Here is a 57671-nt window from a genome sequence, read left to right as displayed (position 1 = left end):
GCCATGCTGCGCAAACGCCAGATTTTCTATCTGGATACGGATGCTGCCGGTATGTACCGTGTCTATGAGGGGCGCATCGTCCAGGCGCGTGTGATTGCAGTGGCCGAAAAGGTTGTGCGCGTGGAAGTTTTCGGCGTTGAAACCTCTATCCTTGCCCGTGACCTTGCCTGGGACTGGATCGGTGACGCCCATGAGCGTTTTTCCGTAGGCGATGAGGTTCTGGTCCGTATTCTCAGCGTGCGGCGCAACAGTCTGGAGGACTTGGGCATCAAGGCTGACATCAAGAGTATTTCCGAGAACACCGACAGGGACAACCTGCAGAAGTGCCGTATCCAGGGCAAGTATGCCGGCCGTGTCACAGATGTCCACAAGGGCGTTGTCTATGTGCGCCTCTCCAATGGCGTCAATGCGGTAGCCCACTCCTGCTATGACTACCGGATGCCCGGCAAAAAGGACGATGTATCTTTTGCTGTCACCCGTCTGGATATGGAGCGGGGTGTGGCCGTAGGTATTATCACCCGGATCATCCGGCAGAACCTGTAAGCGAAAGTAGCCTGGGGAGCAAAATAAACTGCTTCCCAGGCTGCCTTCTATCATTGGCTCACCACCTTCTTTATATTAAATTTTTGACATCCGCACATTACTTATGTGTAATTTAATGTGTGGTTGCCATTTTTGATTGACAACCACATATCCTCTCCACACAACCATCCTCTTAAACCCTCTATATAGATTTTTATTTTTCATTTTCGTTGATTTTTCACAAAAATGCGGATATAATATATTATAACAAGGATTTAGGAGGTTGTTTTATGCTGATTCAATTTAGTGTAGAGAACTTTCTCTCTATCAAAGATAATGTCGTGTTATCCCTGCTTGCCAGTAAGGATAACGAACATCCGGAGCACCTGATTGTGGACGGAAACAAAAAGCATTTGAAGTCTGCCGTGATTTACGGCGCCAATGCTTCCGGAAAGTCCAATGTCCTGAATGCGTTTTGGTTCATGGTAAATTATGTGCTGACGTCGCATAACCAGCAGCTCCACAAAACCATTGAGCGTTCGCCTTTCAAGTTTGACCGGGAAACACCCTCTCGCCCCAGCAGCTTTGAGGTCATCTTCACCACAAATGGCATCCGATATGCGTATGGCTTTTCTGTAACAGACAAAGCTGTTATTGAAGAATATCTGTATTACTATCCCAATGGCAGGCAGGCACTCATTTTTGAGCGAAAAGACACAAAAGATTTTCGCTTTACCGTTGATGTCGATGAACAAAACACTCTCAAGGATCGCACTTCGGCCAACAAGCTCTATCTGTCTGTCGCATCAAACTGGAGCTATTCCAAAGTGATTCCGGTTCTGGAATGGTTTGCTTCCTGCCAGATCATCACGAAAAATTCTGTTGCAGACGCCTACGGCCTTGAAGCAGAACAACTCAAAGATGATGACTACCGGCATGTGATCGCCTCTATGCTGCGTGTTGCAGATTTTGGCATACAGTCCCTTCAGATGCGTGATGCAGAACCCGCTCCTTCTCAGCGCAATGATATCTTTACCAATATTGAGGCCATTCACACAGTACAGGATACAGAGGGAAATACTTCTTCCTACGCGCTGAACATGGCAGAGGAATCTGATGGCACCAACAGTTATTTCAAACTGATCGGTGTTGTAAAAAAGGTGCTGGATGAAGGAACCCTTCTTGTCGCTGACGAGATGGACGCTCATCTGCATCCTCTTCTGACAAAGCATCTGGTCTCGCTTTTTAACAGCGTGGAGTTCAATCCAAATGGAGCCCAGTTGATTTTCACATCACACAACACCAATCTTCTTGACCTGGATGTACTGAGGAGAGATCAGATTTGGTTTACCGAAAAAGACGAGCAAACAGCGGCTACCGATCTGTTCTCCCTTTACGATTTTTCCATCCGCAAGGATGCCAAGGTGGAGAAGGGCTATCTGATTGGCCGTTATGGTGCGATCCCCTTTATCAAGGGAGGGCTGTAAAATGGCACATGGAAAAATTGAAAAGCGCGGACAGCGACGCAGAAAAATAAAGCCTGTCATTCTGATTGTAACGGAGGGTTCTCAAACTGAGCCTAAGTATTTTGAACACTACCGCAACCGTCAGACAAACATTGATATTCGTGTGGTCGGCAGCCGCACCAGCGGAGGTGAAACTGATTACCTCAGCCTGATCAGGAAAGCCGTGGAATATCAGAACAAAAATCAGATTTCCGTATCAGAGGGAGACTCTGTATGGGTAGTTGCAGATGGAGATGTGAACTACAACAACCCTGACCCCATCACTGCAAAGGACAGTCTGCTCTCCAAGGCAAGGAAAATGGCAGATGCGAAGGGGATTCAGATTGCACTCTCCAATCCCTGCTTTGAATTTTGGTATCTGTTGCATTTCCAGTACACCACCAAATTTTTCAAAGACTATCCCGCAGTGAAAAACGCATTGACCACTTATCTCCCTGATTATGAGAAAGCTGGCGATGTATATAACCAGTTAGCAGAGCATACAGCCATTGCGATTCAGAACGCCAAACGTGTAGAGCAATACCATCTTCAAAATGACAGCAGCAAACCGTTTGGAATTGCTGTCAATCCATTTACCGACATCTATCAGCTGGTGGAATCACTGCTGTAATGTTTCAAAGAAACATGGTTGGCACAAAATTGTCTCTACATTGGCACAGTCCTGCCCTTTCGCCGTAAATCCATATCTGTTATACTTGGTACAGTCAAAACTTTGCATAGCAGCCGCTCCGGTTTGGAGCGGCTGTTTTCAATTTCAGTAAAGGTGGTGGTTTCTATTCTCTTTCAAAAAGCCCGGAAAATGCTGAACAACGAGCGGGGCGAGGCCAACTATTTCAGTACGGTGGTCTTCATCTTCATCGCTGTCCTACTGCTGGCCTTCATTATTGACCTGTTCAGCATTATTTCCACCAAGCAGGAACTTGACCATGCTGCCGATCAGATGGTCAAACAGATCCAGCTTTCCGGCGGCGTCAACGGCGAGACCGATGAGCTGTTTGAATTTTTGAGTTCTCAGATCGAAGGAGCCGAAAATATCTCCTACTCCATTGACGCTACTTACACATCATCCAGGCCATCCGGTATGACAAATGCCATCCAGTTGGGCACCCCCTTCTTCATTACTATCGAGGGAGATGCCAAACTAGGCGGGTTCTGGAATTTTGACCTGGTAAACATCACAGTGGTTGCCCGTGGCAGCGGCGTCAGTGAGCACTACTGGAAGTGAGGTGACCTATGAAACGCATATTCCTGCGGCTGAAACAGCCGCTGCGAAACGAACGGGGCGAGATCACCTTTTTCGCCTGCTTTTTTGTGGTAGGCATCGTGATGCTGATTTCCTTCCTGCTCCTGTATGCTTCCATCCGGATCACCTGCATCAACATCCGCAACGGCGCTAAAATGGAGTTAAATAACCTCAGCGGCACGATTTATGCAGACACCTACCGCTCCCAGCGTGAGACCAACTTTGAAAAGTACCTAAATACCCTTTACTCCAGCAGTGACTATACCGACATGCTGGAGGCTACAGTGGCAGGTGGCCTGGACTCCAAGATTCCGCTTTCAACGGAGGATTACAAGGTTTCCGACATCAGCCTGGATTTCAATGTTGAGGATGGACGGGTTGAGTACATCTTTTACTGTGACGTGGAGTTCTATGTGTGGATGTTCGGCCACAGTTATCCGGCTATCACCCAACGGGTGGAGCTAACAGGCTACCACAACACAAAATTCTAACAATACTGTTGAAAGCCCGGCACATTCTACCGTATAGGCTTTATATAACAGCAAAAAAGGAGTGTATGTAAAATATGAAGAAATTTTTCCAATCCAAAGGCTTTATTGTTTCCTCGCTGGCTCTCCTCTGCGTCACTATTCTGGGTGTCTGCTGGTTCGTAAGCCGCGACCGTACCAGAGATTTTAGGCCGGATGAATCCCCACCCAGCAGCGTCACCGGCGATTGGTCAGATGGCGGCACACAGACAGATGGTGATAATGGAGCAGATGCTTATGCTCCCGGCCAGTCCACAGATGCCAAAGAAGAATATCCCAAAGTAACCTCCCAAACGGAGGATGAGGTTGTGATCGACTTTACCGATACTGAAAAGCCTGAAGAATCGCCTCCTCCGGTGCCGGAAGGTAAGACCGAAATCAAAGATCCTGGTCAGGAGCATACCGTCAATCCCGACCCGTCAGTTCCGGAGGTTACTGCCCCGCCCGCCGAGCAAACACCGCCCAGCAATGAACCGGCTCCCGGCTCCAGCAACGGAAATGGAGCTGTATACGATCCGGTGTTTGGCTGGGTTGTTCCCGGAGATGTACAGCAGTCCAACGGTGACAGTGATGGGGATCTGAACAAACAAGTCGGCAATATGGGCTGATTTACTACAACTGAATATGGCACTACTTGGCCGTCACAGGATTGTGGCGGCCTTCCTATTTTCAAAAGGATTGGAGCGTGATGTATTTGAAACGACTTCTCGCCTTCCTATGCTGCTTCACCCTTGTTTTCTGTCTATTCCCCTCCTCTGCCTTTGCAACGGGTGGAAATGGAAACATAGATGGCGGAGGTGGCGGCATGGGTCAGGGCACAAGCAGCAACTTCTGGACTCCGGGTAATGATGGCGTCCGCATTACGGTTGTTGACGCATCCAGCGGAACTGCCGTATCTTCTCCTCTGGACTTTTCAAACCGGACGCAGAAGACCAGTCTTCTCCATTTTGGGAAAGTCAACAAACTGCAATACCTGAGCGGCACCGGTCTCTCCCTCCAGTCCGGCGCTGCCTATTCCTGCATTAAACCCGCGCAGTCTATGCCCACAATCGTCAGCAGCAAGGGGCAGAGCAACATTGAAGCCATCAAACGGTATTTCTGTTCTGAATATGCGTGCATGATGGTCGCTCAGGCAGCCAGAGTCGATTATGAGCGGATGATTGCCGGCGAGTACAAGCTGCTGATCGAACCCATTGCCTATTTCACACACAACGGCCAGTATTACTGTATGACAGCTACTGAAGCCGGCCTGTATGATCAGATGTCCGGCGGCAATCTGCGGAAAACCATGACCTCGCTTACCCATAAAAACCTGCCGCTGTCCATGTTCCTGGAATTCAGTGACCTTGGCATCTCCGCCTGGACAGGCAACACCACCGGGAAGCAGAACAATTCCGACATCATCAGCACCCTCGGCGTTGGTATCGTCTGGTTTGATGAAGCTCCGCCGGAAGGAGAAATTGAGGCCCCTGATGTCGAATACCGAGTAGATACGGATGTGATCACCGCTGTCACACTGCGGACGGATCAGGATCTGACGCCGGATAATCCGGCATCGGTTACCTTCCATATTCTCGGCACCACCTACCGGGTCAATGATATAGTGATCCCAGCCGGTGACAGTCAGGTAGTCTGGGTGAAATGGCATACCCCCTCCACCCCACAGACCGTGACCATTACAGTATCTGTCAGCGGCGCCTATACCGCTCAGGATACCTTTGTCGCAAAGATCGTGGATCTGAATGAGCACATTCCGCCTGACCCTGTGGCAACCGACACGAATCCCGGCTACTCTGTGCCGTCCCTGCCCAATGAAACGCAGAAGCTCACTGCCAACTGGGGCGTCTGGAGCTGCTACTGGGTGCCTGTATGGGTATGGTGCGACCACGGTGAAGATGGCGGGCACTGGGTTGATGAAGGATATTGGGAATACGAATATACGGGCTACTCCGCTTCCATCAGCGGCGAGATGTCTCTAATGCCAGATGATATTGTACCCACAGCATCCGGCAAGACGATGAAAAGCGGGTACGGCGTTAAAACCGAAGTGCGGGCAACGCTGTCCACAGATGCCCCGACCAGCCACATTACTTATCCTCAAACTGCTTTTTCCGTATTCCCTGAGTTCCAGTATCAGACCTATCTGCGGCTTCTGCAGCGTTCCGGCGGCCAAAGTGCAAAATTCATCTTCAAGCCCAACGAGTTTTCCACCTATGACCGGACAGTGCATTTCACACCGCTGTGGTTCCCCGATGCCACCGACTACACCATCTATACACAGGTGTGGGATACCTGGACTCCTGACGGCATGTTATCCATCAACCTAAATGACTATGTTTCGATCCAAGGGAGCCTTTATGATGACTGGTATACCAATCGAGAATAACCTCTGGACAGCTTACCTGCTTACCATATTTTTTGTGGTGGCCGGCTTTGCTGTCTACGATGTGCTTTACAGACGGGTGCCTGACTGGGCACTCGTCTTTTTTATCCCCTTAGCTGCTCTGGCGCCGGTCCTGCAGGGGTATTTCCTGTTAAATCATGGGCTCCCGCCGCTCTTCCTCTGGCCGGTCGCTACCCATGCCCTGGTAGGCGCCCTGCTCGGCTTTTGTATTCCATTGGCAGCTGCACTGGCAACAAACGGCACCGGTCTGGGCGGCGGGGATATCAAGTTCTGCGGGATATTAGGGCTGGTCTATGGCCCTTCTGGCATGGCGCTGGTCTTTCTGACTGCCGCTGTTACTGCAATGCCTGTGATCTTTCTTCTCAGGCGGCTTTATCGAACTGGGCAGCCCCTTGCTATCCCGTTCCTGCCATTTCTCGCCTGTGGCTGCTGTACAGCGACCCTGGCCCAATTATTTTTAAGATAGGAGACAACGCTTATGAAACTGAATAACCGATTCATCTTCGGTATCCTCTCTCTGCTGTTGGCGGCAGTTATCGCCTTTGTGGCACTTCCAACCATCGCCCGTCAGACCAATGGAAAAGAGGAAATCGTCCGTATCACCCAGCCGGTATTGAAAGGCGAGCAAATCTCGTCAGAAAATGCCGAGGTGGTTGAGGTAGGCGGCTATAACCTCCCCTCCAATATCGCCCATCTGCTCTCCGATGTAAATGGTCTTTACGCTACCGCCGACTTGGCTGTGGGTGACTATATCCTTACCAGCAAGATCAGCTCTGTACCGGTTTCGTCCGATGTGGCGCTCAACAGCATCCCTTCCGGTAAGGTTGCTATCTCGCTGACCGTTAAAACACTTGCTTCCGGCCTCTCTGACAAGCTTCAGCCCGGTGACATCATCCGTATTTACCACTTTCTTGATACGGCGGCCGAAGTACCGGAACTGCGTTTTGTCAAAGTATTGTCCGTTACAGACTCAGACGGCATCAATGTGGATAATGCCAAGGAGCCCACGGAGGATGAAGAAAAGCAGCAGTCAGCCACTATCACTGTGCTGGCAAGCCCTGAACAGGCGAAGATCATTACCGGTCTTGAAAATGACGGCGTAGCTCATGTGGCTCTTATCTCCCGCAACAATGACAAACTGGCAGATGAGCTGCTTGCCGAGCAGGATAAGACTCTGCAGGAAATCTACTTCCCCGAAACTTTGATTGAGGAAGAAGCTGCAGATGCGGAAAATTCTGACGCTGAAAGTGAACCCCAGGAAACGGTAAATGCAGAGACTGCACAATCCACCAATGAAACTGCACCCTCAGCAGAATAATCAAATCAAGGAAGGAGGATCTTCGTTATGGGTAAAGTTATCACCGTCTGGGGAAGCCCCGGCAGCGGCAAATCCATGTTCTGCTGTATTCTGGCAAAAGCCCTGACCCGGGACAAGCGGAAAGCCATCATTATCAATGCCGATATGAATGTCCCTATGCTGCCGGTCTGGCTGCCGGAGCAGATCATCCAGACCAATACCTCTATCGGCCAGGTTTTGAGCAGTGTGGAGATTGATACATCTCTGGTTGCCAGTCATGTGACAGTGCTGAAAAACTATCCCTTCATCGGGATGATGGGCTATGCGGCAGGGGAAAACCCGCTGAGCTACCCAGAGGTCAAATATACCATGGTACTGCAGCTCATTCATGCTGCCGCCAAACTGGTAGATTTCGTCATTCTGGACTGCAGCACCAGCATGACCAATGTGTTCACTCCCGCCGCCATTGAAGCCGGCGATGTGGTCATCCGTATCCTCACCCCGGACCTAAAGGGCATCAACTACCTGAAAGCCCATCAACCTCTGCTTGTGGACGAGCGCTTCCGGTTTTCTGAGCATATGACATTCGCCGGTCTGGCCCGTCCCTTCCACGCCTTGGATGAAATGGGCTATATCATTGGCGGGTTTGACGGCCTGCTTCCCTACAGTAAGGAGATCGACCGCTGTGCTACTGAAGGCGGTATGTTCAAGGCTATCACCTACTGTAACCCCAAATACACTGCTTCACTGAACAAGGTACTGGAAATCCTGGAGCAAATGGAACTGGCCGAGCAGTCAGAGGATGATGCGGCGTATGAATGTGAGGAGGATGCCGATGAGTAATTTGAATGATATATTCTTCACACCGGCCGCCAATCAGGAGCTGACCTATGACCAGGTACTGGAGGATGTACAGCGGTATTTTGCCGAAAACCATGCCTCCACCATTGCCGAAGCTGGGGAAGGCAATGCAGAGCGTGCCACAAGCCTGCTGAAAGAACTGATGGAACACTACATTGTCAAACGCAAATATGCCCTTGACGGGCTCTCTACAAAAGAACTGTGTTCCAAGCTCTATGAAGACATGGCCGGCTACTCCTTTTTAAAGAAATGGATCTATAAGCCCGGTGTTGAGGAGGTCAACATCAACGCCTACAACGACATTGAAGTGATCGAATCCAGTGGGCGCAGCATCAAGATCCCTGATAAATTCAGTTCGCCCCAGCACGCCATCGATGTGATTCGCAGGATGCTCAACGCCTGCGGCATGGTCATTGATGACACCATGCCCAGCATTGTGGGATTTCTGGACAAGAATATCCGTATTTCAGTGGACAAAACTCCCATTGTGGATGCAGATGTAGGCGTCAATGCCTCCATCCGTATTGTCAACCAGCAGACCGTCAGTGAAGAAAAACTGCTGAACTCCGGCAGTGCCACTGCTGAAATGCTTCACTTTCTGACTGCATGTATCCGCTATGGGGTGTCCGTCTGTATTGCAGGCTCCACCGGCTCCGGCAAGACCACGATCATGGCCTGGCTGCTGTCCAATGTACCCAATAACCGGCGCCTTATTACCATTGAAGAAGGCAGCCGCGAATTTGATCTGGTCAAGCGGGATGCACAGGGCAATATCCTCAATTCCGTAGTACATCTGCTGACCCGCCCCAGCGAGAACCCTGCGTTGAACATCAATCAGGATTTTCTTCTGGAGCGGGTGCTGCGTAAGCATCCGGATGTCATCGGCGTGGGTGAAATGCGGTCAGCAGCAGAAAGCCTGTCCGCAGCCGAAAGTTCCCGCACCGGCCATACCGTATGTACCACCATCCACTCCAATTCCTGCAACAGTACTTACCGCAGGATGATGACCCTTGCCAAACGCAAGTACAACATGGATGACTCCATCCTCATGCAGATCATGGTAGAGGCGTATCCCATCATCGTCTTTACCAAGCAGCTGGAGGACCGTTCCCGTAAGATCATGGAGATCATCGAGGGCGAGGACTACCAGGACGGGCGGCTGATCGCCCATTCCCTATACAAATATGAAGTGGAGGACAATGTAACTGATGACCGTGGTGAAACCCGTGTGGTAGGGCACCATAAAAAAATCGGCTTGATCTCCGATTCCTTGAAGAAAAGACTGTTGGACAATGGCATTTCCAATAAGGAATTGGAAGAATTCATGCAGCCGCCAAAGGAGGTGGGTTAATTGCAATGGATCTATCTTATCTGTTTTATCCTGCTCAGTGCCGGGCTCTTGGCTCTGTTTGGTGTGAAGCCGGGTGATTTTATTGATGCCATCTTCCGTTCACAGCGAAAATCCGCTACCTTATCGGACGAACTGAATGTTCTTCTGGGCACGCCAGCCAAGGGATTTTTTAATCAGGATTACGAACTGAAACAGATCTTGAAGGGCACTGGACGGGCTGACCGCTATGAAGCGGTAAAACGACTGTCCCTGATCCTGTTCGCTGTGGGGGCTGTGCTGGCTCTTTTGATTGGGAATGTGTACATGGTGCCCATTCTTGGTATCGGTTTTTCCCTTATACCGATCTGGTATCTGCGCAGCACCGCTGCCAGCTATAAAAAACATCTGAACGAAGAACTGGAAACCGCTATTTCCATCATCACAACTTCCTACCTGCGTACCGAGGATCTGATCCGTTCTGTCAAGGAAAACCTGCCCTATATCAACGAGCCGGTAAAAGCCAACTTTGAAGCCTTCGTTTATGAAGCGGAACTGATCAACGCCAATATCACCAGCGCTATCAACAGCCTGAAGATGAAGATTCCCAACCGGGTCTTCCATGAATGGTGCGGCACCCTCATCCAGTGTCAGTCCGACCGCAGTATGAAGAATACCCTGCCTACCATCAACCAGAAATTCTCCGATGTGCGTGTGGTGCAGTCGGAACTGGAGGCAATGATGCAAGGGCCGCGGCGTGAAGCCATCACCATGATATTTCTGGTTATCGCCAATGTGCCGCTGCTCTATTTCTTGAATGAAGATTGGTTCCATACCCTTATCTTCACCACACCGGGCAAAATTGCACTGGCAATCTGCGCAGCCATCATCCTGTTTGCGCTGACCCAGATTATGAAACTGAGCAAGCCCATCGAATATGGAGGTGATAGCGTATGACCTTTCTGGCGCTCATCGCCATCATCTTCTTCGGTTTTGCTGTCTACAACCTGACCTGCGCCTTTGTGGACATCCCGACCAAGAAGACCTCACAAATGATGATGCTCTCCCGCAAACAGCAGGGCACCAAAAACGAAAAGCTGCTTGATGTCTATGTGACAAAAATCGCCGGTTGGATCGCCCCTTATTTGCGGCTGGACCGGCTCAAGCGCAATAAGGTACAACGCGCTCTGGACATTGCAGGTCTGCAGCTTACCCCAGAGGTCTATACGGCCAGAGCCTGGGTAACTGCAGGGGCAGTTGGCCTGTGTGCCATCCCCATGGCATTTCTTATTCCGCTGCTGGTGCCTATTTTGATTGGTCTTGCGGTGGCACTGTGGTTTTCAACCTACTATGCAGCCTTTGATTTTGTTAAAAAGCGCCGCAAGCTGATCGAGGGCGAGATTCCCCGATTTGCTTTGACCGTCGGCCAGAGCCTTGAAAATGACCGGGATGTACTTAAAATTCTGACTTCCTATCGCCGTGTGGCTGGGAAAGACTTCGGCGCCGAACTGGATCAGACCATTGCTGATATGAAAACCGGCAACTATGAAAATGCCCTCATTCGATTTGAAACCCGCATTGGCAGCCCCATGCTGTCCGATGTGATCCGTGGCCTGATTGGTGTCCTGCGCGGCGATGACCAGCGGATGTACTTCAAAATGATTACTTTCGATATGCGCCAGATCGAGCAGAACAATCTGAAGAAGGAAGCTGCCAAACGTCCCAAAAAGATTCAGCGTTACTCTATGATGATGCTGATTTGCATTATGATTATCTATCTGGTGGTGCTCTGTACCGAGGTTATGAGTTCGCTCGGGGCGTTCTTTGGCTAATTGGTATCCGACCCGGTACTTCCGGGCGTTTTCATACCTGCTCCTCATATGGAAGACAGATACACAGGGAGGTGAGCGTTTGTACCCAAGCGATTTTCCATAGCGGCAGGCACATTATTTCCATTGGTCCGAACTGAGCCGGTCTGTTTCATCAGCCGGCTCCATTTTTTACAGGAGAATGCCTATGCCCAAAAAGAAATTTTATCCGCCGAATGATACCGGCACCCAAAAACGCCGCTTTCGTTGCTTGCTGTTCCAGCGGCCTAAAGCATATCCGAACCGGCCCCGTTCCAACAAAAACAATCTGATCAAGCCTATCCGCCGCGCTTAACAGTCGTCGGACTTGATATACCTACCCAACCACAAATCAAACACATAACAGGAGGTTAACCATGAGAAAATTCACGACCCATATCTATACCAAAGCCAACTATCTGCTCAACCGCGGCCGCATGGCATTGTCCAATCAGCGCGGCGATTTTTACATTTCGGACGCCGTCAAGATCATTATCGCCGTAGTTTTGGGTGCGCTGCTCCTGGCGGCTCTGACCCTCATCTTCAACGATACGGTCATCCCCCGCATCACTGAGGAGATTGAAAGTCTGTTCTCCTAAGCACCAAATCAGGGGCCAGTTTGCAGAACTTCTGCAGCTGGCCCCCTTTTTTATTTGCAGATAACGACTAATGGAGGTGAAAGCATGAATCAAAAACCGTGTCAGTTCTATTCCTTTCTGCAGGCAGTCCGGGGTAACTGGCGTAACGCCCTGTTCATCCGCTGCAGCGGTTCACTTTGTCCAATGATCCGGCAGGCATCCTGTGAGGGGTTCCTGATGGCAGCAGACGCAGGCTGTCAGCCAATCTTTCTGTCCGTCCAGACAGTGCGGAAGCTGAGTGGAGAAGCAGTGGACCCCGAAGAATGCTCTGCAATTCTGGAGTGCCGTTCGTTCCGGACTGCTTATACCAGGTTTCTGGAATGGCATACCTCTTCGGACCATGTATGTCCGTTTTTACAGCTATGCCCAGACCGGAATACCTATTTCGGATGATTCTGCCTGTTAAGACGCAATGCCGCCGTCATCGGCGCGTAATGGAGGTGATTTTATTGAAACAAAAACAAATCAAATGTCCTTATTGTCATGCTCACGCTTCTCTTCGGCCTGCAAGTCTTGTGTATGGATCTACTCCACAGACCAGAGGAAAATTCCTGTATGTCTGCGACAGGTGGCCGGCCTGCAATGCCTATGTCAGTGCTCATGAGCACACATTGCTCCCCATGGGGACACTGGCGAATGGCGATCTGCGCCACAAACGCATTCTGGCCCATCGTGCCCTAAAAAAACTGCAGCAGGACTGCCATATGGAAAAATGGGAGGTCTATATCTGGCTGCAAGCCAAACTGGGGCTGGATGCACACCAGACCCACATCGGCCAGTTTTCCGAATATATGTGTGAGCAAGTCATTTCCCTCTGTCAGCAGGCTCCAGCGTACACATCCGGGCGTGCTGCCTGAACGGAGGTGAAGCCTGATGAAGCAAAACTTTAAGCTTACCAAAGACCAGCAGACACTGGTAGAAAAAAACCTATCCATCGTTCACTGGGTCATTGTCAACAACATCCATGTAAATCCCGGCATCTGTGGTCTGGAGTACGGAGATCTGTTTCAGGAAGGATGCCTGTGGCTCTGCAAGGCCGCTTTTACCTACAATGCCGGACAGGCGCAGTTTTCAACCTACGCCAAAAAGGTTGTGAAAAATGGACTCCTCTCCTACTGCCGAAAAATCTGTAGTCAGGGGCGGCACATCAGTCGGCTGATCATCGGAGAACAGGGCGAGCTGGCCGCAGATGGAGAGCAGGTAGACCAGCCGGATGACCATTTTGACTCCCACCTTTCTCGTCTGGAGACCCTTGATCTGCTGGAAGCCAGCAAACAGAACTATCAGGGCGTTGCCAGACTTGGCATCGAAGCACTGGCGCTGAAGGTTCAGGGAATGCGCATTACAGACATCGCCGCCCTCTATCAAGTCCCTCCTTCCCATGTGGGCGCCTGGATCTCCCGCTCCCTGGAAAAACTTCGCAATGACCCTGACTTTTTAACCTGCCTGCTTTGATCTGTTGAAAATCAGCATCAATAACAGTAAGGGATATGTATAAAAAGGAGGTATCGAAATATGGCAATCAAAACCCTATACACTGCGGTCGGCCGGTTTGAACGAAGGACAAACGGCTGCAACCGCAGTTGTCCAATCATCCTGTTAGGCGGTCAGGAGTACATGGCCGATATGCAGGAAATGGTGATTTGGAGCATGCTCAACTGGAGAATCCTGCGCTGGGATGACATCGCACAAGAATACGAAAAGCTAGCCACCGCATCCGGTTACTGTACCGAGCGTTCTTGGGAAGACTGTACAAACCGACTGCTTACCCGCGGTCTTCTGGTATCCGGCAGCGGTGAAACAGAATACGATGCTCTGTATGACCTGCTTGGTTCGCTCAGCATTATCCCAACCAGCGGACCGTTCTTCCTCCGGCTCGCCTCTTTTGTCAAGCTGACGCTGCTGGCACATGTTCCGGTATCCGCTGCGCGGAAACTGTTCCAGAAAGATAAACGCACCAAATACGAAGTTCTGGTCATGCGCCTTGCCGGACAAGCCCTGCTCTCCACTGCAGAGATCATCAAGTGCATAGATAAAAATATTTCCCGCCTCCCCAATGAATGTGCGCTTTTGGATTCCCTCTACGGAGATGAAACGACCACCAGTGACAACATTGCCAGCATGGTCAAAATCAGCCAGAGCAGCAAGCCAGTGACATTAGCCGTTACCAATCTTTATCTGCGGCAGCAGATTATCTTTGAGAGGGTATGAGCATGATGAAACAATGGACTCTTTTTCCCACCGTATTGCAGCGAAAGTTTCTGCTCACTCTGCTGGCCGGAATCGCCAGTGCGGGAATCAGCGTCATCATCTGCGTGGCAACAAAAGATCATATCCTGCTGGCATTGGGGATTGTCATACTCTGCGCCTGTCTTATCTCCTGTCGAGGGATCTGGACGACTGCAGCACATAAGAACTACGAAGTAGTGGAAGGCATCTGCGCCGGTATCAGTACACCTATGCTCCGCCGCTACCGCAAAGTACATCTGATAGACAGCCATGGCATAGAGGTCACACTGCTTCTCAGTAAATCGGCCCTGCTTAAAATAGGCGAGCCCTACCGATTTTACTTTCAGAAAGGAGCACGGCCTGCCGTGGGAAATGACTATCTGGACGCAGCCCTTTCAACGAACAGCTTTTTGGGCTATGAAGCAATCAGCGAGCCGGAGGAGCATCCCGATTTGTCCTCTGAATCCTAAAAATGCGAGGTGGTCTTGAGCCACCTCGCTTTCTTAAAGGGCATTTTGCAAATCACAATGACCAACGCCTGATTTCCTTATATTTTGCAGAATACATTCCTTCTGTCCCTATTTATTGGGTAGATCAAGGAAAGGAGGGTTTCCTATGTATAAGCCCCATACCATCGAACAATATAAAGTCTATCGCTTTCTGGAAGAAAACTTTGCGCTGGAGCATTTCCTGCTCGCTCCTTTGTCGCGCTTCGGACTGATGCTGGAGGACAAAACCGGTGAAAAAATCGCGTTTGCCTTTCTCAATGACTGTGTACAGGAAATACCTGTACCAGCTCCAGCTGCTCCAGAAACAGTAATCGCTTTTCTAAAGCAATTCCGCAGCCTTACGCCCCGCCCAGTCGTCCATGACTTTGAAGCGCTGACCCGCTGGTGGCTGGACAATCCCAACCCACTTACCTACCAGCAGGCACTTGGTATGTCCGATGATCTCTACCACCATTTTCTGTCCCATCCTTTGATCAGTGAAGATGACGCCCTTCGGCTGGCACGCAAAGGACTCGTTACCGAATCGGAATATAATGACCTGCAGCTATGGTATTTCAACGGCCATACAATGTCCTGCTGGTTTGGTCCTCTGGGAGTAGATGGCACCGGAAGCCTATACGGCCTGACCTTTGACTATCAAACGGCATCCCCAACAAAGACTCAGTTCTACCTATTGGATGACTACTACCGCGTTATGAACCATCTTACAGAGTAAAACCTTTTCAACTACTACATATCGTACTTGTCGCTGGCTATAAATCTATATATAGTGTTTTACATCTTGACAGGCACAAGATGCAGTGCTATACTGTATCTGTAATTGATTTTTGTGCGTATCCCATTTGGGAATACAGGTCTTTTTGATCTGTACCGTAGGCCAAAAGCCTGCATTGCACACGCTGTTAAGTTTGTATGCAAGTGTCAGTGATTTTTTGCGCCCTTTTAGGGTCGAAAAACTGCTGGCACTTTTTTATATAGATAATAATGCCAATGGCAGAAAGGAGTGTTATGGCACAGATTTTTGTGTTCGGGCGCGTCATGAACGACCTCGTACCCAAAGAAAGCCAGTCTAAACAAAGCTATGTATGCTTTGATCTGATGGAACGCACCAAAAACTGGACGCAGTTCTATCAGGTGTGGGCCTGGGATGCAGATGTCACCCGGCTCATGCAATTCAAGGTCAAAAAAGGCAGTATGATCTGGCTTGCCGGCTCACAGCGGCTGGTAGATGTTCGTATGAAGGACGGTAAATTGGAAAAGAAGCTGAAGGTCAGTCTAAATGACTTTGGTTTCCTCCCCAAACAGCCCGCCGCAGCGAACAGACAGGAGAATGACCCGGACATTACTGCGGAACCCGCACCACCTCTCACAGAGGTATTGGACGGCGACCGTGAATCCCTGCCGGAGTAGTTTACTTCGGCGCCCAAGAGGGACCGTATCAAGTTTTTCAGAATGAAACTGAAAGCTTGGTGCGGTCCCTCTTTTTTTGTTTTCCAACAAATTCAGAAAAAAGGATGGTATCAAACATGAATAATGACAAAGGATTTTTGAGCGGCAGCATCACGATCCTGATTGGTGCGGTCATCGCAATTATGGCTCTGGTACGTGGGCCCTGGCAGGTTTGGCTACTTCTGGGCGTTTTCACTCTCTGGGGACTGTGGGTAGTTTTGATCTTGCTTCTCCCCTATATGCAGCAGGCTAAACGGCATCGCCAGCGTCAGCAGCGCACCAGACGGCTCCATGCAGAAGGCATCCAAACAAGAAGTTTTGAGATCCCTGACCTGGGCAGCACCAGCTCCGATGAACTGCTGGTTCGCCACACCAACCATCGTATTCTGGCATATCTGCGCTCCGCTTATCCGCAAGCCACCTTCGAGTGGTGTGAAAAGCAGCCGGAGCAGCTGATCCGCAATGGCGGTACCGGCCGCATCCGTGTGTTTGGCATTGACGAGTTTGATCACGCTGATGTGACACTGGATCAGAACGCCAATATCAAATGCGATATGGTCAAGATCGTTCCGCTATCCAAGGTCGGCGGAGAAACAAACGAGGATGATGCAACACCTCCGAACAGGCAGCCTGTTGATCCCCGTATCTGGTATGAAACGCAGGGACGCTCTGTACTGGAAGCACTGATCTCCGACCTTAATTCCCGTGGACACAGCAAACTGACGCTTCGGGAAGACGGTGATATCTGCATTGAGCAGGGCGAAGATGCTGTTTCTCAGGAGCATCTGAACAACTTTCCCCAGAAGGTCTACTGGCCCCGTCTGGCAGAGGTACTGGAAAGCAATGGTCTGGCGGCTGAAGTCACTGCCCAGGGTATTCAGGTATCCTGGTAATGCTTCTGATGCCAAGGAACACAGAGAAAGGAGTGAACTTGACGAATGAAATCAGGACTTACCATCGTGGAAATGGCACAGCAGATTGAACGCCAATCCAAACTCAAGCAAGACTATTTGCTTGATACCAGGCGACTTCAAGTAGAACCTTTTGGTTCTCAACTTTATCTCCACACCTTTGATGACCACGATGACCCACTGGTGGAGCCATTGGAGATCAACCAGATTGCCCATCGGCAGATCGGCACACATCTGAAGATTCCGGCTGCTTACTATGACCGTATGCTTTCCGATTATCCGGAACTGCTGGCAGAGAATGTGAATTCCTGGTTCCAGCGGGAACCGACCCAGCGTATGGTCCGCACCCTGGATGGCACTGTACGGGCGTTTTTGAGCAACCGCTATCGCCGCATTGACAATCTGGACATTGCAGAAATCGTCCTTCCTGTCATTCAGCAAATGGAGGACGCCTATTTTGAAAGCTGCCAGATCACGGACAGCCGTATGTACATCAAGGTAGTCAACAAGCGGCTTGAAGCCGAAGTTGTACCCGGTGACATCGTACAGTCCGGCGTTATCATCAGCAATAGTGAAGTTGGACTGGGTTCCGTCAACATCCAGCCTTTGGTCTATCGGCTGGTATGCAGTAACGGCATGGTTGTCAACGATGCCCAGACTCGCCGCACTCACATCGGCCGGGTCAATGAGGCAGATGAAAACTTCCAACTGTTCTCACAGGAGACATTGGCCGCTGATGACCACGCATTTGCCATGAAGATCAAGGATACCGTGATGGCCGCCGTGGATGAAACGCGGTTTACACGGGTAGTTGGCATGATGCGTGAAGCCACAACCGTCCAGATGAATACCACTGATATTCCCGGCGTTGTCCGTCTGGCAAGCAAGGATTTCAATATCACCGAGGAAGAAAGCACCGGCGTTCTGCAGCGTCTGATCGAAGGCAAGGATCTGACCCTCTATGGGCTATCCAATGCCGTAACACGCTTTAGTCAGGATGTGGACAGCTATGACCGCGCCACTGCCCTGGAGGGGATCGGATACAATATCCTGTCCATGCCCCGGCAGCAGTGGAACCGTATCAATCAGATGGCCGCCTGACCATCTGCAACCATCACAATTTTTAAGGAGGAACCACTATGTATAATCAGAACAGCGATTTGATGAAACAGGAAAAATTCATGCTCCCCACTATGATCGAAGGCGATTTCAGCGCCGAGGAACTGGCTGAGGACGCCGATGGTCTGCAGATGAGCTTTCAGCGTGTCAAGATTCCCGCCGGCGGCACACTCCAGTTTGAGATGCCGTCCGATGATCCGGACAATCCCGACTATGAAAAGACTCTGGTAGGCGTCATTCTGCATAACCACGCCACCTGCGCCTACTGGCCGGCTGGCAGCGAATATGACGACGATACCACGCCGCTTTGTTCTTCTGTGGATGGCAAGGTTGGCATCGGCACTCCCGGAGGCGCCTGTGCTGCCTGCGTGATGAACCGCTTTGGTTCTGCACCTGATGGCAGCAAAGGAAAAGCCTGTAAAAATATGCGTGTGCTCTACCTGCTTCGCAGTGGTGAGTACATGCCTCTGCAGGTAAATCTGCCTCCTACCAGCATCAAGCCCTTCAAGGAATTTCTGAACCGGGCCTTCATGCTCCGCCGCCGCGCCACTTACGGCAGTATCGTGCAGATTGGTCTCAAGCGTGAGAACAACGGCACCAATGACTACAGTGTTGCTACCTTCAAACTGCTGCAGGATTTCCAGGGCGAGGAGTTGGCTCAGATCCGGGCTTACGCCAATAGCTTTAAGGAGCAAATCAAACTCCTGCTCCAGCAGCGTGCCGAAATCACTGAGGAGCAGCGCGACACCGGCTGCGATTATGTAATCGAGCCTGGCGCCATGACCAACGAGCCGGCAGACGGTCACTATACTGTCAGCCAGATCAATGGTGACTGCGAGCAGCTGCCCGCATAAGTATCTTGATGTGGCCTGCGCCACATGACACATGAACAAAGGGATGCCTTCGGTTTAACACACCGGAGGTATCCCTATTTTTTTATTTAAGGAGGAAAATACAATGTTATGTGAAGTACCATTAACCAAAGAACAACAGGCATTTGCCACCGCCCATCATAGCTTGGTCTATAAGTTTCTGAACGAAAACCGGTTGCCAGAAGATGAATTTTACGATGTAGTCATTTTCGGCTATCTGAAAGCCGTTCGGGATTACTTTTCTGATCTCACCGCACAACAGTTCACTTTTTCCACCATCGCTAATCGGAGAATGAAATTCTGCTTATTCGATTACTTCCGCACCCAGGAGCGCCGCAAGCGCAATATGGAGGTTCTCAGTATTCATGTCGGATTATATCCTGATGGTGCACCTTTAGAAGATACCATTCCTGCCCATGACCCAATCATGCAGCAGTTGGAAATGGATCTTCTGCTCCACGAACTGGCCGGCAGAGTATCCAAGCAGCAAATGGATATTGTGCATCTGAAACAGGGCGGCTATGGTATCCGTGAGATTGCCCGCACCCAGAAGGTTCCTATGCGGCGCATTAAAGAGCTTCTGGCCGAAGTCCATGATGTGCTTCTGGACATTTGCTATGGGTAAACCCATTACAGATACGAAATACCCTTACATCCACATTTTCAAAAAGATTGGAGGTCAAACCGAATGAAGAAAGAAAAGAAACAGATCGTTTTGAATGGTTCTCTGCTGCGTCCACTGTCTGTTGGGCGGGGTGCGCTTCTGCACGCCGGAGGAAACATCTACCACACTTCGCGTGTGGTAGCAATTCTGGAGGAGTCGGAGGATTGCGTCCGTTTTGAAACGCAGAACTCCCACTACCATCTCTCCATGTCCCCTTTTCCGCTGGCGGCTGTCAGTCCGCTCCCTGTGAGATTGGCCGCATGTGCGTGAAGGGGCTGTAAATGGATTGGAACAGCCGGCTCCCGCTGACTATTCCACAAGTTTTGGCCGTGGCGGATACCATTCCGTCACGGCTCTTTTTATGGAGGAACAAAATGAATGAAGAAATCATGAATGAGATCCAACCAGTCCGCTCCAAAGACCAGTTTACCTTTTCCTGCCGTCAATGCGGGGCGTGCTGCCGCAATATCGAAGGCTGTGTAATGGTGGAAAGTCTGGATGCCTACCGTCTGGCTCGCTACCTCCGGACAAAAGGTGCGCCCATCGAAGGAATAGAGGATTTCCTGTTCCGCTACTGCGAACCGGAACCACTGACTGAGGAAGGCTTCCCCATCTATATGCTCAAAACAAAAGCCCCCAACGACTCCTGCATTTTCCTTACGGATGGGCGCTGTTCCGTCTACCCTGCCCGTACCCGTACCTGCCGTATCTATCCTCTTACCGTAGGTCCAGGGGGGCGTGGCCGTGATTTTGAATACTGCCTATGTCTGGACCGGCACCGGGGCCACTTTACTGGCAGCCGGGTATCCGTCAAAAACTGGCTGTATCAGAATTTTAAGCGGGAAGACAAAGACTATGTGAAGCGGGAATATGAGATTGCTACCGAACTGGACAAACTGATGCGCGCCATTGACCCTACCATGCGGCAGGGCATTGTATTCAAGGTGCTCTACTACCGCTATTACAATTTTGATTTAAACCAGCCTTTTCAGCCTCAGTATGAGCAGAATAACCGACACCTGTTAGCAGACCTGCACCGGATTGCCAGGGAACAGTAAAAGGCAAATGGCTTTTTTAGAAAGGGGGCCTTATTCTATGAATTTACACGAAACAGCAATGGGGCAAAGATTTTTTAATGTTCAGCTCCCTGCACTGATCAACACACTCAAAGATATTGCGGCGGCGCTTTCCCGTCCTGCACCATCTACTATATCCTTTCCGGCAGACCCACGCTTTCTCACTTCGCTCTATTATGGCGAATATGAAGCAGATGTGTTCAAGCCCGATAAACGCCTCGCGCCTTTTAACCAGGCAGTACATCAGAAAGAAAAAGCTCTGCTTCCGCTGCTCTCCAGCGAGGCGTCCATCGCTTTTGAACAGTATCAGACTGCGATACAATGCCGCAATTCTGCTGTATTGGAGCAGGCATACACCTCTGGTTACCGTACCGCTGTGCAGATGTTTGCGGCAGGCTTAGGCCCACAGCCGCCAGTACCGGAACATGAGGAGGATAGCAATGGATGAGAACAGACTGCCCGAACTGCCCCAGGAATCTTTTCGGCCAATGATCGCACAATCAGTCCAACTGGAACAGTTTTTGGGGGAAGAACTGATTTTTTGCTTTCGGGATCTTGATGGCGTCCATACCTTTACTACCTGCTATGGCGATATCTACAAAACAGTCAACGCACTGCGGGATTATGTCCGGCTTCTGGAATCGGCGTGCGATCAGTGGGAGCTGACTGGATTCCATCGTGCTACCTATGAGTACCATGCAGAAAAGCTACGTAAAATTGCGGATAAGCTGCAAGCTGGTATCGGCTACGACTATGACAAAGCCGTGGAAAGATGCAAAAAGAAACGAGCCAAAAAGTCCCACAGCAGCGATGTCGGGGAAGATGCCCTTCTGCTGACAGTACAGGCTGCCAACAAGTCCGCTGACAATAAAAAGGAGGCTGCGCCTTATGAGGAAGATACCCCTTGGGAACCTGAACTCGAATAACCCTATAAAAACATCTGTTAAAAAGTATCATGCAAGCGTTGCCCGGCAATCTTCCAGAGAACGGAACCGATTGCTGGCCTGCAAGAGCTTTGCGTTTATCCACGCCAATGTGCATAAGCACTGCCGCCACTTCCGGCGCGGAAGCCGCCCGGAAGCTACCCACGGAGGATGCCTATGGAACGAGATGAACTACGCACCACTTTAGTGAACCATCTGGAAACCCTGCGGCGCAATCTGCAGGTCGTATCCATGGAGGTGCTGAAAACCAAGTACAAAAAACCATTTGATGCCCTGCGGCAAGACATCTGTAAAGCCGCTACCGCCTATACCCGCTTTCTGGTATTTGACGGTATGCGGATCAAACACAAATACTTTGATGAGGCTGTACCCTATATCGATACAGCTGTGAAGCAAACCAAGCGGCTCAAACAGATTTCAGATGCTGCCTTTCAGCGTCAGGATATTGACGAGATCGAATCCCTCGCCCTTGCCTTGCGCAAAGAGATAGAAGCAGCTCTGCAGCCCTTCTATATGGGACATATGTGCCTTTATGTGACGCCGGAATGCTTTGACGACCCGCCCAAGACGCCGGAAGTCTACAACGATGCAACCGCCTGCGTCTGGCGGGATGGTACATGGCAGCTTCTGGAGGATACCAGCAAAGGGTTCCTGCTCTTTGTTCAATCCAAATCCAAGGAGGAAGCTGCCGCATGAAAAATACATCCCAGCAATATCTAAACAGCGAAGCACACGGTTATCTCATGGAGGCCAAAGCCTGCAAGCTTTTGCTCAAAGACTTGGAGCGCATCCGCGCCAAGCTCAAGCGGCACATCGAAAAGGAAGCCGCAGACCGCGAGGCAGAATTTGAAGCAGCTATGCAATACCATAGCGAAAGCGACATCCAGGAAGCCTACGGCTGGGAATTTATCAGCGAACAGCAATATGAACGCTATCTGGAATTGTTCCGTCAAGGCCGCAAGGCACTTGATGAACACAGCCCCACTGTTACAGAGCTGGCTCTCTCCATCCTGAACCGCATCTTTCAGGATATTGATAGAGACTGCCGCCAATGCGAGTTTGAAGCCCTGTCGCCGGAAGAACAGCTTGCCGAGTTGAAGCGTGCTGAAGAATCCAAGCAGGCATGGAGGCAGTATATCGCCAGTCTGAAAGAATGGTCGGCTCTATGACTGGAAAGACCAATGACCACACTGCGTCAAAAAATGCAGCAACTATACACAAGGAGGATGCAAAATGAAAATTCACGAAGATCGTTCTCATATGAATATTGATACCAGATGGTTTGAAAAAGGCTATGCCAAAGAAGACGTCCACTCCCTACGCCTGCAGTCTCTATGCACCGAAGCAGAGGCAGCAGCAAACAAACAGTTTTATGACAGCCACACCCGCGAAGAATGGGAGCAGTATATGCGTCAGGCAAGTTTGGAGAGCAGCGCAGCAATGAAAACCGTCATGGAAGCCATCGCACAGGACTTTGTCTGCTACCAGTATGACGAAAATATCCCTGTGTCCTATGGCAGCGACCGATGGGATCTGTACTTCTGGTGTAATCCCTTTAACGGCGCCGCAGACGCATCCGAACGGGATTTCTCATATTTCACGCTGACCTTTAACGAACGTCAGACGCTGGAGAAACGAAGAAAAGTCTGTCAACAGGTGCTGGATCTCCTATGCTCACGCTTTCAGGAGCATCCTAATCTCGATGTAGCCGTACAGTATTCCATATGGTTTGACCATCCAAAGATCCACGATGCGGTGGAGCGCGCAAAGCCCCGTCTGCATGGCCTGCGCTGTATTCAGGACCAAAAAGAAGGAAAGCTGCTCCTGCAGGACGGTGCCCTGCTCTTCAAACCAAAATACGCAAAGAAATATACCCGCACGCTGAGCCAGAGCCAGATTTTGTCCCTTAGTTGGGAACTGGGCGTAGAGGACGGAGAGCCTGATACCGATGCTGCACCTGTTACCTTGCCTTACAAGAAATTTGGTGCCACGCACCCCATCCAGCTGCAGGTGACTTCCTACCTGAATGGAAACCTTGCCATACAAATGGTGACATGGGAAAGCGGTGACCCGGAACCCTGGGCGACTCTCACCGTCAACCTGCCCGGCCAACGGCAAAAAGACCATGCCTTTATCGACACCAATGCCGATTCGGAATTTCCCACCTGGCTCATACGACATGGTCTGGCCATCCCAACCGGTCGCACCATGCAGAGTGGGTTCTGCACCTATCCTGAATATCGTTTTCGTGCCAACCGGCTGCAGGAGCTGGACCCGGAAGGGTATGCAGGCTACTTGAAAAACTTTGAAAGGCGGTGCAGCGCATGAAATATAAGGCAGTTTATGATGTACTGAATGAAAGGCGGCAGACTACCCCCGGTTTCTGTTACCATGACCGTAGCGGCTGGCGTGCTTACTCCCAAACCTACATGACCATGCAGTGCCCTTTATGGATTATTGCTGAAGATGCTGCCACGGGCAGGCGTCTGTGGATTACCCAGGAGGGCACCCGATTTAGCATTTCCATTCGAAGGATGGATGAACAGGGGCGTAACTATGGCCCTACCTATCGCATTACTTGTGAAAACAGGACAAAGCTGGCTCAGGTTCTGCGCTATCAGTTCGAGTCAAAGACTTTGGCTGTGTAGCTGACGATGACCAGAGAGGAACTGCATTCTTCTCCCTGCTCCGGTTTCCTTGTCCGGAACACACACTAAGAAGCACCGGCAATCTGTATTTTTGCAGGCGTCCGGTGCTTCTTTGGAGGAAAACGCTTATGAATACTCTCGCATTTACGCTGGGCGAACACCGAGCCCAGCTGACTTTGAAAATCAGTACATATCCCAACGGCAATCTCGCCATCAAACTTTATGAAAAGGATCACAGCATCCTGATTTTTTGGGAAACCCTTACCACCAACTTAACCGGAATCCGCCCCGACCACTGCGCTTTCATCAATATAAAAGCCGCAGACGGACTTTTTCCGGTCTGGCTGTCAGACAATCACCTTGCGGAACCTACCGGGCAAATTCTTGAATCGAATGGCTGTCTTTACCCTGAATACCTGTTTTATGGCAAAGAACTGGACGCCCTGGACCATGAGGGGCACACCCTCTACATCCGGCATCAGAAAGGCGAGCTGGGGCGCCGCTTTGAGCGGCTATATCTTGCCCTGCGCCGGCTGGCACGAGAAATCAATGGGTTCAGCTACACTGATTACAGCGGCTGGCGGCGTCCAGATGGGGTTTCCACCACCCTGCCCCTCTGGATCGAGGCGTCTGACCCTTCTCATGGCCGCAAATTCATCTTCACACAGAAAGGACCCGCACTCCAGACTACCATCCGCTATGCCGATGGTACGAAAAAGCAGCGCATCTACCGGCGTAAAGAGGACATGGCTGCCGAACTGATGACCATGTTTCAGGAGGAATTGCGTGTCTACCCTCCCTGGTCTGAAGACCGGAGGAATCGGTACGAATATTAAAGGTAGTAAAATAGGAGGACATCATCATGAAGATCCGTATCTATCCCCAATCCCTGTTGGAAACCGTATGGCAGCAGGACAAACTGCTGTTTACCCCAGAGGCAGCGCAACCACCCTTGTGTCTTCGGTGTGGTCAGCCGCTGGACCGCAGGCTGGTCATCAACGCCCTGAGCCGCTATGCAGATGTCCATATCTGCGAGGCGTGCGGTATGGATGAAGCCCTGCGTGATGCCAACCGTTGCCCACTCCCCCTAACAGAATGGACAGCTGTCAAAAACGGTTTGAGCCAGCAGCGGACCGATTTTGAAGATCCGCTGCTGACTACTTCCTGCACCTTTGAATATCTGTTTCAGCAAGGCTCCCGTCCTGCCAGCGAGATAGCCTATTCCCGTTCTGATTATGATGGATGGAAATGGTGGACCACCTGGCATCAGTGCCAAAAGGATACGCCTGTTCTGGAAGTTGCCCGTGAAATTGATGCTTTTCAGAATGCGCTGTTCCAACTGCCGGAGTTTCGGAATTTGGACACGCTGACACGGTTCTGTCGAGGGTACGCCCAGCCCACCAGCGAGCCCACCGAATTCAATCTGTATTCGGAAACTGCCCACTTTTATATCTGGCTGCGGCTAGTCACCCGGCATCGAGATTATAATGCCTATGTGCATTACTATCTGAAAGGTTAAAAGTTTGCAACGCACTGGATACAGTATGCCTATCAGCTCTGTATCCAGTGCGTTTTTCTCTATGAAATAGTTATTTATTTTGCTATGTACTTATAAAAGCTTGTTGCAAAAGTCAACCCGCTATATAATTATGAAGAAATATATTTTTCAAAATCTGTCCGTTGTAATATTTCGCAGACATTTGCCTGTTATAATATCCGCAAAAGCAAAGGAAGTTGAGGGATTTTTGAGATTTACCATATATCATATAAAGAATGGAGGTGCATGATTTTGAATCCTAAATTACTGGTCGTTGATGATGAACGCGGTATTGTCGATATGATACAGAGTTATTTTCAAACACAATATGATATTCTGACTGCTTATAGCGGACAAGAAGCGCTCAAAAAAGTAGCTTGCAAACCAGACTTAATTTTATTGGACATCAATATGCCGGGAATGGATGGTCTGACTGTATGCCAGCAGATACGGGAACACATAGCCTGTCCCATTCTTTTTTTAACCGCTCGTATTGAATCCAGCGATAAAATCATTGGATTTCAGGCCGGGGCGGATGATTATATCGTCAAGCCCTTTGATTTGGATGAATTGGGGGCGCGTATTGCCGCACATCTGCGCCGGGAGCAGCGACGCCAAAATAATTCGGCAGTACGCTTCTTTGGTGAATTGATACTGGATTATTCCGCCCGAACAGTTACAATCAATAATCTGAACATCCCGCTATCTAAGAGGGAGTTTGAGATTGTAGAACTTTTATCCCTCAATGCAGGACAGGTTTTTGACCGCGAGCGAATTTATGAGCTTGTGTGGGGCTTGGATGGGGACGGAAACAGCGATACAATTATGGAGCATATTCGGAAAATACGCGCTAAATTTGCAGCACATACATTGCACAATTACATTGAAACGGTTTGGGGGTGTGGTTATCGGTGGAACGCCTAAAAAATATGGGACTAAAGAAATCTTTCCTGCTATTATCCCTCTCCTGTTTGGCAGTGGCATTTCTCCTGCTTGGGACAGTTATCTTCCTTTGCCGAGGCATTGAAAACCATTATCCTTTAGGCGGTGTAGAAATTTTGTCGGATGGCTCTGTTGTACCTTTGCCATCTCCTACGGTGTCACAACAGCGTATTTTGGCTACCCTAAACATTGTGCAGACGGTTTCCTGTATTCTTTTTCCAGTAGGCGGATTGATTGTTTCAGTCTTTCTTTTTTATTATCTCAAATTGAAACAGCCTATTTCCTGCCTGCAAAATGGCATTATGCGGATTCAGAATAATGATCTGGATTTTTCGCTGCCGATTTTGTCTAACGATGAAATGGGACAACTATGTGCTGCCTTTGAAGAAATGCGGAGTGAACTTCTGAAATCGAATCGGCTATTGTGGCAACAGGCCGAGGAACGCAAACGGCTCAATGCCGCATTTTCCCATGATCTGCGTAACCCGATTACGGTATTAAAAGGAAGTGTAAAACTTTTGCGGCAAGGTATTCAGGACGAACAGACCATAGACCGGCTGGAAAGTTACACTTTACGGATTGAGCAGTATGTAGAAGCTATGAGCAGTGTTCAAAAGTTGGAACAACTCTCTGTTAAGCCAAAAGAAATCAGACTATCCGTTTTGCAGAGTGAATTGCAGGAAACAGCACGACTGTTGGCGCTATCCAAAAAAGTTTCTGTTTTAGTCCCATCAGGCGGAACTGTTTGTATAGATCACGGGCTATTTCTTACCGTAGCGGAAAATCTGATTGGAAATGCGGCGCGATTTGCAGAAAAAGCAATCTCTATTCAAATAACGCTGCAAAATGATTCTATGACCTTGAATGTAGAAGATGATGGTGCTGGTTATCCGCTGTCTCTCGTACAGAATGGGCCAACCCCCTTTGAAACGACAAGTAGTAATTCCTCACATTTTGGAATGGGGCTTTACAGCAGCAGAATTTTATGTGAAAAACATGGTGGCCGATTGATTTTGGAAAATCGAGCCGGGGGCGGTGCATCCGCAATGGCTATTTTTCATTTTGTGTAATCCTTGAGCGATTTTTGAGATTTATCATTTACACTCTCCTTATACCACAAATAAGGAGAGTGTTTTTTATGAATATTGAGGCAAAGAATTTATCAAAGATTTATGGTGACGGTGAAAACCGAGTGGTGGCTTTGGATCGTGCAAATCTCGAAATTGTATCCAGCGATTTTATTTCCATTATGGGGCCATCGGGAAGCGGAAAAAGTACCCTGCTGCATTTGCTTTCCGGCTTGGATAAGCCATCTTCCGGCTCGCTGACCTACGATGGTAAAGATATTTACAGTTACAGCGATAAGGAATTGTCGGCATTCCGCCGTAAACGGATTGGATTTATTTTTCAGCAATTTAATCTGCTTCCAGTTCTGACGGCGAAAGAAAATATTATCATGCCTCTTTTGCTGGATAAACAAAAACCGGATGAAGCATACCTGAAACAGATTACAGAACTACTTGGCATTCAGGGCCGCTTGGAACATCTGCCCCATGAGTTATCCGGCGGCCAGCAGCAGCGTGTAGCCATCGCCCGCGCTTTGATTGCAAAGCCGGATGTAATTTTTGCGGATGAGCCTACGGGAAATCTGGACAGCAAAAGCGGCGGCGAAGTCATGGAACTGCTTCAAAATGTATGGAAAAAGATGGGGAAAGCTCTCGTTGTCATTACCCATGACAGCCGTATTGCACGAATGGCAGACCGGCAGTTTCAGATTGTAGATGGTGTGCTTACGGAGGTGACAGCGAAATGAAATCTTATCGTACATTAGCATTGAAAGAACTGCTGTCCCAAAAAGTCACTTCTATTCTTATTTTGATTGCCGTTGTGCTGTCTACTATGATGACAACCATTGTAGGACAATCCATTGGCGTACTTAGTGCAATGCGGGAACAGCAGGCCATCGCTATCGGAGGAAACCGATATGCCACTTTTTTGCAGATGAATGCAGATCAGCTTCACGCACTGGAACAGGATGAGCGTCTTTCCTATGTAGGGAAATCTATTTATATGGGAAGTTTAGAACTCTCCCCATCTCTTACCCTTGGTTTGATGGAATATTTGGATGACAATGCCGCTATCTATCCGTCCAGTACCAGTGTAGAAGAAGGTCGTCTGCCAGAAGCCCCGATGGAAATAGCTCTTTCGGAAGATATTCTGAAATATCTTGGCTTTGAGGGCGGTATTGGAGATAAGATTACACTTTCACTGCAAAAAAATCTTCGCCACAACATTGTGGACAGCTATTCCTATACAGCGGAATTTGTTCTTACAGGGAGATTGAAAAATAACTACTTAGGATATACAAGCGGCACTGTTACGGGAGTTGTAGGAGAAGGAACTGCCGAACAACTTCTACCGGAATCTTATATTTATTACAATGTGGATATTCAGACTACCGATAAAAAGAGTTTTCAAGCAGTTGTCGATGACATCAATAAGGAATTGAACATCCATGAGCTTGATACCAGCTACAATATTGTATATTTGAACGCTTTGGGAATTTCCTATACTGCAAATTCCGAGGATGCCAATGATAAGGGATTCTCTTTTATGACAGTCGCAGGGATATTAGTGGGCAGTTTAATTTTGCTGGCTGCTGGCCTTGTGATTTACAACATTCTGAAAATATCTGTCTCAAAACGAATAAAGGGATATGGAACACTTCGGGCTATTGGAAGCGAAAAAGGACAACTTTATCAGATCATTGTAATTGAAGTAACCCTATTGTGTCTGATTGGGATTCCTATTGGTATGCTTCTTGGCTTTTTGAGTGCCAGAGGGATTTTAGAGGCAGCTACCGGCCTGGTTTCTCCCGAATTGTTCTTGGTTCAGGATTCTTCCGAATTGAAAACCCTAATAGCAGAAAACAGTTCTTTGAATGGAACCTTACTGATATTAAGCGGAGCAATCACTTTGGCGTTTGCGTTGTTTGCAGCATTACCAGCAGCCAGATCAGCCGCAAGGGTATCCCCTATTATGGCGATGTCTGGAACAAATCTGAAAATTCGACGCAGAAAGCGTAAAGCAAAGAAAATCCATAATTTTGAAGCATACTATGCCCGTCTGAACTTAAAGAGAAATAAAGGTCGTACTGCAATTACAATTTTGTCCCTTGTTATGAGTATCACGGTTTTTATTGCACTGCAAGGTTTTTCCTCTTTACTGAACGCTGCAAGTACCCTGCAAGATAACCATTTAGGAGATTATCAGATCACAAATGAAAGTGTTGGATTTACCGCAGACGATCTGAATACCTTACAGAAAAATGAAGCAGTACAGAGTGTAGCTGCTATACAGTTTTCGCTTTACGAACAAAATGAAAATGGGCAGCTCGATGGAATCAGTCTTGAATTTCAACTAAAACCTGGCGAAACTTTTCAGGTTGTCGGATTGAACGATGAATATTGGGATTATTTCATGGGGGATCAATTATCAGAAGAACAGCTCGAACAACTGAAATCAGGGAACGCCTGCATCGTCAGGAATCCTATTCCAATGAGCTACGGCGAAGATGTTCTTGAATTTACAAATATAGAGGCTGGAGAAAGCATCTGTGTTGCGGGAACGGAGCTGGATGTTTTGAAAACTTTAGATGGCTATGACGGTTATCTTGGTATTGGTAACGGCGGTTTCACAAATGGTGTTCAGGTAATCGTTGATGACGCTATCTATGAACGCCTGACGGGAAAAGATACCTATTCAGAGTTTTTGCCTACGCTGAATGAGGGTGCTGACAGGGAAAACTTTGATACATTTATCGAGGCGTTTTGTAATAGAACACCGGGGACAACATTCTTGTCGTATGAAGAAACCGACCAGCAACTAAAAGAGAGTTTTGCACAGATTCAAATGCTGGCATGGGGACTGATTCTTTTTGTTGGCCTAATCGGCATTCTTAACATCATCAATACCGTTTACACGAATATTCACACCAGAGTAACAGAAATCGGTATGCAGCGGGCCATTGGAATGAGCTCCGGTAGCCTTTATAAAACTTTTCTTTGGGAAGGTGCATATTACGGAGTCATTGCCTCTGTGATCGGAAGCGTACTGGGATATGTTTGTACGATCTTCATTGAGGCGGCCACGAGCGACACTATCCAGCTTGTTGCAATCCCTGTCATGCCCATTCTTGAAGCAACCCTCTTGGCAGTAGGAGCTTGCTTGCTGGCAACAGCAATTCCACTACGGAAAATTTCAAAAATGAGTATTGTGGATTCGATTGAAACGGTTGAGTAGAATACTATTTTTTGAAATGCCCGAACTTTCTAATATTTCGTGGACATTTAGGTTTTAGAATGACCTTATCAGTGAAAGCAGGTGGATAAAGGAGCTTTTGTCTATTTGCTGTGCTGATTCTGGTACTGTTGGCGGCCACTGGCGCAGCAGTTTTCCGCATTTACCCCAAGCAAAGGAGGCGAACAATATGGGCAAAATTTTAATATTATCCGTCACTGACCACGAAGAACATATACTCAATAAAATTATGGAAACTATCGCAAACGAGCCGGAGCTTAACCATATTGCGCCTCCTCTCCCTTGCAACATTCTTTCTTTTACAAATCTGGAAATCCGGCTGAAGGAGCAGACAGTATCCTGCAGAGGTCAACTTGTTACTCTGACTCACCATGAATTTGCAGTTCTTGTATATCTGGCTCGTCACCCTGGCTGGGTATTCTCAGCCAGCCAGATTTACGAGGCTGTATGGGATAGAGACGGTGAACGCTGCGGCACCGCCGTTGCCAATGTCATCAGTCAGATCCGGCGCAAGTTGACGCCGGATACACCAAAGGGTGGCTATATCCGAACTGTACTGGGCAGTGGATATAAATTTGAATCCGTGATATAGGAAACGCCGGACATATGCCGATTGGCTCTGTCCGGCGCTTCGTTTTATATAAAACAAGGCTACAAGTATTACTTCCTTGCGTTGATTGAGCCAAGAAATTATAATTGAGTAATCATATGAATCCACATAACTTATATTCCATGAAAAAGCAGCAGAAAATGGGGTGTTACCCCAAGTCAGATCAATTATTTGTATGCCGGTGGGCGTATCCCCGGTGCTGTGAAGATGGCTACTATTTGGCTGATTCCCAAGGATGCGGAGAAACCGGCAGACCATCGTTTCAAAAATACAAAAAAATAATCCTCTCGTGAGGTTTCTGTGACATTTGGATGCTACACTAAGAATGAAGGAGTGTGATATAATGCGAATTTTAGTAGTCGAGGATGACCGACTTTTGAATAATACCTTGTGCTATAACCTGGATGCTGCGGGCTATGCCGTGGACTCTGCATTGACAAAATCAGCAGCCAGCAACTTTCTGACCAAGCAGGACTATGACCTGATCGTGCTGGATGTAAACCTGCCGGATGGGAATGGCTTTGATTTCTGCCGGGAGGTAAAGGAGCGCCGGCCGGATACAGCGGTGATCTTCCTGACCGCAAATGATATGGAGAGCGATATGCTCAAAGGATATGAGCTGGGCGCAGAAGACTATGTGACCAAGCCATTTCCCATGAGTGTCTTTCAAAAAAAGCTGTCCGTGGTATTGGGGCGGGTGGCGAAACAGTCTGGAGGCGATTGCTATGAGGATGGCGCACTATCCATCAATTTCTCGGAGATGACTGCTTCCCTGTCCGGTAAGCCGCTGGTGTTCACTCCATTGGAATACCGGCTGTTGAAAATCATGACCAAAAACCCGCAGAATGTTTTGACCAGACAGGTGCTGCTTGAAAAGCTGTGGGATGCCGATGGGAACTTTGTGGATGAACACGCCCTGACTGCGGCCATCAGCCGGGTACGGAACAAAATTGAAACGGAGGGCCGCCAGTACATCAAGACGGTGTACGGTATGGGCTATATGTGGATTGGAGGGGCACCGAAATGAATATGCGAAAACTCTCCATCAACAAAGCCTGCATCCTTTTGGGAACGCTTCTGCTGCTGGCAGTTGGTGCAGTCTGCACCGCTGTTTATCTGCTGACCCAGAATATAACCGCTGTCCGGTGTGTGTTCCTGTTCAGTCTCTTTGTACTGCTCTGCGTTATCTTCTTTGTGGCCCTGATCCGCCGGAAGCTGGTCCGGTTCTCCGATGCCTTTTGTGGTCAGATGGATGATATGCTCTCCGGGGATATGCAGCCGAAGCAGACGGTCGAGGAAGAAAGCCTGTTCTATAAAATCAACTACCGGCTGGGGCGGCTGTACGAGGTCATGCAGGAAAATAAAAACAGCATCGCAAAGGAACGGGCTGACCTGCAAGAGCTGATCTCCGACATCTCCCATCAGGTCAAGACCCCGATTGCCAACTTGAAGATGATCAACAACACGCTGCTTGAAAACGAGGTTCCCCCGCAGAAGCAAAAGGAATTTCTGACAGCCCAGGCCAGCCAACTTGATAAGCTGGACTTCCTCATGCAAGCCATGATTAAAACCTCCCGCCTGGAAACGGGAGTCATTTCGCTGGAGCAAAAACAGCAGCCGGTTTATGATACCCTTGCCGCTGCCCTGGGCGGGATTTTGCTCAATGCCGAAAAGAAACAAATAGATGTGCAGGTGGAATGCCCGGAGCATTTGGATGCGCGCCATGATAGAAAATGGACAAGCGAAGCCCTGTTCAACATTCTGGATAATGCTGTGAAATACACCCCGGCAGGCGGGCAGATCCGTGTGTCGGTGGAAGGCTGGGAAATGTATGTGAAGATTGACATTGCTGATACCGGCATTGGCATCTCAGAACAGCACCAGGGGACGATTTTCAAACGGTTTTACCGGGAAGATGCGGTGCATGATGTGGACGGTATTGGGATTGGCCTGTATCTGGCCCGCGAGATCGTGACCTTGCAGGGCGGTTATATCAGGGTGGCGTCCGAGGTCGGGAAAGGCTCAACCTTTTCTGTTTTCCTGCTCCGAAAGTAGTGCCGACACGCCCCAAAAATTGAAATGTCACAGGCTTGTGACATTTGGGGCCGAATTTAGCGGAAATTTTTTGTGGCTCGTGACATTTCTGTGAGGTTTGGTCGTTACAATGAGTTTATCAAAAAGAAAGGATGGTGTTCTTTATGAGCATTTTGCAAGCGACTGAACTGAAAAAATATTATGGCACAGAGCCGAACATTACCAGAGCCTTGGATGGTGTGACCCTCTCCATAGAAAAGGGCGAATTTGTAGCCATCGTGGGAACCTCCGGCAGCGGTAAATCCACGCTGCTGAACATGATAGGCGGATTGGATGTGCCCACCTCCGGCCAGGTGGTCGTGGATGGCAAGGAGCTGTCCAAACTCAAAGACGAGGAACTGACCGTTTTCCGCAGAAGAAAGATCGGCTTTATCTTCCAGAACTACAATCTGGTGCCGGTGCTGAATGTCTACGAAAACATCGTGCTGCCTGTGGAGCTGGACGGAAACAAGGTAGACAAGAAGTTTATGAAAGAAGTCGTTCAGATGCTGGGGCTGGAGGATAAGCTGAACAATATGCCCAATAACCTTTCCGGCGGCCAGCAGCAGCGCGTAGCCATTGCCCGCGCTTTGGTGTCAAAGCCTGCAATCGTCCTGGCTGATGAACCGACTGGCAATCTGGACAGCAAGACCAGCGCCGATGTGCTGGGGCTTCTGAAAACCACAAGCCAGAAATTCCATCAGACCCTCGTGATGATTACCCATAACAGTGAGATCGCCCAGCTTGCCGACCGCATCATTCGGATCGAGGATGGTAAGATCGTGCAGTAAAGGGGGCAGGCCTATGAATGACATTCTATTTGGCAATAACAACAAGGCTGTCATCAAAAAGCTGGCGAACCGCAGCTTCCGCAGCAACAAAATGCGGAATGTGATTGCGGTCATTGCGATTGCCCTGACAACCTTTCTCTTTACAGCAGTCCTGACCATTGGTATGGGAGCCAAGGGAACGCTGGAATACAATATGGCAAAGATGATCGGCACTGGTGCGGATGCGCTGGTACAGGGCCTTTCCGAAGAACAATTCCAGCAGTTAAAAGAAAACTCCATGTTTGAAAAGGTAGGTTGTTGGGTTCCCATTGAGATCATGACCAACACCAACCGGATGGTTGCGGAAATTGATTACGCAGATCAGCCTCAGTTGGAGCTTCGGATGCAGACACCGCGCACAGGTTCTGCGCCCCAAAAAGCAAATGAGGTTTTGGTTTCTGCCAATATACTGAAGGATCTGAACATCGAAGAAAAAATTGGGGCAGAAATTCCTATCGAATTTAAGAATCGTCAAAGCGGACAGATGTATCATTTTGATATGATTGTATCCGGTATTTACGACACACCAAACGAAAAATCGGAATCAGTCATTGTTTCCAAAGCCTTCATGGAAGAAAATCCGGAGATGATGCGCGAAATTGCCCAAGGGCGTGAGGGCTGTGGCATTTATGATGCTGATGTGATTATGCGGGATAGCTCCATGGTAAAGGAGCGTATCTCGGAGTTTGTCCGCAGCATTGGCGGTAATCCAGACGATAGAAGTGCTGAGAATTATGTCCGTGTAGCCCCCAACACTTTCCTTTCCAACAACAGCGGCGGCTCTATCATGTGGCTGGTAGCAGGTGTATTTGGCGTCCTATTCATGTTCTGTGGGTATCTGCTGATCTACAATGTATTCGAGATTGCAGTTACCAACGATATTCGGCAGTATGGCCTGCTACGGACGGTGGGGACTACTTCCCAGCAGATCAAGCGTTTGGTCAACCGGCAGGCGCTGTACCTGTTCCTGATTGGAACACCATTTGGCCTGCTTTTTGGCATCCTGCTCGGACGCAGTATTCTGCCTGCGGCACTCCAGATGTTTGCTGCCGATTATAGTGGTAAAAACATTGAGGTCAGCACACTTCCATATTTGGGTATCATCGTAGGTGCGATCCTGTTCTCAGGACTTACAGTTTATATTAGTACCAGAAAGTCGGTGAAGAAAGCCTCCCGTGTGTCACCTATCGAGGCTATCCGCTATGTAGAACAGGATACGGTTTCCATAAAACGGAAAAAGACAAATACTGGAGCAGTTATTCCTCGCATGGCGAAGGCCAACCTCCAGCGCAATAAGCGCCGGACGGTCTTTATTGTGATTTCCCTGACTTTGAGCATCGTCCTCCTGAACTCGGTATTTATCTTCAGCGGCAGCTTTGATGAAGCTACTTATGTACAAAAACAGACCCGAAGTGACTTTGCGGTTTATAACCCAGACATTCAAGCCGCATGGGGAGATGAATTTGGGCATAGCTGTACTGTTTCAGAAAAATCGGTAGAGGAAATTGAACAGCAGCCAGGTGTAATGAACGAAGTCCGCCTATACCGTAATACTTTTGAGGATGATCATATTGCCTGTGATTGGGGTCCTTCTTTCTCGATTGACAATACAAATAAATATGCCTATGTACTTCCTGATTCATTAAATCTCGGCTGGACTGAGGATGGAGAGGATTATGCTGCGTTGACTGCGGATAACCTTCCTCTTGGGAATGTGTATGGCTTCTCTGAAAATCTCCTGAACAAGATGGACATCATTGAGGGTGAAAGCGATGTGTCTGTCCTGAAAGAAAAACTCTGGAATGGTAACAATGTAATTTTAGTAAGTCACTATGACGATAAGGGAAACTTAAGCGGTGGTGCGGATAATATCTATTATTTTGGCCTGTCGGTTGGAGACACCATTCAATTTTATGAAAATGGAGCTCCGACTGAGGAGTTTACAGTGATTGCAAAGGCTGCTGTTACGAGCAATGAAATGACTTTGACTGGCGGTGGCGATAATATTACGACAGATGTTGGTGGACCAAAGATCTATATGTCAGAAAATAAGTTCAAAGAGATTTATGAAACCCCTACCTTGTACGGTTTCCTCTTTGATGTAGAGGAACAGTATCAGCAGGATATGGAGAACTATCTGATGCGGGACACCGATGTTTCCTATAATTCTATTACAACGCTGAAAGCTGATGTTTTAGGCATTAAAAATGTTGTCCTGCTGGTTGGCGGAATGATAGGTGCTGTATTTGCTTTGGTGGGCCTGATCAACTTCATCAATCTGGTTATGACCAATATCGTTACCCGCCGTCATGAGTTTGCCACTATGCAGAGCATTGGTATGACGAACCGGCAGCTCCGAAAAATGATGATTTCGGAAAGTTTCTCCTATGTGCTTCTGGCAGGGATTGTCGGCACATTAGTTGCGGTGACACTTGGCATGACATTGCTAAGAGCATTTGTAGAAAACGGTCCTACCAGTATGATGATGACATTCCAGATAACCTTGCTGCCTGCGCTGATTATGCTGGTTCTCTTTCTGGTACTGGCGTTTATCGTTCCGGTTGTTGCACTCCGACTCCTTAACAATCGGAGTGTCGTAGAGCGGCTTCGGGTAAATGAATAACAGGCGCAGCCATATCAAGTGAATACTTCCTGCGCCGTCGTATGTGGCTGTGGGACGCGGAAAACCGGGGGATTTTTCTCCCGGTTTTTCAAATGTCACGAACTTGTGACATTTGGGGCCGAATTTAGCGGAAATTTTTTGTGGCTCGTGACATTTCTGTGAGGTTTGTTCGTTACAATGGGTCTAAGTTAAAGAAAGGATGGTGTTCTCTATGAGCATTTTGCAAACGACTGAACTGAAAAAATACTACGGCACAAAGCCGAATATCACAAAGGCCCTGGATGGTGTGAACCTCTCTGTTGAGCAGGGGGAATTTGTAGCGATTGTTGGAACCTCCGGCAGCGGCAAATCCACGCTACTGAACATGATCGGCGGGCTGGATGTGCCTACTTCCGGCAAGGTCATTGTGGATGGGCGCGACCTCTCTACATTGAAAGATGAGCAGCTTACCATCTTCCGCAGAAGAAAGATCGGCTTCATCTTCCAGAACTACAATCTGGTGCCGGTGCTGAATGTCTTTGAAAACATTGTGCTGCCTGTGGAGTTGGACGGAAACAAGGTAGACAAGAAGTTTATGAAAGAAGTGGTGCGGATGCTGGGGCTGGAGGATAAACTGAACAATATGCCCAGCAATCTCTCCGGCGGTCAGCAGCAGCGTGTAGCCATCGCCCGCGCTCTGGTATCGAAGCCTGCTATCGTTCTGGCGGACGAGCCAACAGGCAATCTGGACAGTATGACCAGCAGCGATGTGCTGAGCCTTCTGAAAGTTACCAGCACAAAATTCCACCAGACCCTCGTGATGATTACCCATAACAGTGAGATTGCCCAGCTTGCTGACCGTATCATTCGGATCGAGGATGGTAAGATCGTGCGGTAAAGGGGGCGGGACTATGAATGACATTCTATTTGGCAATAACAACAAGGCTGTCATCAAAAAGCTGGCAAACCGCAGTTTTCACAGTAACAAAATGCGGAATGTAATTGTAGCTATCGCGATAGCCCTGACGACCTTTCTCTTTACGGCAGTCCTGACCATTGGCATGGGTGCCAGTGGAACGCTGGAATACAGCATGGCAAAACTGATGGGGTCATCTGCTGACGCTCTGGTGCAGGGACTTTCCGAGAAGCAGTTTCAGCAGTTAAAAGAAAATGCCATGTTTGAAAAGGTGGGCTGCTGGATACCAGTCGAAATTATGACCAACACAAACCGGCGTGTTGCAGAGGTCGATTATGCCGATCAGAACCAGTTGGAAATTCGGATGCTGACGCCGCGCACAGGCTCTGCACCCCAAAAAGCAAATGAGGTTTTGGTTTCTGCCAATATACTGAAGGATCTGAACATCGAAGAAAAAATCGGGGCGGAAATTCCTGTTGAATTGAAGGTTCGTCAAAGTGATCAGGTTTATCATTTTGATATGGTCGTATCCGGTATTTACGACACACCAAATGAAAAATCGGAATCGGTCATTGTTTCCAAAGCCTTTCTGGAAGAAAACGCAGAAATGATGAGCGATATTGCCCAGGGGCGTGTTGGCTGTGGTATTTATACAGCCGATGTAGTAATGCGGGATAATTACATGGTAAAGGACCGCATTTCAGAGCTTGTCCGCAATATCGGCGGTAATCCGGATGATGCCAGTGCTGACAACGCAGTCCGTGTTGCTCCTAATCCTATTGTTTCCAATGAAAGCGGCCTTATGATGTGGCTGGTAGCGGGTGTATTTGGCGTCCTGTTCATGTTCTGTGGGTATCTGCTGATTTACAATGTGTTTGAGATTGCTGTAACCAATGATATTCGACAGTACGGCTTGCTGAGGACTGTGGGAACAACTTCTAGGCAAATCAGGCGTTTGGTCAATCGGCAGGCACTGTACCTGTTTCTGATCGGCACGCCATTCGGTCTGCTTTTTGGCACATTGCTTGGCCGCAGTATTCTGCCCGCTGCACTCCAGATATTTGCGGTTGATTACAGCGGTGGAAACATTGAGGTCGGCACACTCCCATATTTGGGGATTATCGTGGGTGCAATTCTGTTCTCGGGACTTACGGTTTATATCAGTACCAGAAAGGCAGTAAAGAAAGCTTCCCGTGTGTCCCCTATCGAGGCTATCCGATATGTAGATCAGGACGCTGTTTCCATAAAGCGAAAAAAGACAGCTTCCGGGTCAGTTATTCCCCGCCTGGCGAAGGCAAATCTTCAGCGCAATAAGCGCCGGACAGTCTTTATTGTGATTTCCCTGACTTTGAGCATTGTCTTCTTGAACTCGGTGTTTATCTTCAGCAGCAGCTTTGACGAAGATGTCTATATCGAAAACCAGACCCGAAGTGATTTTAGAGTATATAGTCCAGTCATTCAAGCTGCATGGGGAGATAACTTTGGGCATGACAGTGCTGTTCCAGAGAAGGCAGTGGAGGAAATCAAGGAACAGCCCGGAGTCACAAACGAAGCCTATCTGTACCGGAACACTTTTGAAGATGACCATATCTCTTGTGACTGGGGAACTCCCTATGTGGTTGATAACACAAATAAGGAGCAGCGAATGCTGCCGGAACACCTCAATTTAGGTGTTTACCGAACAGAAAATGGTGGGCATACTGTTGGGTTGACTGCGGATAACCACCCCCTCGGAAATGTATTTGGCTTTTCGGAAAACTTCTTTGATCGGCTGGACATTATCGAAGGTGAAACTGATTTATCTGTCTTAAAAAACAAACTTTGGAATGGCAACAATGTAATTTTAATGGGCGAATATGACGATCATGGTAACTTTGCTGGGGCAGAGTCCGCTTTTTATTTTGGATTATCAGTTGGAGATACCATTCAATTTTATGAAAATGGAACTCCAACCAAGGAGTTTACCATTATCGCAAAAGCCGCAGCTACTGATGGAGATGTGACTGTGACTGGCGGCGGTTCAAATATCGCACAAATAATAGAAGGTCCAAGAATTTTTATGGCTGAAAACAAATTCAAGGAGATTTATGAAACTCCTACCTTGTACGGTTTTTTATTTGATGTAGAGGAACAGTACCAGCAGGAGATGGAAACCTATCTGGCGCAGGATACAGATGTTGCCTATACTTCTATCTTGACGATGAAAGCAACTGTTTCCGGTGTAAAAAATGTTGTCCTGCTGATTGGCGGAATGATTGGCGCGGTATTTGCCCTGGTTGGTCTAATCAACTTCATCAACCTGGTTATGACCAATATCATTACCCGACGTCATGAGTTTGCCACCATGCAGAGCATCGGTATGACGAACCGGCAGCTCCGAAAGATGATGATTTCTGAAAGTTTCTCCTATGTGCTGCTGGCCGGGATTGTTGGTACGCTGGCTGCTGCTGTGCTTGGCATAACATTGGTAAGATCTTTTGTAGAGATCAGCCCAAGCAGTATTATGATGACATTCCAGATGACCTTGCTCCCGGCGCTGATTATGCTGATTCTGTTTTTGGCATTGGCGTTTATCGTTCCCGTTGTCGCACTCCGGCTCTTTAACAATCGAAGTGTCGTAGAACGGCTTCGGGTAAATGAGTAAAGGCATAGGAGGTGACCAACATGAATGATATTTTATTTGGCAACAATAATTCCAAAGTGATAACCAAGTTATCCAAACGCTATTTCAAGAAGAATAAGGTCCGCAATCTGGCTGCACTGTTGGCAATCATTCTGACTGCTTTCCTGTTTACCTCTATCACTTCCTTGGCGTTCAATATGGCGTCCTCCATCCAGCTCTCTCTGCAAATGCAGAAAGGCAGCAAGGCGGATGGCACTTTAGGATATATGACGGAGGAACAGTATGAACAGCTTGTAAACAGCGATTTTGTGGAGCAGGCAGGTCACCGGCGCATCATTGGCTATGCAAGCAATACTTCCAGCCATTCCATTGAGATCAATTATGCGGACAGTGTGCAGCAGGAGCTGACCTTCTGCGTGCCTACCCATGGAGCAGCACCGGAGAAAGCGAATGAGATCGCCACTACGGATTTGGCGCTGAAGGCGCTGGGTGTAGAACCTGAGATCGGCGCAGAGGTTCCGTTAGAATTTGAACTGCGGGGGAAAACTTATCATTACGATATGGTGCTTTCCGGCTGGTGGGAAGCAAGCAATGACTCTGTGAGCGTTGCGACTGTTTCAGAGCAGTTTATAAAGGAAAACCCCGATGTGGTCCAGAACACTTATGCGGTAGACCATGAAATGTCCGGCGTTACTTTTTCCGATGTCGTGCTGAAGAATAAAGCAAATGTTCAGCAGCAGTTGAATGAGTTCGTTTGCTCCATTGGCGGCAATCCAGAGGATATGGGCGCAGACAATTTCATTCTCGCCTCTGAAAATCAAATGTCCCAGGGATTGACTTCATCAGAGTCCATCGTGTTTGCTGTTGTATTTATCCTGATGTTTGTCGTGTGCGGATACCTGCTGATCTACAATATTTTTGATATTTCCGTAATGCAGGATGTTCGGCAATACGGTCTGCTGCGGACGATTGGAACTTCCACACGGCAGATCAAGGGTATTGTGAACCGTCAGGCAGTCTGGCTCACGCTGATTGGGCTGCCTATTGGTCTGATTGCCGGTTTCTTTGCCGGCTGGGTGCTGCTTCCTATCGTGACAGAGATCATTAACCTTGAATACTCTATGGTGGGTACATCCGTATCGACCTCGCCTCTGATCTTTGTTATTGCCGCCCTCTTTACGATCCTGACCGTGTTTATCAGCACCCGGAAGCCTGCAAAAAAGGCGGCAAAGATTTCTCCTCTGGAGGCGATCCGCTACACCGAGCAGAACGCCTATAAAAAGAGAAGTGCCAAGCGTACCAATGGAGTAAAGCTGTCCCGCATGGCCTTTTCCAACCTGGGGCGCAACCGCAGGCGTTCAGCGTTCATCATTATTTCCCTGCTTCTGTGCATCGTCCTGTTTAACTCTATCATCATTGTGACGCAAAGCCTTGATGAAGAAAAGTGGGTAAACCGTGTTACCAGAACAGATTTTAATGTCTATAACTCCGCCGCATTTAATGTAATGGAAAGCGTTCAGCACCATGAAGATACGCTCTCACAGCAGGCGGTGGATCTGATTGCCGGACAGCCCGGAGTTGAGGATGAACGCTATCTTTACCGAAATACAAAAGACGATAGAAATGTGTTGGTTGACTATGGGTTTGAAGATTTAAGTGGCATAGAGCTATTCCATGAGGAAGAAGGCGTCGTAAATCAAAGCTATCAGGGATATAGCCTGTACACAAGTTCTGATACCGAAAGGCGCTATTTTGGTAATGTGATGGGAGCCTCCGAGAATTTCTGGGCGGATATGTGTATTTTTGAAGGCGAAAAAGATGCCGAAACCTTAACTCAGAAAATGGCTACCGGAGAATATGTCATTATTGGCTGTCCCATGGACAAACTGACAGAGGAACCAAGGAACACTCCGCTGACCGATCAGTTACAGGTTGGAGAGAGCATTTCCTTCTACAAGGATGGGGAACTGGTCAAAACCAGCACTATCCTTGCAAAAGCGATCCTCGTGGGAACGGAAACCGAAACGCCGACAGGCACCACCGCCCAGGCGCACATCGCCGCTGATGCTCCTTTTGTGTATCTGCCGGACACTGTATTTAAGGAAATCTATGACGCTCCCACGCTGCTGACTTATGGATTCAATGTGGATGAAGCCTTGCAGCCGCAGATGGAAGAATTTTTGAGCAGCTATGTGAGTGAAAATACTTCGGTTGCCTATACTTCCACCAAGCTGTTGAAAGAGCAGCTTGATTCGGTCCGCAGCATGATCCTGGTTATCGGCGGTCTGATTGGTTGCATCATGGCCTTTGCAGGACTGATTAACTTTACCAACATGATTATTACCAACATCATCACCCGCCGCCATGAGTTTGCTACCATGCAGAGCATCGGTATGACCGGCAAGCAGCTTCGCTGCCTGACGGTCTATGAGGGCATCTACTATGCCGTAGGTGCGGACATTATCGGCGGAGCAGTCGCAGCGATCCTGGCAGTCACAGTGCTAAAGAGCGCATTGAATGGCCCTTCCATGTGGTTCTTTACTCTGAACATTACATTGGTTCCTGTTCTGGTCATTGGTGTGCTCTATCTGCTGCTGGCTGCGGTTATTCCGCTGATCGTTCTCCACTTCTTTAACAAAGGAACTGTGGTGGAGCGGCTGAGGACTTCAGAATAAAATATCACAAAACAAGTGAGAAAGGATGTGAGCAAGATGGGGAAACTCGTGATTCTGTCCATTACTGACTGTGAAGAACATATAATCAATAAAATTATGGAGCTTATTGCGGATGAGCCGGAGTTTATCCACCTTGCACCATCTCCACCGCAGTCTGCACTTTCCTTCCCTGGTCTTGAAATTCGGCTAAAGGAACAAACTGTATATTGCAACAGTACCCTCATCACTTTGACTTACCATGAATTTGCAGTCCTTACATATCTGGCTCGTCATCCAGGTTGGGTATTTTCCGCTCATCAAATCTATGAAGCTATATGGCACAAAGATGGTGAGCACTGCGGCACTGCAGTTGCCAGTGTAATCGGCCAAATCCGTCGCAAGCTGACGCCGGACACACCGAAGGGCGGTTATATCCGCACTGTACTGGGCAGCGGATATAAGTTTAACAGTTCCCCCTTTTAAGGCAGCAAGAAAGGCTTCGAGACCGTAATAATCTCGAAGCCTTTCTTATTTCCATGAGACATGAACACTATAACTCAATCAACTATAATTCCTATAAGAATGCTGGTTTCAGATAATATTTAAAGAACTAATCCATTCTTGGATTGCTTCCACCAGTACATACTGCTGACGCAAGACGGCCATACCTGTTTCCGGAATACTGGGGGTGTTTTCTTTTTCCCGTATATTATCTTCCAAATAGGATTTTAAGACACTAACATTTTCCTGAATTTCTGCTATACACGACTTTTGTTTTTCGATCTGCAAGAAATCCAAATTTACAATAACAGCGTTGAAGTCAAGAAAAATGTTAATCGGCTTTGCAGAAATCTCAAACATGAGGCGTTCAAATTCTGCTTCTCCGGCTTCCGTTAGAGAGTAAATTGCTTTTTCTGGCATCTTTCCTTCCTTTACGATTTCGCCTCGGATTAGTCCTTTTTCTTCCAACTGAATTGCTTTTTTATAAATAGACGGGGTACTTATTTTTACCCATTTTGATATTTTTCTATATTCTACTAATTTTTGAATATCGTAGGCACTCATTGGCTCCTTTTTTAAAATTCCCAACACGATTAAATCTATGGTAGCCATGTGGATCACACCCTTTCGCTATGTTCTCTGCATGAAATATTACCGTCAAAGTCGCTATAAATTATAGTAGTAGACTTTATACTCTTTGTCAAGGCAAATCGCCTCTCTCCTCTTGACATCTACTATAAATCATAGTAGTATATTCATTCGGTAGTATACTATAATTTATACTACTCTATTTTATACCTTCAAAGAGTGAAAGGAGTATTAACAATGAGTGAACGTAACAACAAACTTGAGCTTTTGGGCAGTGCGCCTATCCCCAAAGCTCTGATGGCGCTTGGCGTGCCGATTATGATTGGAATGTTAATCAATGCCCTATATAATCTGGTGGATGCCTATTTTGTGAGCGGACTGGGAAAAAGTCAAATGGGAGCTATTTCCATCGTTTTCCCATTAGGACAAGTCGTAGTTGGATTGGGACTAATGTTTGGCAACGGTGCTGCATCCTACCTATCAAGACTTCTGGGACGAGGCGATAAGGATACTGCCAATAAGGTGGCAAGTACCGCTCTATATAGCAGTCTTCTGATTGGCGCTATTATCATCCTTTTCTCTACAATCTTCCTTAAACCAATTTTGACTATGTTAGGCGCGACAGAAACTATCATGCCGTATGCTCTGACATATTCAAGAATTTATATATTGTCCTGTGTTTTCAATGTGTTTAATGTGACCATGAACAATATTGTAAGCAGTGAAGGTGCAGCAAAAACAACTATGTGTGCGTTACTGTTGGGAGCCGTGTTGAATATTGGATTAGACCCTCTTTTTATTTACACTTTCAACATAGGGGTTGCCGGTGCAGCGATCGCCACTGCAATTTCTCAGCTAGTATCTACACTTGTTTATCTTACATACATTCTGCGAAAAAGAAGTGCATTTTCTTTCAGCTTAAAAGCATTTTCTCCAAATGGGCAAATGATGGTGGAAATCTTGAAAATCGGTGTACCTACTTTGGTATTCCAGTTGCTTACAAGTCTTTCTATTGCTCTGATTAACCGTGCAGCCAGCGATTATGGCGATTCGGTTATTGCAGGCATGGGGGCAGTCACTCGAATTACTTCTATGGGAACGCTTGTTGTCTTTGGATTTCTGAAAGGGTTTCAGCCTATTGCCGGATTCAGCTATGGGGCAAAGAAATTTGATCGTCTGCGCGAAGCAATCAAAACCTCAATTATTTGGTCTACAAGTTTCTGCTTAGTCGTGGGTTTGGTGATGGCCGTTTTCTCTACGCAGATTATCTCTCAATTTACCGAGGGAGATGTTCAAATGGTTTTAGCCGGTCAAAAATCCCTGTTTGCGAACGGCCTTACATTCGTTTTTTTCGGTTTCTACACGGTATACTCCTCTCTATTTCTTGCTCTGGGCAAGGGAGCGGCAGGTTTCTTTTTAGGGGCATGCAGGCAAGGTATCTGCTTTGTTCCTGTCATTTTGCTGCTTCCTATGGTATGGGGCATGAATGGAATTCTATATGCCCAGCCCATTGCAGATATAATTTCCGTAGTAATCACACTGTTTATGGCAATACATCTTCATAGGGAAATATCCATAACCGAAAGCCATACTATTTCTGAAAAAAAGCAATAACCTAATTTTACTATAACGAAAGCCCGTATTCGCTGACAAAAGGAAAAATCATCGAACACTAAATATAAGTATATAGGAGGGGGATATACACAATATGGGAAAACTCTTGATAGTGTCCATTTCTGACCACGAAGAACATATTTTTAATAGAGTCATGGCAGCCATCGCAGATGAACCAGATTTTGACCATATTGCCCCTCCACAGTCAAGTCTTTCCTTTTCCAATTTGGAAATCCTACTGAAAGAACATACTGTGTACTGTAGTGGCAAGCTTATTCCTATGACCCACCATGAATTTGCAGTCCTTACATATCTGGCTCGTCATCCTGGCTGGGTATTTTCTGCCAGCCAGATCTACGAGGCTGTGTGGAATTCGGATGGTGGACACTGCGGAACTGCAGTTGCCAGTGTAATTGGCCAGATTCGTCGCAAACTGACGCCAGACACACCGAAGGGCGGTTATATCCAGACTGTACTGGGCAGCGGATATAAATTTAACAGTTCTCCCTTTTAAGTCAGTAAGAAAGGCTCCGAGGCCATAATGATCTCGGAGCCTTTCTCATTGACTTAAATCTTAAATAATTTAATCGCCTTCAACAAAATAATGCTCAATTCCTGGTACAAATCCTCATCCAGTACACCATCAATAATGGCATACTTGAGTAGCAATGGTCGATACATCTGTAAAATCACTGTAATGGCATCCTCGTTTCCGGCTTTGGCATTGAGAAGCAGACATTCAAAATTCATCCCTTGTCACCTCCTACTACAATACTCTTTCTGATTTTCTGAATCGTCCTGTAGTAAAGCGCCGCTGCCCCTTTATAGGACAGTCCAAACTTTGCTCCCAAAGTCTCAAAATCTTCTTCCTCCAGCGTTCGGGCCAGAAATATCTGGCGTTCCCGTTCATTGAGTTTCTGCAACGCCTCCAGAAGCGCTCCATTCTCAATGACATCCATAAGCGGTAATCTGTCCAAGACCACTTCCTCTGAGCTGGGTTCAGACTCATAGACCACTTCCACAGCACTCTCTATACTGCTTCGTTTATAAAGCTGGATCAAATAATCTTTTCTGCGGCGCTTGACCGCCGACACCAAATATGCTGTAAATCTAAATTGCAGGTCATCTTCTGCCTGCCCATTGTTCCGTTGCCACATGGCTTTACCTCCAAAAGTCTCAAGAATTCCGATGGATTTCCTGAGCTTCTGGCGGTGACCTGCATCGGGCCAAAACTGCCTGATATAAAGAAAAACAGCCAGCTTTGTACCAATGGACAAAACCAGCTGTTTCTTGAATTTCTGCATCGAGCAGTTCAATAGATACCGTTCGGGCAGGTGGAGGTTTATCTTTATATGAAGAAAACTCTCTTGCCCTACCTCGACGATATACCCCTATTGAGAGCCGTTCATGAAAAGCCGTGTGTCCTGGAGTTATGAAAGCAATGAACTGCTCGATGTCGTGGAATCCTTTCTCCATAACACCGTTACTCCCTGTCCGCAGTTATGCGGACGGCACACAGGCGGCCTGCATCATCCCCTTTCTTTCGCGATATGGCAGCGCAACGCTGCCGCCCTGCTGATAATTGTTAAATTGTAAAATAATACTTTTTTCAAATACTGTTCCAGAGCTATTCTATATGAAAACAGGAGGCGGCCTTTATCCCCATCATCAGGATAAAGACCGCCCTGTACTTCCGATTTTCATTGGGTATCGTACTGATCTCATACCCCCACCTCCGCTTGCTGAATTTTCATTGATTTTTGGGATCACTGCCATAATTACAGTGTAACTGACAGTTTTCGGAAACTTTTGGAGTAGCATTGGAATATCCTTCGAGGAAAGAGAAAATCATTCGACATTATATGACAAAACAAGCTCCAAAACGGTCACTGCATTTTTCCGCTTTGGAGCTATTCCTTTATTATTTCCATAAAGTTGCATCTTCTGTCGTTACCTGTGCCGTATCCGGATGGATATAAATGATTTGGAGTCCTTTCTTTTTGGCATAGTTAACAGTCTGCTGAGTTCCGGATCGCATATTGTTTACATTATCATAAACAGCCACCATACAGCCGGCCTGATCCACCATAAAGCAATTGCGTTTTTTATAATTCTCACTTGATGGCATTTCACCCAGGATTAAAACCTTCGCTGCATATTTGCGAATAAACTTCATCCTCTTTTGGTGCCAATCATCCCAGTCTGCATCATATCCCTCAAAGGGGAGAGCCAGACACAATTCCACATCTTGATACGCTGTCTGTTCTTTCATACGCAACAGGATCTCCGCCGCCCACATATCAGCTCCCATTGCTCCTCCAGCCCAAAAGCATCGCACTCCCTGATTATAAAGCCGTATAAGCTGCTCCTGCAAACACTTTTTGATTCGCTGGCAGCGCTTGTCCTTTTCGTTATATTTGAACTTGAAACGAGTCGGCCTATGGCCTGTAATAACACACGAAAAACTGTTCATATGGTTCTCCTTTCCCGGCATCCATCTTCGTCTATTATACTTGCCATAGACGAGATAAATCAACCATGACCGCTTAATAATCCATGTCATAGCGGATAAAATGTAACTATGGCATGGAGGTGACGCATGGATAATCTACTAAAGGATATGGGTAAACGGATCTTCGACCGGAGGAAACAACTGAATATGACCCAGGAAACTCTGGCAGAGCTGGCTCATGTCACACCACAGACCATCTCCACCGCAGAACTGGGACAAAAGGCTATGCGACCTGAAACAATCCTCAAAGTCTGTGATGCACTCAACATTAGCACCGAATACTTGTTGCGAGGCATCATCACAGAAACAGATTCCTCCCTTCTTATGGAGAAGATTTCCACACTAACGCCCAAACAATACAGGCATTTTGAAGATATTTTAGACAGCTTTATCGCGGCCATACAGGAAGAGGCATAGGAGCATCACTGGCTCCCATGCCTCTTTTGATTATCCCCTGCTGCGGAACGCAAATAAAGTACTGGCAATCAGGCTGCGTGTCCTATCGTCCATTTCTGGATCATCGTCCACTTCCTGTGCAGTCGAAAGCATCACAGGCGCTACAGGCTTCTCCACCAATCTGGCTGTGGGAATCTGCTCTTTTGCTTTTTCCTGTCCCATACCTTCCTGCCGCAAAATCTCTTTGACAATAGCCACCACCGCTTCTTTGCTGATGATCGAAGCATTTAGCGGCTGTGGCTCTTGCCCAAAGTGCTCATTATAGTAGACCACTGCATTTGCCACATATTGCGCTTTTGTGCGGGGACTCTGCAATTCCAGTAACCCAATGGCCGTCTCGTGTATGGGATCGCCCTCATTAAAGCGCAGCGTAAACCGTCCTCGTTCTTTTTTCTCGCCCATACCATCACCTGCCTGCTGTTTCAATCCGGTACAGATACTCATAGCCATCCGCATTTGCATTGATTTTCGGTACGAAGAATGGTGCTCCCACCTTGCCCGAAGTTTCGATCTGCCGCTTCAAAAGAATGGCACCGCCGCCTACAAATACTACCTTGCAATATTGCAAGTCCAACATTCGCTCCCGCAACGTGCTGAACAGGTCATTGATAAATTCCTGCGCCATCTGTTCTGTCAGCCGTATGGCTGCATCCGGATATTGAGTCTTTTTTCCCATCAGTATGGCATCCACATCTCCTTCATCCAACAACAGATCCAGCTCCGAATTCACCTTTGAACGCACCTTATTGTACAACAGGATCACGCCATTTTCTAACGAATCACAGGAGGTAAGGTCAATCTCTCCGTTTTTCATCAGCAGATAGTCAGCAGTAAACCCACCAATATCCAAAATTACCGCCTTTGGCTCTTCAACAAGCGTGTGAAGCATGGTGGCCGCCGCTGCATATGCCTGTGGAAAGCAGGCCACATCTTCAATATAGATGGAATACGGCTTGCCCTGCACCTCAAATTCTACCATTCCCCGCTGCCCAAAGTATTGTGTAAACCGCTCCACCTGGGCGCCAAAGTGTGCCGGCGGCAACCCTACTGCCAGTTGGATACGCTGAACCTCTGAGGAATATGCTCCCCTCGCTTCAATCTCACCAGCCAGAGCAAATAGGGTCAGGATAAAGAAGCGATCGTCCTCCGTTTTATCTTTCCGATAAGGAATCCGCTCAGTAGACAGCGTATAGTAGGTATTCTGATACCTCAGCACATTCTGTCCAAAGGGACGGGTGACACTCTGCTTCAGACCGGACACAAAGGGGTTGCAATGAACCGTTTTAATTTGTTTGTTGCCATGATCAACGCCAATAAGCATATGTAATGCCTCCTTTTTGCTTTATACATATCCTTTACGCCTATATGACGCCTATTCTCAACAATCACACACTATTTTTATGAAAACAAAAAGCAGGAGACCCATCATAAAGGTTTCCCGCTTTTGGCTGCTTCATAATGTGCGCAGCTAATATATATTTGATTGTTCTATTCTGCCATACCCTGCGGAACTTCAAATTTGTATCCGCTCCCCAAAACAGTACGGATATAACCCGCTTTCGGCATATCCGGAGTCAGTTTTCTGCGGATCTGACCAATGACGCTGGCAACGGCTGTTCCGCAGTTTTCACCATCCTCACCCCACACTTCTTCATAAATCTGCCCAGCAGAAAATACCCAGGACGGGTGGTTTGCCAAGTATACCAATGTCGCAAATTCCCGATGGGTCATAGAAATTAACTCGCCGTTTCGGTGTACCGTTCTCTCCTTCAGGCGAAGCTCCAATCCCGGAAAAACAAGAGTATTACAAGGGTGAGATGACACAATATGGTCAAATCCTGGCTCGGCTGCAATAATCTCCATAATTCTGCTAAGTATGTATTCTTCATGGTCTGTTACCGACAATACAAAGATTTTTCCCATATGTCCCTCCCTTATTTGTAATTAGAATGCTGATACCCTGCAACCAATATAAAGTTTACTTGTTTATTTCAGTAATAACGACTGTTCCGTTTTTATCCAGCAAAGGGGTAATCCCCGTATCATGGACAAGGTAGTTTACACCTGTTTCGGTGTCTACAACAATACTCAAGGAAGTTCCCTGTGTATAGATTGTTTCAAAGCGCTTTTCTTTGTTTGCCATAGTAATCCACTCCTTTGCATAGTGTAAGGTATCAGCATTTCTAATTTATTACTCTATGATAAAGACCAAATGTTGCAGAAATCTCCTAACCATTTTCTTTTTTGACAAGAAAACAGGCTGAATTGCTTCATTTTTGTAGCAATTCAAGTTTTATCTCATTTCTGGTCGAAGAATAACTCGTTTGAATAAGAACATTGTTGCACCAAAATAGGTCAGGTAGATTGCACAGAATAGCAGGATCGTCACCAGACCATAAAGAGGTACAAGTCCCTGCTGCAAGATTGCCTCTCCAAAAAAGAACTGTGCCCCTGTGATCAGTAAAACCGTCAGCAAAAGAGGGAATAGCAGTGGGATCAAAAAGACTGTGGACAGTTCCCTGCGGATCAGGGAAGCCTGCCTGTGGCCCGGTACACCCAAACGGTCAATGACTGCATAATTCTTCTGGTTTTTGTCTATGGCAGAAAGCTGCTCAAATGCAAGAACCGAGCAGGATAGGATAATAAAAATAATGCTTAAATACAATCCGCAGAACGAAATGGCTGTAAATCCAGTCAGCGAATTGGCAACACCCCACGCCTTTACTGTAACACCCATCGTTACTTTTTCCGGGAGCTGTTGACCGGACTGCAATTCCGGCTGCCATTTCCCACTGTTCAGGAATTGCTTCAAGCCGCTTTTCAATTCCGGGTATCCGCCATCTTCCAGTTTCATCGCCAGACGAATTTTTTCTCCGACTAATTGTGAAGCTGCTTCATCCGGCAGAACAAGTACATATCCCTTCGTTCCGGCCATTTGATACTGCTCCATCGGCTCCGTCAGGATTGGTGTCTCTGCAATAGTCAAGGTTTGACCATTTAATGTGATCTCCGGCTGCTGCTTCAAACCCTGCCGGATTCCGTCCATATAGTTCCATGTATCACAATGAACCAAAAACTCGTTGTCGCTCATGGAAACAGGAGAAAGTCCCAAAATCTCACGCAGGTGGTTATAGTCGGACAAGGACAAGGCTTCGATCGGTTTTTCAGGAACCGCATACAGATAATAGCTCACAGAATCCTCGACTCCACAATGCTCCTCTGTAAAGGAAACGATGGAATCCATGCTGGATTTTTCCAAAGGTGCATCAATCGCCACGCCTGCATCATATGGATAATAGGCTTTCATGTTGGCTTTGTAGCCTGCTCCCATTGTAAGCCCCACAAACATGGTTGTCAGGGATATGGTTAAAAGAATCGCCACCACAGCCATTGTCCGGCCAGCAGAATGGATGCGCCGCCCAATCTGCCCCAGGAAGAACAGATTTTCTTCTTTGTACTTATGGCGCAGATTTTGTTTTGCAAATCGGTGCAGCAAAAGCGGAATCTGGCGATGCAGCTCGTAAACACCCACCAGAATGAGCAGGCAGGCTCCGCCAAGGTACAAAAATGCTTCATTGGTTTGAGTTTGAAGCATCCGCCCAAGCAAAATCACGCCTGCAACCATTGCGGCTATTGAAAACAATACTACCAAAAGACTATGGCGGAATGATTTGAAATGGTATTCTTCATTCTTGCGGTTATCATACAGCAAATCGATTACTTTCTGATGCCGGATAATCTTTGCCGCTCGGAGCATCCCAAAACCATACATCAAGGCAAAAAACAAAAATGTTACTGCCCATGCCTGGAGAGAAAAGGAAACCTGATAGGTATGCGGTACCTCAAAGATATTTTTTACCACCTGATTCAGCAAACCGGAAAGCCCTGTGCCAACCAAAGAACCAAGCAGAAAAGCCCCTGTACCGATGATACTGTTTTCAGCAAGAAACAAATTTCGTACTGTCTTTGCTTCCATGCCAATCAATTCGTAGGTTGCAAACTCCTTTTTCCGTCGTCCCAGCATAAAGCGGATTGCATAACCGATCACAAACGAGGACATAAAAGCAACCAGAGCCGACATAAGCAAAATTCCAGTAGTCAGCATCGACATATTTTCTGCCATAGCAAGAACATCTGATGAAAAGCCCAGTGCCAAAAATGAGTACATCAATGCCGCAGTCAAGGTAAGCGTCACAAAGTAAATGATATAATCCCGCAGGCTTCTGCGAATATTTTGAATTGCTAACTTCCAGTACATATCTTCCTCCCATCACCTTACGCTATCAGAGTTGCTGCGAATTGAACGCTGGAACAGCAGCCATGTACTGAGAAAATAGCAACTCAGCAGCAAAGCGAAAATCCCGACAATGATACCTATTTGCCGCATCAAGGCTCCGCAGCCAATATAAGCTGAGATTTCAGCAGAAACACTTTGAAGAAAATAGCCAATCACAATAATTGCTACAACGATTGCCGCTGTGATCGGCATCCCAAACCAAACACCAAGCTGTTTTAGAACCAAAGTATGCAGGTCCTTCTCTTCCACTCCCATTTTTCGCAGAACCGAAAATCTGTAGTTGTTTTTTTCTGCATCCAGGAGCTGCTGAAGAGCCAGCACGGTAAGACACATCACCATCAGCACAATTGCACCATAGATCAAGGACGCTTTTAGGATAAAGTTAAGGGCGATTATACGGTTCACTTCCGTAGTATGGACAGTTGTACTGTATCCTGCCAGATTGTCTTTATCAGGATCTTCTGGATAAGAACGCCCAAGAAGCTGTTCCAGCATTTCTGCCGTTTTGAAGGGAAGCGGATATTGGGTCATCACAAATCGGTTGCTCTGTACAGGAAGCAAGACTTGCGCTATCTCGTCAGGTATGATATACACCACATCTGTATAAAGATTATAGATGGATTCCCCCACAGGCTCCTGAAACACGGCGTTCTCACTGAGTTTCAGGGTGCCTGCGTCAGTTTCCAGTAAGGTATGCTCAGCGATGTAGTTTTCAATATCCTTGTCCTCTGCCGCACGATGCCAGTGGGTAGCAAATTCATCCGTTTGTAAGATAATAGGTTCATATCCCAACATTTTCCGAACAGCGTTATAATCCTTCAGTGCAATTGCCAAGGGAGGAAAATCGTACTTTACCCGCTGGTGAAAGTCATTTTTTTGGGGAAGATATTCCGAAAAAGTCAAATCGTCCTTTATCGCTATGTTGTTTTGTTCTATGAACGCAGTAATTTCCCCATAGTCTGTATCCGGAAGATTTTCCACTTCATAAACATCGTTGTAGCGGCTTGAAATTTGAATATCATAGACTGCCCGACTATCCAAATAGCCCAGACTCCATCCTGTCAAAACTGGCGCAATGACAAACAAGCAGATAGAAAAAGTCAGGGTCACACAAATTATCGTCATCGTTTTCGTATTGGTAGCCAGCTTAGAGGAAAGCTGTCCAAACAGAAATAAACTCGTATTGTGATATTTGCGGGACACTTTAGACTCCTTCCAGTATAGGAGCGCCGCATTCGATAAATAAATGACTGCGGAAATGATAAACAAAATATCCGCAACCCCAAACAGCAAATATTGATTCAGAGTTGGGGCGTCAAATCCAAGGAAGTAGGCTTTTTCCAGTTCTGCGATGGAAAAAATCGGGATAGCGGTCAATACAGCACCAGCCAGAAGCCCGCAAAGATATCGGGAAAATCCTATTTTTCTGTGTAAAACAGCACCTGCGATTGCCCAAAGCAGCGTCAGTGCAGGGAAAAGGACATTCCCCCAATACATGAGCTTTACAGGAAGCGGATGTCTGGGATCGAAGTAAAAATGATATTTTACAGCACCTACCTCCAGCATCCACAGCAGCATAATGCCATAGAAAATACAGATCATCGGCATCCATCTGCTTTTATGAAGCGGTTTTTCATTCTGACGGTTTGCCGTCATAAGCTCAATAATCCTGCTTTTGTTGAGAATTCTGACATTCCCGACTCCAACCAGAATCTGGCAAATAACAAAGAAGCCCACGGTCAGCAGCACGGTATCTGGAAAAAAAGACCAAGAAAAAGTGTAGGGTTCCCCAAAAGAAGCAAGCAACATAGCCGTAATGACCTGAGAAACGATCATCCCCAGAAGGATTCCCACCGACACAGAGAATATGAGCAGGAAAAAAGTCTCTCCAAAAAAGAGCAGTCCTATGGTTTTTTGCTCCATTCCCAGGGTCGCCTCAACTGCAAACTCCGATTGTTTTTTTCTCAGCATGAAACGATTGACATAGTGGATCAGGAACAACAAAAGCAGACTAATCCCGCAAATTGCCAGTTTCATACCTCCAGCCAGCAGGGAAATATTATATTCCGCACCAATGGTCGGATGATAATGGGTGCTGCTGATAGACAAAAACGCATAGAACAGGGTGACACAGAGTGTCATTGTCACAATATAAATCAAATAGTCCTTCACAGACCGCTTTGCATTTTTGAAAATGAGTTTAGCGTACATCGCTCATGCCCCCTCCCATCATGGTGAGGACATCCAGGATTTTTTCAAAGAAAGTCCTGCGGGAATCACCACCCTTACGGATTTCCGTAAAGATTGCCCCGTCCCTCATAAAGAGAATACGATTGGCATAGCTTGCCGAGAAAGCATCGTGTGTCACCATCAGGATCGTGGCTCCAAGATTTTCGTTGATACTCTGGATCGTCGAGAGCAGCATCTGTGACGAATGACTATCTAACGCGCCGGTGGGTTCGTCCGCCAAGATCAGCTTAGGCTGGTTGATAATGGCTCTGGCACAGGCGCACCGCTGCTTCTGGCCGCCGGACACCTGATATGGGTACTTATCCAGAATATCCATGATATTCAGCTTTCCGGCCATTTCCCGCACCCGTCCATCGATCTCGCCTGCTGGAACCTTGTTGATGGTCAGCGCCAGGGCTATGTTTTCCGAAATGGTCAGCGTGTCCAGCAGGTTAAAATCCTGGAACACAAATCCAAGATTTTCCCGGCGAAACCGCGCAATCTGTTTTTCATTGATTTCCGTTACATCGGTCCCATCCAGATAGATATGTCCCGCACTGACGGTATCAATGGTGGAAATACAGTTGAGCAGGGTGGTCTTGCCGGAACCGGATGCTCCCATGATTCCTACAAATTCTCCCTCTTGAACGGAAAAGCTGATGTCCTGAATTGCTTTTGTAACATTCCCACTATTTCCGTAATATTTTTGGATATGATCCAGTTTCAAAATTTCTTTCATTGTTATCACCTCTAATCTCTATTGTAAAATAAGAGCGGCTTCGTTTGTATCAAGTTTTCTTACAAAGTTCTAACAAAAATGTAAGAAGTGCAGAACGGTTCTCAGCTCTGCACTTCATGAATCAAACAGTTAATATGAAAAGAAAGGGAAATTGCTGTGCCATGTTCCGACGACTCCGCCGTAATGCCAATGCCCAGCTTTTCACAAAGCCGTTTGCATAGGTACAGGCCAATGCCTGTGGACTGCTGGACCATACGACCATTCTGACCGGTAAATCCCTTTTCAAAGATACGGGGCAGATCGGACGCAGCAATCCCGATTCCATTGTCCTCCACGACAAGAACAACCTGATCCTGCCGTTTATGAGTAGAAATGCGGAGAACCGGCTGCTTAGTACGATACTTGACCGCATTGGCAATCAGTTGGTTCAGAATAAAGCGCACCCACTTTTCATCTGAATAAACCGTGTCCTGCATTTCCTCCACTTCCAGACGCATACCACTTTGGAGCAGCAGATATTTATTATCTGCAATCGCCTGATGCACCACTTGGGACAGTGCCATTTCCCGGACAGAATAATCTTTCTCTGTATGCTCACTGCGGGCATAATAAAGAGCCTGTTCAGTAAAGCGGTTGGTCTTTTCCAGTTCCAGCAGAAGTTCTTTTGTCCAGTCCATCCGATGGTTTTCACATAGAAGTTTCATGGCAGTAATGGGCGTTTTGATTTCGTGAATCCATTGTTCAATGTATTCCTTGTACTCCAGGCGTTCCCGCTCGACCTCCCCGATCTGCTCTAACATGGATTTTCCAGCCATTTTCAAAAGCTGATAGTAAACTTGATCCTCAGCCTGTTCCGGCAGCTCCATCACTTCGGAAATAAGGTATCTCTCAGAGAGCTGCTCTGCCATATCCAGAAGTTTTTTCATCTGCCGCTTTCGTTTCCAGTAAGTGAGGACAAGTCCCATCAGCAAAATCAATGCCCATACAATCAGGATCAATACTACTGCGGAAACCG

64 protein-coding genes (2 of these 64 only partly in view) are annotated in these 57671 nt (G+C 47.6%); 51 read left to right on the top strand and 13 right to left on the bottom strand.

All coding sequences use genetic code 11. The features are described 5' to 3' along the window. The 48 genes from BN1969_RS10200 to BN1969_RS09975 all read left to right on the top strand — a co-directional run. A protein-coding gene (locus BN1969_RS10200; protein WP_050624202.1) for a S1 RNA-binding domain-containing protein crosses the window boundary here: on the top strand, window positions 1-543 show its 3' portion. It extends 954 nt beyond the left edge of the window; the window shows 543 of its 1497 coding nt (coding positions 955-1497); the start codon falls outside the window, past its left edge; it ends in the stop codon at window positions 541-543. Window positions 544-812: 269 nt separating this feature from the next. Continuing rightward, on the top strand, window positions 813-2009 hold the full coding sequence (locus BN1969_RS10195) for an AAA family ATPase (protein WP_050624201.1): 1197 nt from the start codon (window positions 813-815) through the stop codon (window positions 2007-2009). 1 nt (window position 2010) lies between these two features. Next, window positions 2011-2658: an RloB family protein gene (locus BN1969_RS10190; RefSeq protein ID WP_050624200.1), complete on the top strand. Its 648-nt coding sequence runs from the start codon at window positions 2011-2013 to the stop codon at window positions 2656-2658. 189 nt (window positions 2659-2847) lie between these two features. Then, complete coding sequence (locus BN1969_RS10185) at window positions 2848-3273, top strand: DUF4320 family protein (protein WP_050624199.1); 426 nt, start codon at window positions 2848-2850, stop codon at window positions 3271-3273. Between the two features lie 8 nt (window positions 3274-3281). Continuing rightward, window positions 3282-3782: a hypothetical protein gene (locus BN1969_RS10180; RefSeq protein WP_050624198.1), complete on the top strand. Its 501-nt coding sequence runs from the start codon at window positions 3282-3284 to the stop codon at window positions 3780-3782. 74 nt (window positions 3783-3856) lie between these two features. Then, window positions 3857-4426: a DUF6550 family protein gene (locus BN1969_RS10175; protein ID WP_050624197.1), complete on the top strand. Its 570-nt coding sequence runs from the start codon at window positions 3857-3859 to the stop codon at window positions 4424-4426. A gap of 80 nt (window positions 4427-4506) precedes the next feature. Next, window positions 4507-6204: a DUF8193 domain-containing protein gene (locus BN1969_RS10170; RefSeq protein ID WP_050624196.1), complete on the top strand. Its 1698-nt coding sequence runs from the start codon at window positions 4507-4509 to the stop codon at window positions 6202-6204. Further along, the gene (locus tag BN1969_RS10165; protein ID WP_050624195.1) at window positions 6176-6688 is read left to right on the top strand and encodes a prepilin peptidase; all 513 of its coding nucleotides are present in this window, start codon (window positions 6176-6178) and stop codon (window positions 6686-6688) included. The genes BN1969_RS10170 and BN1969_RS10165 overlap by 29 nt, the downstream gene beginning before the upstream one ends. Window positions 6689-6700: 12 nt before the next feature. Then, window positions 6701-7540, top strand: a complete 840-nt coding sequence (gene cpaB / locus BN1969_RS10160; protein ID WP_050624194.1) for a Flp pilus assembly protein CpaB — start codon at window positions 6701-6703, stop codon at window positions 7538-7540. Between the two features lie 27 nt (window positions 7541-7567). Beyond that, a complete protein-coding gene (locus BN1969_RS10155) occupies window positions 7568-8362 on the top strand; it encodes a CpaE/TadZ family protein (protein WP_003499635.1) in 795 nt (264 codons plus the stop codon). Further along, complete coding sequence (locus BN1969_RS10150; RefSeq protein WP_029465907.1) at window positions 8355-9731, top strand: CpaF/VirB11 family protein; 1377 nt, start codon at window positions 8355-8357, stop codon at window positions 9729-9731. Before BN1969_RS10155 ends, BN1969_RS10150 begins: the two co-directional genes overlap by 8 nt. Further along, entirely contained in the window at window positions 9732-10664 is a 933-nt protein-coding gene (locus tag BN1969_RS10145) for a type II secretion system F family protein (RefSeq protein WP_050624193.1), read from the top strand. It abuts the gene before it with no gap. After that, on the top strand, window positions 10661-11539 hold the full coding sequence (locus BN1969_RS10140) for a type II secretion system F family protein (protein ID WP_050624192.1): 879 nt from the start codon (window positions 10661-10663) through the stop codon (window positions 11537-11539). The genes BN1969_RS10145 and BN1969_RS10140 overlap by 4 nt, the downstream gene beginning before the upstream one ends. A gap of 184 nt (window positions 11540-11723) precedes the next feature. Next, a complete protein-coding gene (locus tag BN1969_RS18260; RefSeq protein ID WP_187120343.1) occupies window positions 11724-11870 on the top strand; it encodes a hypothetical protein in 147 nt (48 codons plus the stop codon). 61 nt (window positions 11871-11931) lie between these two features. After that, window positions 11932-12153: a DUF6133 family protein gene (locus BN1969_RS10135; protein WP_050624191.1), complete on the top strand. Its 222-nt coding sequence runs from the start codon at window positions 11932-11934 to the stop codon at window positions 12151-12153. A gap of 479 nt (window positions 12154-12632) precedes the next feature. Next, window positions 12633-13049, top strand: coding sequence for a zinc-finger-containing protein (locus BN1969_RS10130; protein ID WP_242850398.1), 417 nt, complete (start codon window positions 12633-12635; stop codon window positions 13047-13049). A 16-nt stretch (window positions 13050-13065) separates the two neighbouring features. Beyond that, on the top strand, window positions 13066-13647 hold the full coding sequence (locus tag BN1969_RS10125) for a sigma-70 family RNA polymerase sigma factor (protein WP_050624190.1): 582 nt from the start codon (window positions 13066-13068) through the stop codon (window positions 13645-13647). Window positions 13648-13707: 60 nt separating this feature from the next. Then, the gene (locus BN1969_RS10120; RefSeq protein ID WP_050624189.1) at window positions 13708-14403 is read left to right on the top strand and encodes a hypothetical protein; all 696 of its coding nucleotides are present in this window, start codon (window positions 13708-13710) and stop codon (window positions 14401-14403) included. Between the two features lie 2 nt (window positions 14404-14405). Continuing rightward, window positions 14406-14891 (top strand): hypothetical protein, encoded by a 486-nt coding sequence (locus BN1969_RS10115; protein WP_336454706.1) that lies wholly within the window; start codon window positions 14406-14408, stop codon window positions 14889-14891. 145 nt (window positions 14892-15036) lie between these two features. After that, a complete protein-coding gene (locus tag BN1969_RS10110; protein ID WP_050624187.1) occupies window positions 15037-15645 on the top strand; it encodes a hypothetical protein in 609 nt (202 codons plus the stop codon). A 293-nt stretch (window positions 15646-15938) separates the two neighbouring features. After that, on the top strand, window positions 15939-16340 hold the full coding sequence (locus BN1969_RS10105; RefSeq protein WP_050624186.1) for a single-stranded DNA-binding protein: 402 nt from the start codon (window positions 15939-15941) through the stop codon (window positions 16338-16340). A gap of 116 nt (window positions 16341-16456) precedes the next feature. Beyond that, window positions 16457-17272: a hypothetical protein gene (locus BN1969_RS10100; RefSeq protein WP_050624185.1), complete on the top strand. Its 816-nt coding sequence runs from the start codon at window positions 16457-16459 to the stop codon at window positions 17270-17272. Window positions 17273-17317: 45 nt separating this feature from the next. Beyond that, window positions 17318-18391 carry a DUF932 domain-containing protein gene (locus BN1969_RS10095; protein ID WP_006874318.1) on the top strand — a complete coding sequence of 358 codons (1074 nt, stop codon included), beginning with the start codon at window positions 17318-17320 and terminating at the stop codon, window positions 18389-18391. A gap of 38 nt (window positions 18392-18429) precedes the next feature. Beyond that, window positions 18430-19263, top strand: coding sequence for a hypothetical protein (locus BN1969_RS10090; RefSeq protein ID WP_050624184.1), 834 nt, complete (start codon window positions 18430-18432; stop codon window positions 19261-19263). Between the two features lie 103 nt (window positions 19264-19366). Continuing rightward, window positions 19367-19906 carry a hypothetical protein gene (locus BN1969_RS10085; RefSeq protein ID WP_003502011.1) on the top strand — a complete coding sequence of 180 codons (540 nt, stop codon included), beginning with the start codon at window positions 19367-19369 and terminating at the stop codon, window positions 19904-19906. A gap of 63 nt (window positions 19907-19969) precedes the next feature. Beyond that, a complete protein-coding gene (locus BN1969_RS10080) occupies window positions 19970-20215 on the top strand; it encodes a hypothetical protein (protein ID WP_003502009.1) in 246 nt (81 codons plus the stop codon). Between the two features lie 104 nt (window positions 20216-20319). Then, on the top strand, window positions 20320-21003 hold the full coding sequence (locus tag BN1969_RS10075; protein ID WP_242850325.1) for a YkgJ family cysteine cluster protein: 684 nt from the start codon (window positions 20320-20322) through the stop codon (window positions 21001-21003). Window positions 21004-21040: 37 nt separating this feature from the next. Next, complete coding sequence (locus tag BN1969_RS10070; RefSeq protein WP_050624182.1) at window positions 21041-21469, top strand: DUF6809 family protein; 429 nt, start codon at window positions 21041-21043, stop codon at window positions 21467-21469. Further along, window positions 21462-21947, top strand: a complete 486-nt coding sequence (locus tag BN1969_RS10065; protein ID WP_050624181.1) for a hypothetical protein — start codon at window positions 21462-21464, stop codon at window positions 21945-21947. Before BN1969_RS10070 ends, BN1969_RS10065 begins: the two co-directional genes overlap by 8 nt. Before the next feature lie 174 nt (window positions 21948-22121). Continuing rightward, window positions 22122-22661: a hypothetical protein gene (locus BN1969_RS10060; protein WP_050624180.1), complete on the top strand. Its 540-nt coding sequence runs from the start codon at window positions 22122-22124 to the stop codon at window positions 22659-22661. Next, on the top strand, window positions 22658-23134 hold the full coding sequence (locus tag BN1969_RS10055; protein ID WP_050624179.1) for a hypothetical protein: 477 nt from the start codon (window positions 22658-22660) through the stop codon (window positions 23132-23134). Before BN1969_RS10060 ends, BN1969_RS10055 begins: the two co-directional genes overlap by 4 nt. A gap of 64 nt (window positions 23135-23198) precedes the next feature. Further along, complete coding sequence (locus BN1969_RS10050) at window positions 23199-24293, top strand: DUF4313 domain-containing protein (protein WP_050624178.1); 1095 nt, start codon at window positions 23199-23201, stop codon at window positions 24291-24293. After that, window positions 24290-24613 carry a hypothetical protein gene (locus BN1969_RS10045; RefSeq protein WP_050624177.1) on the top strand — a complete coding sequence of 108 codons (324 nt, stop codon included), beginning with the start codon at window positions 24290-24292 and terminating at the stop codon, window positions 24611-24613. Before BN1969_RS10050 ends, BN1969_RS10045 begins: the two co-directional genes overlap by 4 nt. 128 nt (window positions 24614-24741) lie before the next feature. Further along, window positions 24742-25449, top strand: coding sequence for a DUF4313 domain-containing protein (locus BN1969_RS10040; protein ID WP_050624176.1), 708 nt, complete (start codon window positions 24742-24744; stop codon window positions 25447-25449). A 26-nt stretch (window positions 25450-25475) separates the two neighbouring features. After that, window positions 25476-26132, top strand: coding sequence for a hypothetical protein (locus BN1969_RS10035; RefSeq protein ID WP_242850324.1), 657 nt, complete (start codon window positions 25476-25478; stop codon window positions 26130-26132). A gap of 270 nt (window positions 26133-26402) precedes the next feature. Beyond that, window positions 26403-27074, top strand: a complete 672-nt coding sequence (locus tag BN1969_RS10030; RefSeq protein ID WP_473206040.1) for a response regulator transcription factor — start codon at window positions 26403-26405, stop codon at window positions 27072-27074. Continuing rightward, entirely contained in the window at window positions 27062-28162 is a 1101-nt protein-coding gene (locus tag BN1969_RS17165; protein WP_242850323.1) for a HAMP domain-containing sensor histidine kinase, read from the top strand. Before BN1969_RS10030 ends, BN1969_RS17165 begins: the two co-directional genes overlap by 13 nt. Before the next feature lie 68 nt (window positions 28163-28230). Then, window positions 28231-28905, top strand: a complete 675-nt coding sequence (locus BN1969_RS10025; RefSeq protein ID WP_004611623.1) for an ABC transporter ATP-binding protein — start codon at window positions 28231-28233, stop codon at window positions 28903-28905. Beyond that, window positions 28902-31394: an ABC transporter permease gene (locus BN1969_RS10020; protein WP_050624174.1), complete on the top strand. Its 2493-nt coding sequence runs from the start codon at window positions 28902-28904 to the stop codon at window positions 31392-31394. Before BN1969_RS10025 ends, BN1969_RS10020 begins: the two co-directional genes overlap by 4 nt. Window positions 31395-31581: 187 nt before the next feature. Continuing rightward, window positions 31582-32004, top strand: a complete 423-nt coding sequence (locus BN1969_RS10015) for a winged helix-turn-helix domain-containing protein (RefSeq protein ID WP_050624173.1) — start codon at window positions 31582-31584, stop codon at window positions 32002-32004. A 358-nt stretch (window positions 32005-32362) separates the two neighbouring features. Further along, entirely contained in the window at window positions 32363-33049 is a 687-nt protein-coding gene (locus BN1969_RS10010; protein WP_431834538.1) for a response regulator transcription factor, read from the top strand. Further along, entirely contained in the window at window positions 33046-34077 is a 1032-nt protein-coding gene (locus tag BN1969_RS10005; protein ID WP_050624171.1) for a sensor histidine kinase, read from the top strand. Before BN1969_RS10010 ends, BN1969_RS10005 begins: the two co-directional genes overlap by 4 nt. Before the next feature lie 143 nt (window positions 34078-34220). Beyond that, window positions 34221-34886: an ABC transporter ATP-binding protein gene (locus BN1969_RS10000; protein ID WP_050624170.1), complete on the top strand. Its 666-nt coding sequence runs from the start codon at window positions 34221-34223 to the stop codon at window positions 34884-34886. Between the two features lie 13 nt (window positions 34887-34899). After that, window positions 34900-37548 carry an ABC transporter permease gene (locus BN1969_RS09995; RefSeq protein WP_050624169.1) on the top strand — a complete coding sequence of 883 codons (2649 nt, stop codon included), beginning with the start codon at window positions 34900-34902 and terminating at the stop codon, window positions 37546-37548. Between the two features lie 211 nt (window positions 37549-37759). Then, window positions 37760-38425 carry an ABC transporter ATP-binding protein gene (locus tag BN1969_RS09990; protein WP_050624168.1) on the top strand — a complete coding sequence of 222 codons (666 nt, stop codon included), beginning with the start codon at window positions 37760-37762 and terminating at the stop codon, window positions 38423-38425. A 13-nt stretch (window positions 38426-38438) separates the two neighbouring features. After that, on the top strand, window positions 38439-41087 hold the full coding sequence (locus BN1969_RS09985) for an ABC transporter permease (protein ID WP_050624167.1): 2649 nt from the start codon (window positions 38439-38441) through the stop codon (window positions 41085-41087). Window positions 41088-41107: 20 nt separating this feature from the next. Further along, on the top strand, window positions 41108-43741 hold the full coding sequence (locus BN1969_RS09980) for an ABC transporter permease (RefSeq protein ID WP_050624166.1): 2634 nt from the start codon (window positions 41108-41110) through the stop codon (window positions 43739-43741). A 36-nt stretch (window positions 43742-43777) separates the two neighbouring features. Continuing rightward, window positions 43778-44203: a winged helix-turn-helix domain-containing protein gene (locus BN1969_RS09975; RefSeq protein ID WP_050624165.1), complete on the top strand. Its 426-nt coding sequence runs from the start codon at window positions 43778-43780 to the stop codon at window positions 44201-44203. Between the two features lie 108 nt (window positions 44204-44311). On the opposite strand, the gene BN1969_RS09970 is transcribed toward BN1969_RS09975, so the two are convergent. Further along, window positions 44312-44833: a PadR family transcriptional regulator gene (locus BN1969_RS09970; RefSeq protein ID WP_050624164.1), complete on the bottom strand. Its 522-nt coding sequence runs from the start codon at window positions 44831-44833 to the stop codon at window positions 44312-44314. 213 nt (window positions 44834-45046) lie between these two features. Between BN1969_RS09970 and BN1969_RS09965 the strand changes: the two genes are divergently transcribed. Next, the gene (locus tag BN1969_RS09965) at window positions 45047-46423 is read left to right on the top strand and encodes an MATE family efflux transporter (RefSeq protein WP_050624163.1); all 1377 of its coding nucleotides are present in this window, start codon (window positions 45047-45049) and stop codon (window positions 46421-46423) included. Window positions 46424-46517: 94 nt separating this feature from the next. Beyond that, the gene (locus tag BN1969_RS17155; RefSeq protein WP_077138746.1) at window positions 46518-46937 is read left to right on the top strand and encodes a winged helix-turn-helix domain-containing protein; all 420 of its coding nucleotides are present in this window, start codon (window positions 46518-46520) and stop codon (window positions 46935-46937) included. A 53-nt stretch (window positions 46938-46990) separates the two neighbouring features. On the opposite strand, the gene BN1969_RS09960 is transcribed toward BN1969_RS17155, so the two are convergent. The 4 genes from BN1969_RS09960 to BN1969_RS09950 all read right to left on the bottom strand — a co-directional run bounded on the left by BN1969_RS09960 (window position 46991) and on the right by BN1969_RS09950 (window position 48896). Next, entirely contained in the window at window positions 46991-47173 is a 183-nt protein-coding gene (locus BN1969_RS09960; protein ID WP_050624162.1) for a helix-turn-helix domain-containing protein, read from the bottom strand. Further along, window positions 47170-47580 (bottom strand): sigma-70 family RNA polymerase sigma factor, encoded by a 411-nt coding sequence (locus BN1969_RS09955; protein WP_242850322.1) that lies wholly within the window; start codon window positions 47578-47580, stop codon window positions 47170-47172. Before BN1969_RS09955 ends, BN1969_RS09960 begins: the two co-directional genes overlap by 4 nt. A gap of 19 nt (window positions 47581-47599) precedes the next feature. Further along, window positions 47600-47899: a hypothetical protein gene (locus BN1969_RS18615; RefSeq protein WP_242850321.1), complete on the bottom strand. Its 300-nt coding sequence runs from the start codon at window positions 47897-47899 to the stop codon at window positions 47600-47602. Between the two features lie 445 nt (window positions 47900-48344). Continuing rightward, window positions 48345-48896, bottom strand: a complete 552-nt coding sequence (locus tag BN1969_RS09950; protein WP_050624160.1) for an SLOG family protein — start codon at window positions 48894-48896, stop codon at window positions 48345-48347. 126 nt (window positions 48897-49022) lie between these two features. On the opposite strand from BN1969_RS09950, the gene BN1969_RS09945 reads away from it, so the two are divergent. After that, window positions 49023-49352, top strand: coding sequence for a helix-turn-helix domain-containing protein (locus BN1969_RS09945; protein WP_050624159.1), 330 nt, complete (start codon window positions 49023-49025; stop codon window positions 49350-49352). A gap of 30 nt (window positions 49353-49382) precedes the next feature. Here the strand turns inward: BN1969_RS09945 and BN1969_RS09940 are convergent, their stop codons facing one another. From BN1969_RS09940 to BN1969_RS09910, 8 genes are all read right to left on the bottom strand, one after another. Then, entirely contained in the window at window positions 49383-49793 is a 411-nt protein-coding gene (locus tag BN1969_RS09940; protein ID WP_050624158.1) for a hypothetical protein, read from the bottom strand. 4 nt (window positions 49794-49797) lie between these two features. Next, window positions 49798-50712 (bottom strand): ParM/StbA family protein, encoded by a 915-nt coding sequence (locus BN1969_RS09935; protein ID WP_050624157.1) that lies wholly within the window; start codon window positions 50710-50712, stop codon window positions 49798-49800. A gap of 167 nt (window positions 50713-50879) precedes the next feature. Beyond that, window positions 50880-51314 (bottom strand): winged helix-turn-helix domain-containing protein, encoded by a 435-nt coding sequence (locus BN1969_RS09930; RefSeq protein WP_029465871.1) that lies wholly within the window; start codon window positions 51312-51314, stop codon window positions 50880-50882. Between the two features lie 55 nt (window positions 51315-51369). After that, complete coding sequence (locus BN1969_RS17965; RefSeq protein WP_117497604.1) at window positions 51370-51534, bottom strand: DUF6440 family protein; 165 nt, start codon at window positions 51532-51534, stop codon at window positions 51370-51372. A 150-nt stretch (window positions 51535-51684) separates the two neighbouring features. Then, window positions 51685-53649 (bottom strand): ABC transporter permease, encoded by a 1965-nt coding sequence (locus BN1969_RS09925; protein WP_050624156.1) that lies wholly within the window; start codon window positions 53647-53649, stop codon window positions 51685-51687. 12 nt (window positions 53650-53661) lie between these two features. Then, window positions 53662-55899, bottom strand: a complete 2238-nt coding sequence (locus BN1969_RS09920; protein ID WP_050624155.1) for an FtsX-like permease family protein — start codon at window positions 55897-55899, stop codon at window positions 53662-53664. Further along, window positions 55889-56656, bottom strand: a complete 768-nt coding sequence (locus tag BN1969_RS09915) for an ABC transporter ATP-binding protein (RefSeq protein WP_050624154.1) — start codon at window positions 56654-56656, stop codon at window positions 55889-55891. Before BN1969_RS09915 ends, BN1969_RS09920 begins: the two co-directional genes overlap by 11 nt. A 101-nt stretch (window positions 56657-56757) precedes the next feature. Further along, on the bottom strand, window positions 56758-57671 hold the 3' portion of the coding sequence (locus tag BN1969_RS09910; RefSeq protein ID WP_050624153.1) for a sensor histidine kinase. It continues 100 nt past the right edge of the window; 914 of the gene's 1014 nt are visible here — the last part of the coding sequence; its start codon lies beyond the right edge, outside the window; its stop codon occupies window positions 56758-56760.

The sequence above is a fragment of the Clostridium phoceensis genome, from assembly GCF_001244495.1.
Lineage (GTDB): Bacteria > Bacillota > Clostridia > Oscillospirales > Oscillospiraceae > Lawsonibacter > Lawsonibacter asaccharolyticus.
Note: the sequence above shows the minus strand (reverse complement) of the source record. Positions and strands in the feature narration are given on the sequence as shown.

Bases quoted from the DNA above. Each gene is read 5' to 3' on its own strand.
- BN1969_RS10155 (WP_003499635.1), top strand. From the start codon at position 7,568: ATGGGTAAAGTTATCACCGTCTGGGGAAGCCCCGGCAGCGGCAAATCC.
- BN1969_RS10080 (WP_003502009.1), top strand. From the start codon at position 19,970: ATGAAGAAAGAAAAGAAACAGATCGTTTTGAATGGTTCTCTGCTGCGT.
- BN1969_RS10075 (WP_242850325.1), top strand. From the start codon at position 20,320: ATGAATGAAGAAATCATGAATGAGATCCAACCAGTCCGCTCCAAAGAC.
- BN1969_RS09945 (WP_050624159.1), top strand. From the start codon at position 49,023: ATGGATAATCTACTAAAGGATATGGGTAAACGGATCTTCGACCGGAGG.
- BN1969_RS10000 (WP_050624170.1), top strand. From the start codon at position 34,221: ATGAGCATTTTGCAAGCGACTGAACTGAAAAAATATTATGGCACAGAG.
- BN1969_RS10070 (WP_050624182.1), top strand. From the start codon at position 21,041: ATGAATTTACACGAAACAGCAATGGGGCAAAGATTTTTTAATGTTCAG.
- BN1969_RS10020 (WP_050624174.1), top strand. From the start codon at position 28,902: ATGAAATCTTATCGTACATTAGCATTGAAAGAACTGCTGTCCCAAAAA.
- BN1969_RS10005 (WP_050624171.1), top strand. From the start codon at position 33,046: ATGAATATGCGAAAACTCTCCATCAACAAAGCCTGCATCCTTTTGGGA.
- BN1969_RS10150 (WP_029465907.1), top strand. From the start codon at position 8,355: ATGAGTAATTTGAATGATATATTCTTCACACCGGCCGCCAATCAGGAG.
- BN1969_RS10025 (WP_004611623.1), top strand. From the start codon at position 28,231: ATGAATATTGAGGCAAAGAATTTATCAAAGATTTATGGTGACGGTGAA.
- BN1969_RS09935 (WP_050624157.1), bottom strand. From the start codon at position 50,712: ATGCTTATTGGCGTTGATCATGGCAACAAACAAATTAAAACGGTTCAT.
- BN1969_RS09915 (WP_050624154.1), bottom strand. From the start codon at position 56,656: ATGAAAGAAATTTTGAAACTGGATCATATCCAAAAATATTACGGAAAT.
- BN1969_RS10045 (WP_050624177.1), top strand. From the start codon at position 24,290: ATGAAATATAAGGCAGTTTATGATGTACTGAATGAAAGGCGGCAGACT.
- BN1969_RS10195 (WP_050624201.1), top strand. From the start codon at position 813: ATGCTGATTCAATTTAGTGTAGAGAACTTTCTCTCTATCAAAGATAAT.
- BN1969_RS09995 (WP_050624169.1), top strand. From the start codon at position 34,900: ATGAATGACATTCTATTTGGCAATAACAACAAGGCTGTCATCAAAAAG.
- BN1969_RS10115 (WP_336454706.1), top strand. From the start codon at position 14,406: ATGATGAAACAATGGACTCTTTTTCCCACCGTATTGCAGCGAAAGTTT.
- BN1969_RS10110 (WP_050624187.1), top strand. From the start codon at position 15,037: ATGTATAAGCCCCATACCATCGAACAATATAAAGTCTATCGCTTTCTG.
- BN1969_RS10185 (WP_050624199.1), top strand. From the start codon at position 2,848: ATGCTGAACAACGAGCGGGGCGAGGCCAACTATTTCAGTACGGTGGTC.
- cpaB (WP_050624194.1), top strand. From the start codon at position 6,701: ATGAAACTGAATAACCGATTCATCTTCGGTATCCTCTCTCTGCTGTTG.
- BN1969_RS17965 (WP_117497604.1), bottom strand. From the start codon at position 51,534: ATGGCAAACAAAGAAAAGCGCTTTGAAACAATCTATACACAGGGAACT.
- BN1969_RS09965 (WP_050624163.1), top strand. From the start codon at position 45,047: ATGAGTGAACGTAACAACAAACTTGAGCTTTTGGGCAGTGCGCCTATC.
- BN1969_RS10035 (WP_242850324.1), top strand. From the start codon at position 25,476: ATGAAGATCCGTATCTATCCCCAATCCCTGTTGGAAACCGTATGGCAG.
- BN1969_RS10050 (WP_050624178.1), top strand. From the start codon at position 23,199: ATGAAAATTCACGAAGATCGTTCTCATATGAATATTGATACCAGATGG.
- BN1969_RS10015 (WP_050624173.1), top strand. From the start codon at position 31,582: ATGGGCAAAATTTTAATATTATCCGTCACTGACCACGAAGAACATATA.
- BN1969_RS18615 (WP_242850321.1), bottom strand. From the start codon at position 47,899: ATGGAGAAAGGATTCCACGACATCGAGCAGTTCATTGCTTTCATAACT.
- BN1969_RS10120 (WP_050624189.1), top strand. From the start codon at position 13,708: ATGGCAATCAAAACCCTATACACTGCGGTCGGCCGGTTTGAACGAAGG.
- BN1969_RS10175 (WP_050624197.1), top strand. From the start codon at position 3,857: ATGAAGAAATTTTTCCAATCCAAAGGCTTTATTGTTTCCTCGCTGGCT.
- BN1969_RS09925 (WP_050624156.1), bottom strand. From the start codon at position 53,649: ATGTACTGGAAGTTAGCAATTCAAAATATTCGCAGAAGCCTGCGGGAT.
- BN1969_RS09955 (WP_242850322.1), bottom strand. From the start codon at position 47,580: ATGTGGCAACGGAACAATGGGCAGGCAGAAGATGACCTGCAATTTAGA.
- BN1969_RS09980 (WP_050624166.1), top strand. From the start codon at position 41,108: ATGAATGATATTTTATTTGGCAACAATAATTCCAAAGTGATAACCAAG.
- BN1969_RS10135 (WP_050624191.1), top strand. From the start codon at position 11,932: ATGAGAAAATTCACGACCCATATCTATACCAAAGCCAACTATCTGCTC.
- BN1969_RS10085 (WP_003502011.1), top strand. From the start codon at position 19,367: ATGTTATGTGAAGTACCATTAACCAAAGAACAACAGGCATTTGCCACC.
- BN1969_RS10125 (WP_050624190.1), top strand. From the start codon at position 13,066: ATGAAGCAAAACTTTAAGCTTACCAAAGACCAGCAGACACTGGTAGAA.
- BN1969_RS09975 (WP_050624165.1), top strand. From the start codon at position 43,778: ATGGGGAAACTCGTGATTCTGTCCATTACTGACTGTGAAGAACATATA.
- BN1969_RS10105 (WP_050624186.1), top strand. From the start codon at position 15,939: ATGGCACAGATTTTTGTGTTCGGGCGCGTCATGAACGACCTCGTACCC.
- BN1969_RS09930 (WP_029465871.1), bottom strand. From the start codon at position 51,314: ATGGGAAAAATCTTTGTATTGTCGGTAACAGACCATGAAGAATACATA.
- BN1969_RS10090 (WP_050624184.1), top strand. From the start codon at position 18,430: ATGTATAATCAGAACAGCGATTTGATGAAACAGGAAAAATTCATGCTC.
- BN1969_RS09985 (WP_050624167.1), top strand. From the start codon at position 38,439: ATGAATGACATTCTATTTGGCAATAACAACAAGGCTGTCATCAAAAAG.
- BN1969_RS10060 (WP_050624180.1), top strand. From the start codon at position 22,122: ATGGAACGAGATGAACTACGCACCACTTTAGTGAACCATCTGGAAACC.
- BN1969_RS10100 (WP_050624185.1), top strand. From the start codon at position 16,457: ATGAATAATGACAAAGGATTTTTGAGCGGCAGCATCACGATCCTGATT.
- BN1969_RS10065 (WP_050624181.1), top strand. From the start codon at position 21,462: ATGGATGAGAACAGACTGCCCGAACTGCCCCAGGAATCTTTTCGGCCA.
- BN1969_RS09940 (WP_050624158.1), bottom strand. From the start codon at position 49,793: ATGGGCGAGAAAAAAGAACGAGGACGGTTTACGCTGCGCTTTAATGAG.
- BN1969_RS10190 (WP_050624200.1), top strand. From the start codon at position 2,011: ATGGCACATGGAAAAATTGAAAAGCGCGGACAGCGACGCAGAAAAATA.
- BN1969_RS10180 (WP_050624198.1), top strand. From the start codon at position 3,282: ATGAAACGCATATTCCTGCGGCTGAAACAGCCGCTGCGAAACGAACGG.
- BN1969_RS18260 (WP_187120343.1), top strand. From the start codon at position 11,724: ATGCCCAAAAAGAAATTTTATCCGCCGAATGATACCGGCACCCAAAAA.
- BN1969_RS09960 (WP_050624162.1), bottom strand. From the start codon at position 47,173: ATGAATTTTGAATGTCTGCTTCTCAATGCCAAAGCCGGAAACGAGGAT.
- BN1969_RS10040 (WP_050624176.1), top strand. From the start codon at position 24,742: ATGAATACTCTCGCATTTACGCTGGGCGAACACCGAGCCCAGCTGACT.
- BN1969_RS10165 (WP_050624195.1), top strand. From the start codon at position 6,176: ATGATGACTGGTATACCAATCGAGAATAACCTCTGGACAGCTTACCTG.
- BN1969_RS10055 (WP_050624179.1), top strand. From the start codon at position 22,658: ATGAAAAATACATCCCAGCAATATCTAAACAGCGAAGCACACGGTTAT.
- BN1969_RS09950 (WP_050624160.1), bottom strand. From the start codon at position 48,896: ATGAACAGTTTTTCGTGTGTTATTACAGGCCATAGGCCGACTCGTTTC.
- BN1969_RS17155 (WP_077138746.1), top strand. From the start codon at position 46,518: ATGGGAAAACTCTTGATAGTGTCCATTTCTGACCACGAAGAACATATT.
- BN1969_RS10140 (WP_050624192.1), top strand. From the start codon at position 10,661: ATGACCTTTCTGGCGCTCATCGCCATCATCTTCTTCGGTTTTGCTGTC.
- BN1969_RS09990 (WP_050624168.1), top strand. From the start codon at position 37,760: ATGAGCATTTTGCAAACGACTGAACTGAAAAAATACTACGGCACAAAG.
- BN1969_RS09970 (WP_050624164.1), bottom strand. From the start codon at position 44,833: ATGGCTACCATAGATTTAATCGTGTTGGGAATTTTAAAAAAGGAGCCA.
- BN1969_RS10170 (WP_050624196.1), top strand. From the start codon at position 4,507: ATGTATTTGAAACGACTTCTCGCCTTCCTATGCTGCTTCACCCTTGTT.
- BN1969_RS10095 (WP_006874318.1), top strand. From the start codon at position 17,318: ATGAAATCAGGACTTACCATCGTGGAAATGGCACAGCAGATTGAACGC.
- BN1969_RS09920 (WP_050624155.1), bottom strand. From the start codon at position 55,899: ATGTACGCTAAACTCATTTTCAAAAATGCAAAGCGGTCTGTGAAGGAC.